The 44,575-nt window shown below is 54.0% G+C and carries 45 protein-coding genes and 1 other annotated feature; of the genes, 22 read left to right on the plus strand and 23 right to left on the minus strand.

Going from position 1 to position 44,575, the window contains the following annotated elements; translation table 11 throughout:
- Positions 1–723, minus strand: a 723-nt coding sequence (purU, locus tag B498_RS04045) for a formyltetrahydrofolate deformylase (RefSeq protein WP_008502776.1), incomplete at its 3' end; no start/stop codon positions are given.
- Between the two features lie 46 nt (positions 724–769).
- Entirely contained in the window at positions 770–1,228 is a 459-nt protein-coding gene (locus B498_RS0121685) for a YchJ family protein (protein ID WP_032623056.1), read from the minus strand.
- A 115-nt stretch (positions 1,229–1,343) separates the two neighbouring features.
- Between B498_RS0121685 and rssA the strand changes: the two genes are divergently transcribed.
- The 3 genes from rssA to galU all read left to right on the plus strand — a co-directional run bounded on the left by rssA (position 1,344) and on the right by galU (position 4,459).
- Positions 1,344–2,246, plus strand: coding sequence for a patatin-like phospholipase RssA (gene rssA / locus B498_RS04040; protein WP_032623057.1), 903 nt, complete (start codon positions 1,344–1,346; stop codon positions 2,244–2,246).
- Between the two features lie 90 nt (positions 2,247–2,336).
- Positions 2,337–3,350 (plus strand): two-component system response regulator RssB, encoded by a 1,014-nt coding sequence (gene rssB / locus B498_RS04035; RefSeq protein ID WP_008502779.1) that lies wholly within the window; start codon positions 2,337–2,339, stop codon positions 3,348–3,350.
- Between the two features lie 200 nt (positions 3,351–3,550).
- Complete coding sequence (gene galU / locus B498_RS04030) at positions 3,551–4,459, plus strand: UTP--glucose-1-phosphate uridylyltransferase GalU (protein ID WP_008502780.1); 909 nt, start codon at positions 3,551–3,553, stop codon at positions 4,457–4,459.
- Positions 4,460–4,660: 201 nt separating this feature from the next.
- Here galU and hns read toward each other — a convergent pair whose 3' ends face one another.
- Complete coding sequence (hns, locus tag B498_RS04025; RefSeq protein ID WP_008502781.1) at positions 4,661–5,074, minus strand: histone-like nucleoid-structuring protein H-NS; 414 nt, start codon at positions 5,072–5,074, stop codon at positions 4,661–4,663.
- Between the two features lie 549 nt (positions 5,075–5,623).
- Here hns and tdk point away from each other — a divergent pair.
- A complete protein-coding gene (gene tdk / locus B498_RS04020) occupies positions 5,624–6,238 on the plus strand; it encodes a thymidine kinase (RefSeq protein ID WP_008502782.1) in 615 nt (204 codons plus the stop codon).
- A gap of 68 nt (positions 6,239–6,306) precedes the next feature.
- Here tdk and adhE read toward each other — a convergent pair whose 3' ends face one another.
- Positions 6,307–8,985, minus strand: a complete 2,679-nt coding sequence (gene adhE / locus B498_RS04015) for a bifunctional acetaldehyde-CoA/alcohol dehydrogenase (protein WP_008502783.1) — start codon at positions 8,983–8,985, stop codon at positions 6,307–6,309.
- Between the two features lie 478 nt (positions 8,986–9,463).
- Between adhE and B498_RS04010 the strand changes: the two genes are divergently transcribed.
- The 7 genes from B498_RS04010 (at position 9,464) to B498_RS03980 (ending at position 17,349) form a co-directional block, all read left to right on the plus strand.
- Positions 9,464–10,111, plus strand: a complete 648-nt coding sequence (locus B498_RS04010) for a YchE family NAAT transporter (RefSeq protein ID WP_008502784.1) — start codon at positions 9,464–9,466, stop codon at positions 10,109–10,111.
- Between the two features lie 770 nt (positions 10,112–10,881).
- The gene (gene oppA, locus B498_RS04005) at positions 10,882–12,513 is read left to right on the plus strand and encodes an oligopeptide ABC transporter substrate-binding protein OppA (RefSeq protein WP_008502785.1); all 1,632 of its coding nucleotides are present in this window, start codon (positions 10,882–10,884) and stop codon (positions 12,511–12,513) included.
- 84 nt (positions 12,514–12,597) lie between these two features.
- Positions 12,598–13,518 carry an oligopeptide ABC transporter permease OppB gene (oppB, locus tag B498_RS04000; protein ID WP_008502786.1) on the plus strand — a complete coding sequence of 307 codons (921 nt, stop codon included), beginning with the start codon at positions 12,598–12,600 and terminating at the stop codon, positions 13,516–13,518.
- 12 nt (positions 13,519–13,530) lie between these two features.
- Entirely contained in the window at positions 13,531–14,439 is a 909-nt protein-coding gene (gene oppC / locus B498_RS03995) for an oligopeptide ABC transporter permease OppC (RefSeq protein WP_008502787.1), read from the plus strand.
- Positions 14,440–14,450: 11 nt separating this feature from the next.
- Complete coding sequence (locus tag B498_RS03990) at positions 14,451–15,464, plus strand: ABC transporter ATP-binding protein (RefSeq protein WP_008502788.1); 1,014 nt, start codon at positions 14,451–14,453, stop codon at positions 15,462–15,464.
- On the plus strand, positions 15,461–16,465 hold the full coding sequence (gene oppF / locus B498_RS03985) for a murein tripeptide/oligopeptide ABC transporter ATP-binding protein OppF (RefSeq protein ID WP_008502789.1): 1,005 nt from the start codon (positions 15,461–15,463) through the stop codon (positions 16,463–16,465). Before B498_RS03990 ends, oppF begins: the two co-directional genes overlap by 4 nt.
- A 14-nt stretch (positions 16,466–16,479) precedes the next feature.
- Positions 16,480–17,349 carry an ion transporter gene (locus B498_RS03980; RefSeq protein WP_008502790.1) on the plus strand — a complete coding sequence of 290 codons (870 nt, stop codon included), beginning with the start codon at positions 16,480–16,482 and terminating at the stop codon, positions 17,347–17,349.
- Positions 17,350–17,380: 31 nt separating this feature from the next.
- On the opposite strand, the gene B498_RS03975 is transcribed toward B498_RS03980, so the two are convergent.
- Both B498_RS03975 and cls read right to left on the minus strand, forming a co-directional pair.
- Positions 17,381–17,710 (minus strand): HI1450 family dsDNA-mimic protein, encoded by a 330-nt coding sequence (locus B498_RS03975; RefSeq protein ID WP_006810881.1) that lies wholly within the window; start codon positions 17,708–17,710, stop codon positions 17,381–17,383.
- A 33-nt stretch (positions 17,711–17,743) separates the two neighbouring features.
- The gene (cls, locus tag B498_RS03970) at positions 17,744–19,204 is read right to left on the minus strand and encodes a cardiolipin synthase (protein ID WP_008502791.1); all 1,461 of its coding nucleotides are present in this window, start codon (positions 19,202–19,204) and stop codon (positions 17,744–17,746) included.
- A 144-nt stretch (positions 19,205–19,348) separates the two neighbouring features.
- Here cls and B498_RS22975 point away from each other — a divergent pair, with 144 nt between their 5' ends.
- The 3 genes from B498_RS22975 to B498_RS03960 all read left to right on the plus strand — a co-directional run bounded on the left by B498_RS22975 (position 19,349) and on the right by B498_RS03960 (position 21,316).
- Positions 19,349–19,522: a YciY family protein gene (locus B498_RS22975; RefSeq protein WP_021240326.1), complete on the plus strand. Its 174-nt coding sequence runs from the start codon at positions 19,349–19,351 to the stop codon at positions 19,520–19,522.
- Positions 19,523–19,633: 111 nt separating this feature from the next.
- Complete coding sequence (gene leuE / locus B498_RS03965; protein WP_008502792.1) at positions 19,634–20,269, plus strand: leucine efflux protein LeuE; 636 nt, start codon at positions 19,634–19,636, stop codon at positions 20,267–20,269.
- A 93-nt stretch (positions 20,270–20,362) separates the two neighbouring features.
- Positions 20,363–21,316, plus strand: coding sequence for a helix-turn-helix domain-containing GNAT family N-acetyltransferase (locus B498_RS03960; RefSeq protein WP_008502793.1), 954 nt, complete (start codon positions 20,363–20,365; stop codon positions 21,314–21,316).
- 41 nt (positions 21,317–21,357) lie between these two features.
- Here the strand turns inward: B498_RS03960 and B498_RS03955 are convergent, their stop codons facing one another.
- On the minus strand, positions 21,358–21,654 hold the full coding sequence (locus B498_RS03955) for a YciI family protein (RefSeq protein WP_008502794.1): 297 nt from the start codon (positions 21,652–21,654) through the stop codon (positions 21,358–21,360).
- Between the two features lie 220 nt (positions 21,655–21,874).
- Between B498_RS03955 and tonB the strand changes: the two genes are divergently transcribed.
- Positions 21,875–22,597, plus strand: coding sequence for a TonB system transport protein TonB (gene tonB / locus B498_RS03950; RefSeq protein WP_023617069.1), 723 nt, complete (start codon positions 21,875–21,877; stop codon positions 22,595–22,597).
- Positions 22,598–22,633: 36 nt separating this feature from the next.
- On the opposite strand, the gene yciA is transcribed toward tonB, so the two are convergent.
- From yciA to B498_RS03930, 4 genes are all read right to left on the minus strand, one after another.
- Positions 22,634–23,029 (minus strand): acyl-CoA thioester hydrolase YciA, encoded by a 396-nt coding sequence (gene yciA / locus B498_RS03945; RefSeq protein WP_008502796.1) that lies wholly within the window; start codon positions 23,027–23,029, stop codon positions 22,634–22,636.
- A 104-nt stretch (positions 23,030–23,133) separates the two neighbouring features.
- Complete coding sequence (locus B498_RS03940) at positions 23,134–23,673, minus strand: septation protein A (RefSeq protein WP_008502797.1); 540 nt, start codon at positions 23,671–23,673, stop codon at positions 23,134–23,136.
- 55 nt (positions 23,674–23,728) lie between these two features.
- The gene (locus B498_RS03935) at positions 23,729–24,472 is read right to left on the minus strand and encodes a YciC family protein (protein WP_008502798.1); all 744 of its coding nucleotides are present in this window, start codon (positions 24,470–24,472) and stop codon (positions 23,729–23,731) included.
- 25 nt (positions 24,473–24,497) lie between these two features.
- Positions 24,498–24,902, minus strand: coding sequence for a YkgJ family cysteine cluster protein (locus tag B498_RS03930; RefSeq protein ID WP_008502799.1), 405 nt, complete (start codon positions 24,900–24,902; stop codon positions 24,498–24,500).
- Positions 24,903–25,184: 282 nt separating this feature from the next.
- On the opposite strand from B498_RS03930, the gene ompW reads away from it, so the two are divergent.
- Complete coding sequence (gene ompW / locus B498_RS03925; protein ID WP_008502800.1) at positions 25,185–25,817, plus strand: outer membrane protein OmpW; 633 nt, start codon at positions 25,185–25,187, stop codon at positions 25,815–25,817.
- A 46-nt stretch (positions 25,818–25,863) separates the two neighbouring features.
- Here the strand turns inward: ompW and B498_RS22560 are convergent, their stop codons facing one another.
- From B498_RS22560 to trpL, 9 genes are all read right to left on the minus strand, one after another.
- Positions 25,864–26,202 (minus strand): hypothetical protein, encoded by a 339-nt coding sequence (locus B498_RS22560; protein ID WP_071530987.1) that lies wholly within the window; start codon positions 26,200–26,202, stop codon positions 25,864–25,866.
- Positions 26,203–26,328: 126 nt separating this feature from the next.
- Positions 26,329–26,562 (minus strand): sulfurtransferase-like selenium metabolism protein YedF, encoded by a 234-nt coding sequence (gene yedF, locus B498_RS03915; RefSeq protein WP_003856774.1) that lies wholly within the window; start codon positions 26,560–26,562, stop codon positions 26,329–26,331.
- Positions 26,559–27,770 carry a selenium metabolism membrane protein YedE/FdhT gene (gene yedE / locus B498_RS03910; protein ID WP_008502802.1) on the minus strand — a complete coding sequence of 404 codons (1,212 nt, stop codon included), beginning with the start codon at positions 27,768–27,770 and terminating at the stop codon, positions 26,559–26,561. The genes yedF and yedE overlap by 4 nt, the downstream gene beginning before the upstream one ends.
- A 181-nt stretch (positions 27,771–27,951) precedes the next feature.
- Positions 27,952–28,761, minus strand: a complete 810-nt coding sequence (gene trpA / locus B498_RS03905; RefSeq protein WP_008502803.1) for a tryptophan synthase subunit alpha — start codon at positions 28,759–28,761, stop codon at positions 27,952–27,954.
- A complete protein-coding gene (trpB, locus tag B498_RS03900) occupies positions 28,761–29,954 on the minus strand; it encodes a tryptophan synthase subunit beta (protein WP_008502804.1) in 1,194 nt (397 codons plus the stop codon). The genes trpA and trpB overlap by 1 nt, the downstream gene beginning before the upstream one ends.
- A gap of 10 nt (positions 29,955–29,964) precedes the next feature.
- The gene (gene trpCF / locus B498_RS03895; protein WP_008502805.1) at positions 29,965–31,323 is read right to left on the minus strand and encodes a bifunctional indole-3-glycerol-phosphate synthase TrpC/phosphoribosylanthranilate isomerase TrpF; all 1,359 of its coding nucleotides are present in this window, start codon (positions 31,321–31,323) and stop codon (positions 29,965–29,967) included.
- Between the two features lie 3 nt (positions 31,324–31,326).
- Positions 31,327–32,922, minus strand: a complete 1,596-nt coding sequence (trpD, locus tag B498_RS03890) for a bifunctional anthranilate synthase glutamate amidotransferase component TrpG/anthranilate phosphoribosyltransferase TrpD (protein ID WP_008502806.1) — start codon at positions 32,920–32,922, stop codon at positions 31,327–31,329.
- A complete protein-coding gene (locus B498_RS03885; RefSeq protein ID WP_008502807.1) occupies positions 32,922–34,484 on the minus strand; it encodes an anthranilate synthase component 1 in 1,563 nt (520 codons plus the stop codon). The genes trpD and B498_RS03885 overlap by 1 nt, the downstream gene beginning before the upstream one ends.
- Positions 34,485–34,509: 25 nt before the next feature.
- Positions 34,510–34,603, minus strand: a sequence feature (Trp leader region).
- On the minus strand, positions 34,580–34,624 hold the full coding sequence (gene trpL, locus B498_RS23535) for a trp operon leader peptide (RefSeq protein ID WP_106993556.1): 45 nt from the start codon (positions 34,622–34,624) through the stop codon (positions 34,580–34,582). (Overlaps the previous feature by 24 nt.)
- A 139-nt stretch (positions 34,625–34,763) precedes the next feature.
- On the opposite strand from trpL, the gene rnm reads away from it, so the two are divergent.
- From rnm to rluB, 3 genes are all read left to right on the plus strand, one after another.
- Positions 34,764–35,645 carry an RNase RNM gene (rnm, locus tag B498_RS03880; RefSeq protein ID WP_032623059.1) on the plus strand — a complete coding sequence of 294 codons (882 nt, stop codon included), beginning with the start codon at positions 34,764–34,766 and terminating at the stop codon, positions 35,643–35,645.
- Positions 35,642–36,262 (plus strand): L-threonylcarbamoyladenylate synthase, encoded by a 621-nt coding sequence (locus tag B498_RS03875; RefSeq protein ID WP_003856793.1) that lies wholly within the window; start codon positions 35,642–35,644, stop codon positions 36,260–36,262. Before rnm ends, B498_RS03875 begins: the two co-directional genes overlap by 4 nt.
- A 96-nt stretch (positions 36,263–36,358) precedes the next feature.
- The gene (rluB, locus tag B498_RS03870; protein WP_008502809.1) at positions 36,359–37,234 is read left to right on the plus strand and encodes a 23S rRNA pseudouridine(2605) synthase RluB; all 876 of its coding nucleotides are present in this window, start codon (positions 36,359–36,361) and stop codon (positions 37,232–37,234) included.
- Between the two features lie 35 nt (positions 37,235–37,269).
- Here the strand turns inward: rluB and cobO are convergent, their stop codons facing one another.
- Entirely contained in the window at positions 37,270–37,860 is a 591-nt protein-coding gene (gene cobO, locus B498_RS03865) for a cob(I)yrinic acid a,c-diamide adenosyltransferase (RefSeq protein WP_008502810.1), read from the minus strand.
- On the minus strand, positions 37,857–38,618 hold the full coding sequence (locus B498_RS03860; protein WP_008502811.1) for a YciK family oxidoreductase: 762 nt from the start codon (positions 38,616–38,618) through the stop codon (positions 37,857–37,859). The genes cobO and B498_RS03860 overlap by 4 nt, the downstream gene beginning before the upstream one ends.
- Before the next feature lie 251 nt (positions 38,619–38,869).
- Between B498_RS03860 and sohB the strand changes: the two genes are divergently transcribed.
- Complete coding sequence (gene sohB, locus B498_RS03855; protein WP_008502812.1) at positions 38,870–39,916, plus strand: protease SohB; 1,047 nt, start codon at positions 38,870–38,872, stop codon at positions 39,914–39,916.
- A gap of 34 nt (positions 39,917–39,950) precedes the next feature.
- Here sohB and B498_RS03850 read toward each other — a convergent pair whose 3' ends face one another.
- Positions 39,951–40,202, minus strand: a complete 252-nt coding sequence (locus B498_RS03850; RefSeq protein ID WP_003856804.1) for a YciN family protein — start codon at positions 40,200–40,202, stop codon at positions 39,951–39,953.
- A gap of 399 nt (positions 40,203–40,601) precedes the next feature.
- On the opposite strand from B498_RS03850, the gene topA reads away from it, so the two are divergent.
- Both topA and cysB read left to right on the plus strand, forming a co-directional pair.
- On the plus strand, positions 40,602–43,199 hold the full coding sequence (topA, locus tag B498_RS03845; RefSeq protein ID WP_008502813.1) for a type I DNA topoisomerase: 2,598 nt from the start codon (positions 40,602–40,604) through the stop codon (positions 43,197–43,199).
- 187 nt (positions 43,200–43,386) lie between these two features.
- Positions 43,387–44,361, plus strand: coding sequence for an HTH-type transcriptional regulator CysB (cysB, locus tag B498_RS03840; RefSeq protein WP_008502814.1), 975 nt, complete (start codon positions 43,387–43,389; stop codon positions 44,359–44,361).
- Positions 44,362–44,575 lie beyond the last annotated feature (214 nt).

Genomic DNA, 44,575 nt, shown 5'->3' on the forward strand with positions numbered 1-44,575 from the left:
GTAAGTGTGATCCACATGAATCACGTCCTGCATGATGATGGGACCTTCGTCCAGATTGTCATTCACGTAGTGGGCTGTCGCGCCGATGATCTTCACGCCGCGCTCGTAGGCCTGGTGGTATGGACGCGCACCAATAAAGGCCGGCAGGAACGAGTGGTGGATGTTGATGATCTTGTTCGGGAAACGCGCCACGAAAGACGGCGTTAACACGCGCATGTATTTCGCCAGCACCACGTAGTCCGGGTTATGCGCTTCAATGGCCTGCGCCATCAGGTCGTCGTGCTCTTCACGCGTATGGCCTTCATGGCTAACCAGCTCGAACGGAATATCAAAGCGCTCGACCAGCGAGCGCAACGTCTCGTGGTTACCAATAACAGCCGCAATTTCGACATCCAGACCGCCGTAGTTGGCTTTCATCAGCAGGTCGCCAAGACAATGTGCTTCTTTGGTCACCAGGATCACGATGCGGCGTCGGCCCGCAGGGGTCAGCTCGCGCACGGAACCTTCCGGAAGCGCGCTGTCCAGATCGGCCAGCAGCGTGGTGTCGTTGAAAATACCTTCCAGTTCGGTACGCATGAAGAAGCGGCCGGTACGGTGGTCAACGAACTCGTTGTTCTGCACGATATTCAGTTCATGTTTGTAGCAAATGTTGGTAATTCGTGCGATCAGCCCTTTTTGATCGGGACAGATGGTGCGCAGAACTTTACGTTGTAATGATTGCATCGCCGGGAAATCCTGTTTGTATTTGCGAAGTCTGGGTTGTCAGGCATTACTGCCCGCAACACTTTTTAAATTTTTTACCTGAACCACACGGACAGGGATCGTTACGACCAAACTGTGGACGCGTTCCGTCAATATAATACCATTGCCCGCGTTCCTTTAAGAACCGGGAACGCTCGATAATGGCGCCAGGCTTAGCGTTCTCGGTAAAACGGGCAACAAAGCTGACGTAACCTTCATCTTCATGACTGCCTGGAGAGGATTCATAGACGGTGAGGCCGAGCCACTGCGTGTTCGCAAACCCGGCTTCGATGTCCTGTTTGAAATCGGCTGCGTGGCAGGATGGATGCCAGGTTTTAATCAGGTAGTCTGCGTCTTTGATCACAAAAGCAGTGTACCGTGAACGCATAAGGTGTGACGGGTCTGGTGCAACCTGATCGCCAGAAAGATATCGCTGGCAACATAGGCTATACTCCAGAGCGCTACCACAAGGGCAGAGTTGAGACACGATTCTCTTCCTGGAACAAAAAAATAAAGGCGTAAAACGCTTCGGGTAGCACTATGTTAACTGAGGCGTTGCGTTGATGCCATGTCAGGAATCCAGGGGACGTAAAACAGGACTAATGAGAAAGGTTAAAATTGGGCTGGCGCTGGGTTCAGGTGCCGCCCGGGGATGGTCACACATCGGCGTGATTAATGCCTTAAATCAGATGGGCATTACTGTCGATATTGTTGCAGGGTGCTCAATCGGATCGCTTGTCGGCTCCGCTTACGCGTGCGGAAAGCTACCGGAGCTCGAGACGTGGGTGCGCTCCTTCAGCTACTGGGACGTGCTGCGTCTGATGGACCTCTCCTGGCAGCGTGGTGGACTGCTGCGCGGCGAACGCGTCTTTAACCAGTTCCGCCAGGTTATGCCCCTCGAAGACTTCACTGATTGTCAGATGCCTTTCGGCGCCGTCGCGACGAACCTCAGTACAGGTCGCGAACTCTGGCTAACCGAAGGGGATATCCATCTTGCCGTGCGTGCCTCCTGCAGTATGCCGGGACTCATGGCGCCTGTCCCACACAACGGTTACTGGCTTGTCGATGGTGGCGTCGTTAACCCGGTTCCCATCTCTCTGACGCGTGCAATGGGTGCTGACATCGTGATTGCCGTCGACCTGCAGCACGACGCCCACCTGATGCAACAGGATCTCATGCCGGTCAATCTCCAGAGCGAAGATGCTGAGGGCGAGAAACTGGCCTGGCACGCGCGCCTGCGCGGAAGAATCGGGCGTATGACCGCACGTCGTTCGGTTGCTGCGCCGACGGCGATAGAAATCATGACCACGTCAATTCAGGTACTCGAGAATCGCCTTAAACGTAACCGTATGGCAGGCGATCCTCCGGATATTCTTATTCAGCCGTACTGTCCGCAAATCTCTACTCTTGATTTCCATCGGGCTGAGGCCGCCATCGCAGCGGGCTCGTTAGCCGTCGAAAAGAAAATGGACGAATTGTTGCCTTTTATGCAAACCGCACGTTAAGCACCTTTTTTGACTACTTCAGCAAAATCTGACAGGCGATAGTGCCGATCGCATGCCACTATTTAGTTACTGTCAGCCAGGGGAGGAACCATGACGCAGCCATTGGCCGGAAAACACATTTTGATTGTTGAAGACGAGCCCGTTTTCCGATCGCTACTGGATTCGTGGTTATCCTCGCTGGGCGCAATGACGTCACTGGCTGAAGATGGCATCGACGCCCTGGAAAAAATGATCAGCATTACGCCCGATTTGATGATTTGCGACATTGCGATGCCGCGCATGAATGGACTGAAGCTGGTTGAGCATCTGCGTAACGAAGGCAATCAGACGCCGATTCTGGTGATCTCTGCCACCGAAAACATGGCGGATATCGCAAAAGCATTACGTCTTGGGGTACAGGATATTCTGCTTAAACCGGTTAAAGATTTGAACCGGCTGCGAGAAACGGTCTTAGCGTGCCTTTATCCGAATATGTTTAATTCCCGGGTAGAGGAAGAGGAACGTCTTTTCCAGGACTGGGACGCTCTGGTGAGTAATCCGCCTGCTGCGGCGAAACTGTTGCAAGAACTCCAGCCACCCGTCCAGCAAACTATTTCCCACTGTCGCGTAAATTATCGGCAGCTGGTGGCCGCTGACCAGCCTGGACTGGTGCTGGATATTGCGCCACTGTCAGATTCCGACCTTGCGTTTTATTCTCTGGATGTCACCCGGGCGGGGGATAACGGTGTATTAGCGGCGTTGCTTCTTCGTGCGCTATTTAATGGTTTGTTGCAGGAACAGTTATCCCATCAGGGACAACGGTTGCCGGAGTTAGGCAGTTTACTCAAACAGGTAAACCAGCTTTTTCGTCAGGCCAATTTGCCTGGACAGTTTCCGCTATTGGTCGGCTATTACCACAGCGGTTTAAAAAATCTGATCCTCGTTTCAGCCGGTCTCAATGCATCACTGAATACCGGTGAACACCATATTCGGGTGAGTAACGGTGTACCGCTTGGGACGTTGGGAACGGCGTATCTTAATCAAATTAGCCACCGCTGTTCCTCGTGGCAGTGCCAAATTTGGGGCGCCGGGGGGCGGCTACGCTTAATGTTGTCCACGGAATAAGCAATTGGATCGTCATTTTAAGATTGCTTTACCTGTGTTTTGCGGGGAGTGCTACTATCGCTGCCCGGTTTCATGCGTATTTATCCTAATTGATCGGCAACGCGTTCTTTTCAGACCCGGACTGCGGGGCGAGACTGATATACTCAACGCGTTATTTATTGCATAAAAGTTCAAAACTTGAACAGCTCAGGAGAATTTGAATGGCTGCCCTAAATTCGAAAGTCAGAAAGGCCGTTATCCCGGTAGCGGGATTGGGGACCAGGATGTTACCAGCAACCAAGGCGATTCCTAAAGAGATGCTGCCACTGGTTGATAAGCCATTAATCCAGTATGTCGTGAATGAATGTATTGCAGCCGGCATCACTGAAATTGTGCTGGTTACGCATTCATCTAAAAACTCTATCGAAAACCATTTCGATACAAGCTTTGAACTTGAAGCCATGCTGGAAAAGCGCGTTAAGCGTCAGCTGTTAGAAGAAGTTCAGTCTATTTGCCCTCCACACGTCACCATTATGCAGGTTCGTCAGGGGCTGGCTAAAGGTCTGGGCCACGCTGTTATGTGCGCGCACCCTGTCGTGGGTGATGAGCCTGTAGCGGTAATTCTGCCTGACGTTATTCTGGACGAATACGAATCCGATCTTTCTCAGGATAACCTGGCTGAAATGATCAAACGTTTCGACGAAACCGGCAGCAGCCAGATTATGGTTGAGCCTGTTGAAGACGTAACGGCATACGGTGTGGTTGACTGCAAAGGCGTTAACCTTGAGCCGGGGGAGAGTGTGCCAATGGTGGGCGTCGTAGAGAAGCCTAAAGCCGACGTAGCGCCTTCAAACCTTGCTGTTGTAGGTCGCTATGTCCTGAGTGCTGAGATCTGGCCTCTGCTGGCTAAAACGCCTCCAGGAGCGGGTGATGAGATCCAGCTGACGGATGCCATCGATATGCTGATCGAGAAAGAGACCGTTGAGGCCTACCATATGAAAGGTAAGAGCCATGACTGCGGTAATAAGCTCGGTTATATGCAGGCGTTTGTTGAATATGGTATCCGCCACAATACCCTCGGCGAAGAATTTAAAACCTGGCTCAAAGAGAGCGTAGGTATTAAGAAATAAGCCACCGCTGCAAATGTTCAAACCGGTGAGGCGTTGCCCACCGGTTTTTTTATGCCCGTAACACTCCCGAAAACCTGTCTTAAAGTACAGTCGATGAAATTGCTAAATAATGCTTTATGACAGAGTGTAAGAGGATGTTTGCGACAAATTTAGGTTAAAAAAAATCCCGCAATAAGCGGGATTTTTCTGAATAAGGCTCGATTAATCCTTGATCAGGAAGTCGTCCAGCTGTTTACCTTGCTCATCCATCGCTTTCTTGATAACAGCAGGAGTACGCCCCTGGCCAGTCCAGGTTTTAGTTTCGCCGTTCTCATCAACGTAGCTATATTTAGCAGGACGGGCAGCACGCTTTGCTTTAGTACCGGTTTTAGCGGCAGCCATGCTGTTCAGCAATTCATTTGGATCGATACCATCAGCAATCAGCATTTCACGATATTGCTGCAGTTTACGAGTACGTTCTTCGATTTCAGCCGCAGCAGCGCTTTCTTCTTCGCGACGTTCATTAACTACAACTTCTAATTTTTCCAGCATTTCTTCAAGCGTTTCGAGGGTGCATTCTCTTGCCTGCGCACGAAGAGTACGGATGTTGTTCAGAATTTTAAGTGCTTCGCTCATTGTAGTAATCTCAAACTTATAATGGGGGGTGGTTTGTTGACCTAATAATAGAGCCATAAATTCAGTTGTGCAATAGCCAGGAATGTAAGGAATTCAAAAAATACTAAATATTGCCGCTATTATTAATTACGCTAACTTAAATTCCGCCACCCAGCAGTCTCGGTTGTTATCATCTGGGCATGCTAAAACAGGCCGCCTGCATCTTTTTTTTGTGACATTTCCCGCAGGAATTATAGTTGCGGCGGAGAAATATCAGCCTTTTGTATTAGTTCTCACCCCTGGTGTTAAGCCTGAAATAGTTAATAAATAGTGAATCTTAAACAACACGGATTCCACTATAAAAAGAAGTGTTATGTTTGGTTGAACTTATAACCTCGTCGTCTGGCTGAATGCGTTTACTTCATGTTTTAACGGGTTATTTTGTTAAACAGACGGTACTGAACGCCGTACTGAACTGCATCCTCTGTGCGCTGCATCGCTGATGACCAGACAAAATATGGTACAATGACTCATCGGGAATATTACACATTGATTAGGGTTTTACGGCCAATGGCACAACTTTATTTCTACTATTCGGCAATGAATGCCGGGAAATCCACCGCGCTGCTGCAATCCTCGTACAATTATCAGGAGCGAGGGATGCGTACCGTTGTTTATACGGCGGAAATTGACGATCGCTTTGGCGCGGGGAAGGTGAGCTCCAGAATAGGGCTCTCGTCGCCTGCAAGGCTGTTTAACCCGAAAACCGATCTGTTTGAAGACATTCGTGCAGAACATGCTGCGCAGCCCATTCATTGTGTCCTGGTCGATGAGAGCCAGTTTCTGACGCGTGAACAGGTCCATGCCCTGTCAGAGGTAGTCGATGAGCTTGATATCCCCGTGCTGTGTTATGGCCTGCGCACGGATTTCCGCGGCGAGCTTTTTGAAGGGAGCCAGTATTTGCTCGCCTGGTCGGATAAACTTGTCGAACTGAAAACGATCTGCTTCTGCGGTCGTAAAGCCAGTATGGTACTTCGTCTTGACCAGGCCGGAAAACCTTATGCAGATGGTGAGCAGGTGGTGATAGGCGGTAATGAACGCTATGTTTCGGTCTGCCGTAAGCATTATAAAGAAGCGCTGTCTGTGGGCTCGCTGACGGCGATTCAGCACGACAACAGAAAATAACGTCTGGCTTATTATTCACACATAAAAAAACCCGCCATAAAGGCGGGTTTTTCATCTGCTGATGTCAATTAAGCGCTTTTCTTCGCTTTCTTGTCAGCTTTGATGACAGAGGCTTCTGTTTTCACAGCGGCAACGTCACCTTCTTTGAACTCACGACCGTAGTAGGTATCCAGCAGAATCTGTTTCAGCTCGGAGATCAGTGGGTAGCGCGGGTTAGCACCAGTACACTGGTCATCGAATGCATCTTCAGACAGCTTATCTACGTGAGCAAGGAAGTCAGCTTCCTGTACGCCCGCTTCACGGATTGACTTAGGAATACCCAGTTCAGCTTTCAGGCTTTCCAGCCATGCCAGCAGTTTCTCAATCTTGGCAGCAGTACGGTCACCCGGTGCGCTCAGACCAAGGTGGTCAGCGATTTCAGCATAGCGACGACGTGCTTGTGGACGGTCGTACTGGCTGAAAGCAGTCTGCTTGGTTGGGTTGTCGTTAGCGTTATAACGGATAACGTTGCTGATCAACAGGGCGTTCGCCAGACCGTGAGGAATGTGGAACTGTGAGCCCAGTTTGTGCGCCATTGAGTGGCAAACACCCAGGAAGGCGTTGGCAAACGCGATACCGGCGATGGTTGCGGCGCTGTGGACACGTTCACGTGCTACAGGGTTTTTAGACCCTTCGTTGTAGGACGCTGGCAGGTTTTCTTTCAGCAGTTTCAGAGCCTGCAGAGCCTGACCGTCAGAGAACTCAGATGCCAGTACAGAAACGTAGGCTTCCAGGGCGTGAGTTACCGCATCCAGACCACCGAACGCACACAGAGACTTCGGCATCTCCATGACCAGGTTCGCATCAACGATAGCCATGTCTGGCGTCAGCGCATAGTCAGCCAGTGGGTATTTCTGACCGGTTGCATCGTCTGTTACTACCGCGAATGGCGTGACTTCTGAACCGGTACCGGAAGTGGTGGTGACCGCGATCATTTTCGCTTTTACGCCCATTTTCGGGAACTTGTAGATACGTTTACGGATATCCATAAAGCGCAGTGCCAGTTCTTCGAAGTGAGTTTCTGGATGCTCGTACATCACCCACATGATTTTCGCGGCGTCCATTGGGGAACCACCACCCAGTGCGATAATCACATCTGGTTTGAAGGAGTTAGCCAGTTCAGCACCTTTACGTACCACGCTCAGGGTTGGGTCAGCTTCAACTTCGAAGAACACTTCAGTTTCGACGCCAGCCGCTTTCAGCACAGAGGTGATCTGGTCAGCGTAGCCGTTGTTGAACAGGAAACGGTCAGTCACGATGAGCGCACGTTTGTGGCCATCAGTAATCACTTCATCCAGCGCGATTGGCAGAGAGCCACGGCGGAAGTAGATAGATTTCGGAAGTTTGTGCCACAACATGTTTTCAGCTCGCTTAGCAACGGTTTTCTTGTTGATCAGGTGTTTTGGACCAACGTTTTCAGAGATGGAGTTACCACCCCAGGAACCACAACCCAGAGTCAGGGAAGGTGCGAGTTTAAAGTTGTACAGGTCACCGATACCACCCTGAGAAGCAGGGGTGTTGATCAGGATACGTGCGGTTTTCATCATCTGACCGAAGTGAGCAACACGCTCTGGCTGGTTATCCTGGTCAGTGTACAGACAAGAGGTGTGACCGATACCGCCCATGGCAACCAGCTTCTCCGCTTTCTCTACCGCCTCTTCGAAATCTTTCGCACGGTACATGGCAAGCGTAGGAGACAGTTTTTCGTGTGCGAACGGCTCGCTTTCGTCAACAACTTTCACTTCACCGATCAGGATTTTGGTTGTTGCCGGAACGGTAAAGCCTGCGAGTTCAGCAATTTTGTAGGCTGGCTGACCCACGATAGCGGCGTTCAGCGCGCCATTTTTCAGGATGATGTCCTGAACCGCTTTCAGCTCTTTGCCTTGCAGCAGGTAGCCGCCGTGGCTGGCGAAACGTTCGCGAACCGCGTCATATACGGAATCCACAACTACAACAGACTGTTCAGATGCACAGATTACACCGTTATCGAAGGTTTTAGACATCAGTACAGACGCGACAGCACGTTTGATGTCAGCAGTTTCGTCGATAACAACAGGGGTGTTACCCGCGCCCACACCGATAGCCGGTTTACCGGAGCTGTATGCAGCTTTAACCATGCCTGGACCACCGGTCGCCAGAATCAGGTTAATGTCCGGGTGATGCATCAGCGCGTTGGACAGCTCAACAGAAGGTTGGTCGATCCAGCCAATCAGGTCTTTTGGTGCACCCGCAGCGATAGCGGCCTGCAGGACGATATCTGCAGCTTTGTTGGTCGCGTCTTTCGCACGTGGGTGTGGAGAGAAGATGATTGCGTTACGGGTCTTCAGGCTAATCAGTGATTTGAAGATAGCGGTAGACGTTGGGTTAGTGGTCGGAACGATACCGCAGATAATGCCGATAGGTTCAGCGATGGTGATAGTACCGAAGGTGTCGTCTTCAGACAGCACGCCACAGGTTTTCTCATCTTTATAGGCGTTGTAGATATACTCTGAAGCAAAGTGGTTTTTGATCACTTTATCTTCAACGATACCCATGCCGGATTCGGCAACGGCCATTTTAGCGAGAGGGATGCGAGCATCTGCAGCAGCCAGTGCGGCCGCGCGGAAGATTTTATCAACCTGTTCTTGGGTGAAATTGGCATATTCACGCTGGGCTTTTTTCACGCGCTCGACGAGGGCGTTCAGTTCAGCGATATTAGTAACAGCCATAATGCTCTCCTGATAATGTTTAAACTCTTTTAGTAAACCAGCGCTCGATACGTCACACAGTATAGACAGAGCCGATAGCACTTGCGTAACACAAAATAAAACAAAGAGTTACTTTGTACACCAGCACACTAATTTACTAAAAGAGCCTTACCTTAGCATCATCCCTTTTTGGCAGGTGGCCTCCCTGGGGGTGTAACCAAGATTACTCACTTCTGAGTACGGAAATCATGATCTGCGTCAATTTCCCCCTAAGCTGATACCTTTCAGCAGGGTTATTTCGTGCTGATTTTTTCAGTGTTAAATAATTACGTAAGTATTGGAAGCGGCACTATCATTGATTATACAAATGTTTAACATCCTGAAATGATAACGTTTTGGTACAGATTTCAAGTGAAGTATGCTGATAAAAAGGGTATCTTCAGCGCGATTTCTCATGACAAATTGTCAGTCCAGGGCATATGTATAAGCGGAGCAAAACGTGATCCAAACGCTCTTTGATTTTCCAACGTATTTTAAATTTTTTATTGGTTTGTTTGCCCTGGTCAACCCGGTGGGGATCATTCCTGTCTTCATTAGTATGACGAGTTACCAGACAGCGGCGGCCAGGAATAAGACCAACCTCACCGCTAACCTGTCGGTGGCGATCATATTGCTCACCTCTCTTTTTCTCGGCGACACGATTCTTCAGTTGTTCGGGATTTCCATTGATTCTTTCCGTATTGCCGGCGGGATCCTGGTGGTGACCATCGCCATGTCCATGATCAGCGGTAAGCTGGGCGAGGATAAGCAGAATAAACAAGAGAAGTCAGAAACCGCTATCCGCGAAAGCATTGGCGTGGTGCCGCTGGCCTTACCGCTGATGGCCGGTCCGGGTGCCATCAGTTCAACCATCGTCTGGGGGACGCGTTACCATAGCCTGATGCACCTGATTGGCTTTTCAGTGGCTATTGCCATTTTTGCGCTCTGCTGTTGGGGTGTGTTCCGCATGGCACCCTGGCTGGTGCGCTTGCTGGGTCAAACGGGCATCAACGTCATTACGCGTATCATGGGCCTGTTGCTGATGGCATTAGGGATCGAATTCATCGTCACGGGTATTAAAAGCATTTTCCCCGGTTTATTGCATTAATACTTCATATGAAAGGACGGAGCGACGGCTCCGTTTTTTTACGTGATTATCAGCAAATCATATAACTAAAGTTGAAATGCTCACATATCATAATAAATTCTACTAATAATGTTCATTGCTTGTATTTCAATAGGTTATTAATTCCGCCTCAACCCGCCTGCACAGAAAATCTTCGATCGCTCTGTTATTTTACTCACATGATACTCTTGGGCTTGCTGAGAGATAACCGAAATGATATTAGTAATTTCAACATTCCCCTAGACGAATGTGCTAAATAATAACCAGTTGTTAAATTTTTGTACAAAATCACGCGATGATAGCGCAGCGACGCGCTTGTAGAGAAAATTTTCTCTATCCTATTGAATATCATGTCTTTATAGTGATATTCGATGTCCGGCAGGGCTGCCCTCAACAATACGGTACTCACCGTAAAAGAGAATTGCTTAACAAATTTGCAAAATGTATTGGCGCACGATTACGCCATTTGATACTTTCCGGCCTAATATTTTGCAGCATAAAACAATCAGATGAGAATTATTTTCATATGGTTCTCATCTCGGATATCCAGAACAGGTCTCAAACAGGGGAGGCCTGTAAAGAATCGACGCAAGACTGCCATACGAGCGGTCAGTAATAAAAAAGTCGGTGATAGCAAGCAGTAAAAGAAGAACCTGACAGCAGCAAAAAAAACTCCTGCGCTGTACAGGCCCCAACAGGGGATTACACAGCTGGCGAAGGCCGGTCATTATAATGAGTGGAGTATCAACACAATGTCCATCATCACAAAAAAAAATCTGGTAGCGGCGGGGATTTTAACTGCGCTAATCGCGGGAAACGCTGCAATGGCTGCGGACGTTCCTGCAGGTGTTCAGCTGGCGGAGAAGCAGACGCTGGTGCGTAACAACGGTGCGGAAGTTCAGTCTCTTGACCCGCACAAAATTGAAGGTGTTCCTGAGTCTAACGTTAACCGCGACCTGTTCGAAGGCCTGCTGGTCACTGACGTAGACGGCCACCCGGCACCGGGCGTGGCAGAAAAATGGGAAAACAAAGATTTCAAAGTCTGGACCTTCCATCTGCGTAAAGATGCGAAATGGTCCGACGGTACGCCGGTCACGGCTGAAGATTTCGTTTATAGCTGGCAGCGTCTGGCGAATCCAACGACCGCCTCTCCGTATGCGAGCTACCTGCAATATGGCCATATTGCCAATATTGATGACATCATCGCGGGCAAAAAACCGATCACCGATCTGGGCGTTAAAGCGATCGATGCCAATACCTTCGAAGTCACGTTGAGCGAACCTGTTCCGTACTTCTATAAGCTGCTGGTTCACCCGTCCGTCTCCCCGGTACCAAAATCCGCAGTGGAAAAATTTGGTGAAAAATGGACCCAGCCTGCCAATATCGTGACCAACGGCGCCTATAAACTGAAAGACTGGGTGGTCAACGAGCGTATGGTGCTTGAGCGTAACCCGCAATACTGGGACAACGCTAAAACCGTGATTAATCAGGTGACCTACCTGCCAATTTCTTCCGAAGTGACTGACGTCAACCGCTACCGCAGCGGCGAAATCGACATGACCTATAACAACATGCCGATTGAACTGTTCCAGAAGCTGAAGAAAGAGATCCCGAAAGAAGTTCACGTCGACCCGTACCTGTGCACCTACTACTATGAAATCAACAACCAGAAAGCACCGTTCACCGACGTACGTGTTCGTACTGCGCTGAAGCTGGCACTGGATCGCGATATCATCGTGAACAAAGTGAAAAACCAGGGCGATCTGCCGGCATACAGCTATACCCCTCCATACACCGATGGCGCAAAACTGACTGAGCCAGACTGGTTCAAACAGACGCAGGAACAGCGTAACGCAGAAGCGAAGAAACTGCTGGCCGAAGCGGGCTATACCGCCGATAAGCCGCTGACCTTCAGCCTGTTGTACAACACGTCCGATCTGCACAAAAAACTGGCTATCGCCGTCGCCTCGATCTGGAAAAAGAACCTGGGCGCGAACGTGAAGCTGGAGAACCAGGAGTGGAAGACCTTCCTCGACAGCCGTCATCAGGGTACCTTTGACGTGGCGCGTGCCGGCTGGTGTGCGGACTATAACGAACCGACCTCCTTCCTGAACACCATGCTGAGCGACAGCTCAAACAACACCGCGCACTATAAGAGCCCGGCGTTTGACAAGCTGATTGCCGACACGCTGAAAACCACTGACGAAGCACAGCGTACTGAACTGTACTCTAAAGCTGAGCAGCAGCTGGATAAAGATTCCGCGATCGTTCCGGTTTACTACTACGTTAACGCCCGTCTGGTGAAACCGTGGGTAGGTGGGTACACCGGTAAAGACCCGATGGATAATATCTACGTTAAAAACTTGTATATTATCAAGCATTAATGGCAATGAGTGGGGCGGGCGTGCTCGCTCCACGGTGTCTAACCAACGTCACATTATATAGGCACACGCCAGAAGGTACGGGCAATGTTGAAATTTATCCTACGTCGCTGTCTTGAAGCGATTCCAACGCTATTTATTCTCATCACGATTTCCTTCTTCATGATGCGCCTTGCGCCGGGAAGTCCATTTACCGGTGAGCGTACGCTGCCGCCAGAAGTGATGGCGAATATCGAAGCGAAATACCACTTAAACGATCCTATCTCTACCCAGTACTTCAATTACCTGAAGCAGCTGGCCCACGGTGATTTTGGACCGTCATTTAAATATAAAGACTATTCCGTTAACGACCTGGTGGCGTCCAGCTTCCCGGTTTCGGCGAAATTGGGTGCAGCGGCATTCATTCTGGCGATCGTTTTCGGGGTCACCGCAGGCGTCATCGCCGCGCTCAGACAAAATACCAAATGGGATTATGCCGTAATGGGGGTGGCAATGACCGGGGTAGTCATACCCAGCTTCGTTGTCGCGCCGTTACTGGTGATGATATTTGCCATCACGCTGAAGTGGCTGCCTGGCGGCGGCTGGAACGGCGGGGCACTCAAGTTCATGATTCTGCCAATGGTGGCCTTATCGCTGGCGTACATCGCCAGTATCGCGCGTATCACCCGTGGTTCGATGATCGAAGTGCTGCACTCGAACTTCATTCGTACCGCGCGCGCGAAAGGGCTGCCGATGCGTCGGATTATCTTCCGCCATGCGCTCAAACCGGCGCTGTTGCCCGTGCTCTCCTACATGGGACCGGCATTCGTCGGGATCATCACCGGCTCGATGGTTATCGAAACCATTTACGGCCTGCCGGGCATCGGCCAGCTGTTTGTTAACGGCGCGCTTAACCGCGACTATTCGCTGGTACTGAGCCTGACCATTCTCGTCGGTGCGCTGACCATTCTCTTTAACGCTATCGTCGATGTGCTGTATGCCGTCATCGACCCGAAAATCCGTTACTAACTGGAGCACGCCATGATGTTGAGTAAGAAAAACAGCGAGGCGCTGGAAAACTTCAGTGAAAAACTGGAAGTGGAAGGTCGTAGCCTCTGGCAGGACGCGCGTCGTCGCTTTATGCACAACCGCGCAGCGGTGGCGAGTCTGGTGGTGCTGGTAATCATCGCGCTGTTTGTGACCCTTGCCCCGATGCTGTCGCAATTTACCTATTTCGACACCGACTGGGGCATGATGTCCAGCGCGCCGGATATGGAGTCTGGCCACTATTTTGGCACGGACTCATCCGGACGTGACCTGCTGGTGCGCGTCGCTATCGGCGGGCGTATCTCGCTGATGGTCGGGATTGCTGCCGCGCTGGTGGCGGTGATCGTGGGGACGCTCTATGGCTCACTGTCCGGCTACCTTGGCGGCAAAGTGGACTCGGTGATGATGCGTCTGCTGGAAATCCTGAACTCCTTCCCGTTTATGTTCTTCGTCATCCTGCTGGTGACCTTCTTTGGTCAGAATATCCTGTTGATCTTCGTGGCCATCGGGATGGTGTCATGGCTGGATATGGCGCGTATTGTTCGCGGCCAGACGCTGAGCCTCAAACGCAAAGAGTTTATCGAAGCCGCGCAGGTCGGCGGTGTCTCTACCGGGAATATCGTGGTTCGCCATATCGTTCCTAACGTGCTGGGCGTGGTGGTGGTCTATGCCTCACTGCTGGTACCAAGCATGATCCTGTTTGAATCCTTCCTGAGCTTCCTCGGTCTGGGTACGCAAGAGCCGCTGAGCAGCTGGGGCGCGCTGCTGAGTGACGGTGCAAACTCAATGGAAGTGTCACCGTGGCTGCTGTTATACCCGGCGGGTTTCCTGGTCGTTACCCTGTTTTGTTTTAACTTTATCGGCGATGGCCTGCGTGATGCCCTCGACCCGAAAGACCGTTAAGGAGCGCCGTCATGACAATTATTGAAACGGCAACCGCGCCACAGGCGCAGCAGCGGAGCGACCTTCTGCTGGACGTAAAAGATCTTCGCGTCACCTTTAAGACCCCGGACGGGGATGTGACCGCCGTGAACGATCTCAACTTCAACCTGCGCGCGGGTGAAACGCTCGGTATCGTGGGGGAATCTGGTTCCGGTAAATCCCAGACCGCCTTTGCGTTAATGGGCCTGCTGGCCGCTAACGGTGTGATTGGCGGTTCCGCGAAATTCAACGGTCGTGAAATCCTCAACCTGCCGGAGCAAGAGCTGAACAAGCTGCGCGCCGAGCAGATCTCGATGATTTTCCAGGATCCGATGACCTCGCTGAACCCGTACATGCGCGTCGGTGAGCAGCTGATGGAAGTGCTGATGCTGCATAAAGGTCTGGGCAAAGCCGAAGCCTTTGAAGAGTCGGTCAAAATGCTCGATGCGGTAAAAATGCCGGAAGCGCGCAAGCGTATGCGCATGTTCCCGCACGAGTTCTCTGGCGGTATGCGCCAGCGCGTGATGATTGCGATGGCGCTGCTGTGCCGGCCAAAGCTGCTGATTGCCGACGAACCGACCACCGCGCTGGACGTTACCGTTCAGGCGCAAATCATGACCCTCCTGAACGAGCTGAAGCGTGAGTTCAACACGGCGATTATCATGATCACCCACGACCTGGGCGTGGTGGCGGGCATCTGTGACAAAGTGCTGGTGATGTATGCCGGTCGTACCATGGAATACGGCAAAGCGCGTGACGTGTTCTATCAGCCAGCCCATCCTTACTCGATTGGCCTGCTGAACGCGGTGCCGCGTCTCGATGCGGAAGGGGAGTCCCTGCTTACTATTCCGGGCAACCCGCCAAACCTGCTGCGCCTGCCGAAAGGCTGTCCGTTCCAGCCGCGCTGTCCGCACGCGATGGAAATCTGCAATAGCGCACCGCCGCTGGAAGAGTTTGCACCAGGCCGTCTGCGCGCCTGCTTTAAGCCGCAGGAGGAGCTGGTATGAACGCATTAGATGAAAAACGCAATGTCCTGCTCGAAATTGCTGACCTTAAAGTGCATTTCGACATCAAGGACGGCAAACAGTGGTTTTGGCAGCCGTCGAAGACCCTGAAAGCGGTGGACGGCGTCACGCTGCGCCTGTACGAAGGGGAAACCCTGGGCGTGGTGGGCGAGTCCGGCTGCGGTAAATCGACCTTTGCGCGCGCCATTATCGGTCTGGTAAAAGCCACCGACGGCAAAGTGGCCTGGCTGGGTAAAGATCTGCTGGGCATGAAGCCCGACGAGTGGCGCGACGTGCGCAGCGATATCCAGATGATTTTCCAGGATCCGCTGGCGTCATTAAACCCGCGTATGACCATCGGTGAGATTATTGCCGAACCGCTGCGGACCTATCATCCGAAGATGTCTCGCCAGGAAGTGCGCGATCGCGTTAAGGCGATGATGTTGAAAGTCGGGCTGTTGCCTAACCTCATCAACCGCTATCCTCACGAGTTCTCCGGCGGTCAGTGTCAGCGTATTGGTATTGCGCGCGCCCTGATCCTCGAACCGAAGCTGATTATCTGTGATGAGCCGGTTTCCGCGCTCGACGTCTCCATTCAGGCGCAGGTGGTTAACCTGCTGCAGAAGCTGCAGCGCGAAATGGGGCTGTCGCTGATCTTCATCGCGCATGACCTGGCCGTGGTGAAACACATCTCTGACCGCGTGCTGGTGATGTATCTGGGGCACGCCGTGGAGCTGGGCACCTATGACGAGGTGTACCACAATCCGCTGCACCCTTACACCAAAGCGCTGATGTCGGCGGTGCCGATCCCCGATCCCGATCTGGAAAAGAATAAGACCATCCAGCTTCTGGAAGGGGAATTGCCTTCACCGATTAACCCGCCGTCGGGCTGCGTCTTCCGCACGCGCTGCCCAATGGCCGGGCCGGAATGTGCGAAAACGCGGCCGGTTTTGGAAGGCAGTTTCCGACATGCGGTTTCCTGCCTGAAAGTAGACCCGTTATAATCGCAAGGGCTGACATGATGTCAGCCCTTATTTTTTGCGAGGTCACTGTGTCGCGTTTATTCACGTCAGCCCGTCGGCGGCTTTATCATGTTTTATTCGATCCTGAAACGGTATCCGGACGGCGCTTCGAGGGTCTTTGTGGTTTATTTGCGCTCCTCAGCGTGGTTATCATCTTTATTGAATCGGGTGCCGGAACGCAATACCACCTGACGTTTGACGAATGGCATGTCTTTGTCTGGCTTGAGCTGGCGATTACCCTGGTGTTTACCGCTGAATATCTCCTCCGAGTGATTGCCTGGCCTAACCCGGCCCGATATGTTTTCAGCTTCTGGGGATTTATCGATTTAGCCACCATTCTGCCGCTCTACGTCATGTGGCTGTGGCCGGAAATCAGCCTGAGCTATGTCTTTGCCTGGCGAGCGATGCGCGTTATTCGCGTATTACGTATTCTGAAATTACTGCGCTTTATGCCCTCACTGCGCATATTCTGGAGCGCAATCGTCAGCGCCCGTCATCAGCTTATTCTGTTCTATTCGTTTATTGCCATTGTCATGATTGTTTTTGGCGCACTGATGTATCTGATTGAGGGGCCGAAATATGGCTTTACGACGCTCAATGCGTCCGTCTACTGGGCGATCGTGACCGTAACGACCGTGGGGTACGGGGATATCACGCCCCATACGCCGCTGGGGCGAATTGTGGCCTCAGTGCTTATTTTGATTGGCTATTCGGTCATTGCCATTCCGACCGGGCTGATTACCACGCACATGAGTAGCGCATTTCAGAGCCGCAAGCAGCAGCGCAAATGTCCGCGATGTCATCAGGGGGAACATGAACTCAACGCGCGTTATTGTCACCGCTGTGGGAATCCGTTGCCGGAGTAAATAAAAAAGGCTGCAATTGCAGCCTTTTTTATTATTCGCGCCAGAGAATATGGCACAGCTTGTGGTCTTTCTCACGGCAGAGCAGGACGCGAGCGAAGATATCATTAATTTCGCCACCGTCTTCATCGGCCAGCCCGATAACCACTTCGGCGAAGAAGTCAGGGTTCAGATCGAAATCCACATGCTCAGCCCAGTCTTCTGAAGGGTCGAACAGTTCGGCACCGCCGCGCTCTTCAAACTGCAGATTAAAGAGGATCACGTCTGCGGGATCGAGGTTATCAACCGCCAGTTCGAGAAAAATGTCATAGGCCTGCTCGAGCGTTTCGTCTTCGGTCAGGCGATTGTTCAGATCCATTTCCATGATGACTACCTGTTTAACATCGTTGGGCACGTTTTACAGCAACGGACTAAAGAAGTAAAACAGTCGTTCGGCAATTCTCTGCCACAGCGGACGTTTTACCCACAGTCTGGCATCCAGCAGGCGGGAGCGGGAGATATAATCATCCTGCACCGCCGCGAGATCGCCGCCAAAGCCGGCATCATCAATAACCAGCGTGATTTCAAAGTTAAGCCACAGGCTGCGCATATCCAGGTTCACCGTTCCCACCAGGCTTAACTCGCCGTCGACAAGCACGCTCTTGGTATGGAGCAGTCCGCCTTCGAACTGGTAGATCTTCACCCCTGCGGCCAGCAGTTCGCTAAAGAATGCCCGGCTGGCCCAGCCCACCAGAAGGGAGTCATTTTTGCGCGGCAAAATAATGCTCACATCCACGCCGCGCTGCGCCGCGGTACAGATCGCGTGCAGGAGGTCATCGCTGGGAACAAAGTAGGGCGTCGTCATGATCAGATATTCACGCGCCGAGTAGGTCGCCGTCAGCAGCGCCTGATGAATCAAATCCTCCGGGAAGCCCGGGCCGGAAGCAATGGTATGAATAGTGTGACCGCTGGCCTCTTCAAACGGCATAATATTGCCGTCCGGCGGTGGCGGCAGGATGCGTTTGCCGGTCTCTATCTCCCAGTCGCAGGAGTAGACGATGCCCATCGAGGTGGCAATCGGCCCCTCCATGCGCGCCATCAAATCCACCCACTGACCCACGCCCGAGTCTTGTTTAAAGAAGCGCGGGTCAACCATGTTCATGCTGCCGGTGTAGGCAATATAGTTATCGATCATGATCATTTTACGGTGCTGACGAAGGTCCATCCGGCGCAGAAACACGCGCAGGAGGTTAACCTTCAGCGCCTCGACCACTTCGATACCGGCATTGCGCATCATCCCTGCCCAGGGACTGCGGAAAAATGCCACGCTGCCCGCAGAGTCAAGCATCAGACGGCAGTGAATGCCGCGTCGCGCCGCGGCCATCAGAGATTCCGCGACCTGGTCAGCCATCCCGCCGGGCTGCCAGATATAGAAAACCATCTCGATATTATGACGCGCCAGCTGGATATCGCGGATTAACGCCTGCATAACGTCGTCGGACGAGGTTAGCAGCTGGAGCTGATTACCCTTAACGCCGCCAATCCCCTGACGGCGCTCGCACAGCTTAAACAGTGACGAGGCGACGCTGCTGTTCTCCTCGGCAAAGATATGCTTGCAGGCTTTAAGGTCGTTCAGCCACTTCGCGGTGGAGGGCCACATGGCGCGGGCCCGCTCGGCGCGGCGTTTACCGAGATGAAGCTCACCGAAAGAGAGATAGGCGATAATTCCCACCAGCGGCAGGATATAGATGATCAGAAGCCAGGCCATGGCAGAGGGTACGGCTCTGCGCTTCATCAGGATGCGTAACGTCACACCCGCGATTAACAGCCAGTATCCCAAAATGACCAGCCAACTCACCACGGTGTAGAAGGTTGTCATAGGTAAAAAAATCCTTTTGAAAGCGTATTGTTATGAGTGTACGCATCAGGATTCATCTGGCAAATAAAAACGCCAGGTAAAAGCGCTGGTTTGCAGCCGGGTTGGGTTTATAATGGCGTCTCTGTTTGAGAAAGAGTTGTAGACATGAAGCGCAGTAGAACAGAAGTAGGGCGCTGGCGCATGTTGCGACAGGTGAGTCGTCGCAAGGCTCGTTGGCTGGAAGCACAATCCCGCCGCAATATGCGTATTCACGCCATCAGAAAATGTGGAATGACCCGGCACCGCAACGCGTTGCTGTTCGCCGTCCAGGATATCTGAGTACCATGAGGGCACCGTAATGGTGCCCGCTGATTTTATAAGGTCTGATTTTTGGGAGTAGCGTGGTTGCAGCGCTATTCCGGTTGTGTTGAGCAAAAGGAGGGAGAAGAAGTGTTTGCGGAGTTTGGCGTACTGAATTTCTGGACGTATGTTGTTGGCGCGTTTTTTATCGTGCTGGTACCGGGGCCGAATACCCTGTTTGTGCTTAAAACTGGAATTGGACACGGCGTTAAAAAAGGGTACCTGGCCGCCACGGGTGTATTTATCGGCGATGCGGTGCTGATGTTTCTTGCCTGGGCGGGCGTCGCGGCATTAATCCAGACCACACCGGTACTGTTTAATATCGTGCGTTATCTCGGCGCCTTCTACCTGCTGTGGCTGGGCGGCAAAATGCTCTGGTCGGTCATTACCCGCCAGAATCACGCTCAGGAAAGCGGCACCGAGCCTGCCAGCACGATCATGAAACGTTCGCTGGTGCTGAGCCTGACGAATCCAAAAGCGATTCTGTTCTACGTATCGTTCTTTGTTCAGTTCATTGACGTGAATGCGCAGAACACCGGTACCTCTTTCCTTATCCTCGCGACGACGCTTGAGTTGATAAGCTTCATGTACATGAGCTTCCTGATCTTCTCCGGTGCATTTGTCACGCGCTATCTCAAAACGAAAAAGAAACTGGCAAAGCTGGGGAACGGGCTGATAGGGCTGCTGTTTGTCGGGTTTGCGGCGAGGTTAGCGTCGCTGCACTGATTGATGAAAGGCTCCTGCGGGAGCCTTTTTCATTCTGTTTGACAATCCCTCACCATTTAGTTGTATAGTACAACTAAATGGTGAGGACATAACATGCACAGCGAAACCCCGGTAGTCAGTGTTATTCGACGTTCCTCGCGCCTGATGGTGCGAGAGTTAGGTTTTATGGGTTCTACCCTGGCCTCAAAGAATTACTCGCCTTCGGCCGTCCATACTCTGGTCGAAATTGCCCTACGAAAAGAGATGACGGCGAGTCAGCTGGTACAGCTGCTGGGCCTGGAAAAGTCCAGCGTCAGCCGGATGCTGGCTCGCCTGATTGCCGCAGGCGAACTCGAGGAGGTCATTTCTACCGAGGATGCGAGAGCAAAGAGCCTCAGGCTGACCGCGAAAGGTCACGAGACGGTCAGCAAAATTAATGCCTTCAGCAATGAGCGCGTGGTCACAGCAATAAAGCGTCTTGCTCCTGCCCAGCAGCTGACCATTTCTGAGGGTCTCTCCCTTTATGCCAACGCGCTGCTGGCGTGTCGGGAGGTGGGCAACGATATGCAGCCCGATGAGCTGAAGATAGTGCAGGGGTATATCCCGGGCATGATTGGCCGTCTCGCGGAGATGCATGGCAGTTATTATTCGCGGGAGCATAATTTTGGTCGCTTCTTCGAGGCCAAAGTGGCTTCGGGGCTGGCTGAGTTTAGTGAAAGACTGGAGAAGCCCTGTAACCAGATTTGGCTGGCAGTGCTCAACGACAAAATTGTCGGCTCGGTGGCGATCGATGGCGAGGATCTGGCGCCGGGTGAAGCCCATCTTCGCTGGTTTATTCTTGATGATGGCTGCCGGGGGCACGGCGTGGGGAAAAAACTGCTGAATGAAGCGATGCGGTTCTGCGACAGCGCCGGTTTTTCAGCTGTGCACCTCTGGACGTTCAATAAGCTGACCGCCGCCAGGCGTCTGTACGAGTCGTATGGGTTTACGCTGGTAAAAGAGTGGGAAGGCGATCAGTGGGGAAGCCTTATTACAGAGCAGCAGTTTACCCGACACAGAGATGCGTAATCGCCACCCTAAAAAAGGCTCCTTTCGGAGCCGCTTTGGTATCAGAACACTTTTTTATACGGCCTCACCGTCACTTTTGCATACACGCCCGCTGCAACGTACGGGTCTGCGTCAGCCCAGGCCTGAGCGGCTTCCTGGGATTCAAACTCAGCAATGACCGTGGAGCCGGAGAAACCGGCAGCACCCGGATCGTTGCTGTCTACTGCAGGCATGGGGCCAGCGGTCAGTAATCGGCCTTCATCCTGAAGCAACTGCAAACGTGCCAGATGCGCAGGGCGCACAGACTGGCGTTTTTCGAGCGAATCAGCAACATCTTCAGAGTAAATCACGTAAAACACGGCGAAGCTCCTTAACCGGTAAAAGTGTCAGTTACGTTATGTGAAAGGGCAAACGACTGCAATGTAAAATAAAAACAATGTTAATACCCTGATCTGTATGCGCCTTTTTTGGCCTCTCGGGCGCTAAAGTTGCGCCAGAGCAAAGTGTCTTATTGAATATGATTGCTATTTGCATTTAAAATCAGGGTTCGGTTTTTTAACGTTGATGACTATGACTTCGATGACCCTTGATTTACCTCGCCGCTTTCCCTGGCCGACGCTGCTTTCTGTCGTGATTCACGGTGCCGTTGTGGCGGGTCTGCTGTATACCTCGGTTCATCAGGTTATTGAAATGCCCGCGCCCGCGCAGCCGATTTCGGTGACGATGGTCTCGCCAGCGGATCTTGAACCGCCGCAGGTTGCCCCTCCGCCGCCACAGCCCGTGGCTGAACCGGAGCCAGAACCCGAGCCCGTTCCGGAGCCGCCAAAGGAAGCCCCGGTGGTGATCCACAAACCTGAACCGAAGCCAAAACCTAAGCCGAAGCCAAAGCCGGTGAAGAAGGTCGAGGAGCGTCCGAAACGCGAGGAACGTCCGGTTGAACCGCGCGCGACCCAGCCGGTCGAAAATGCAGCGCCTTCACGTCCGGTGATGAACAATACGGCAACGACGTCAAAGCCAACCGTAACCGCACCAGCGGGCCCGCGCGCCGTAAGCCGCAATCAGCCTCAGTATCCGGCGCGAGCTCAGGCCTTGCGTATCGAAGGGCGCGTACGGGTGAAATTTGACGTCACTGCGGATGGCCGCGTGGATAACGTGGAAATCTTGTCTGCGCAACCTTCTAATATGTTTGAGCGCGAAGTGAAATCTGCCATGCGCAGATGGCGCTATGAGCCAGGCAAGCCGGGCAGCGGATTGATCGTCAATATTGTTTTCCGCCTGAACGGCGGGGCGCAGATGGAATAAAAAAAGCCTCCGAAAGGAGGCTTTTTTGCCTGTCGATCAGGCCTGTGGAAGTTGACGAGGTTTACCCTCGCTGTCCACGGCAACATAAATAAACAGCGCTTCAGTGGCCTTATAGCGTTGCCCAATCGGCTCAGAAGAGACTTTCTTCACCCAGACTTCGATGTTGATGGAAATGGAGGTATTACCGCGCTTCACGCAGCGCGCGTAGCAGCAAACCACATCACCCACCGCAACCGGGCGCAGGAAGGTCATGCCGTCCACTCTCACGGTGACCACGCGCCCGTGGGCAATCTCTTTTGCCAGAATTGCGCCGCCCATATCCATCTGCGACATCAGCCAGCCGCCAAAAATATCGCCATTGGCATTGGTGTCAGCGGGCATTGCCAGTGTGCGTAAAACCAGTTCGCCCTGAGGGGCGTTAGTTGTTGTCATTGTTTTAACTCGTAACGGAAGACTTCAGGCGGGATGCTACTATGATTCGCGTGCGGAGAGAATAGACCAGAACGCCCGTCGTTGACGTTCTGGTCAGTCAGTAATCAGTGGTTGTCGTCCTGCGGCATATGACGATAGATGTATACGCCGCTTAACAGCGTGAAGATAAGCGTCAGCGCGGTCAGGCCAAAGACCTTAAAGTTGACCCAGATATCCTGCGGCAGCCAGAAGGCAATATAGATGTTAGCGAGACCACAGAGAATAAAGAAGATTGCCCAGGCGGTATTCAGACGCGACCAGACCACCTGCGGCAGCGTTAGTTCTTTACCTAACATGCTCTGGATCAGGGGTTTTTTCATGAACCATTGACTGAACAATAGCGCTGCTGCAAACAACGCATAAATAACAGTCACCTTCCACTTAATAAATTCAACATCATGCAAGGCAATGGTCAATCCACCGAACACCGCTACTAAAACGAACGTGATAAGCGCCATTTTTTCGACTTTGCGATAGCGAATCCAGCTGTAGATCAGCACAACGGCGGTCACGACGATTAACGCTTTTGTTGCAGCAAAAATGTCGTACAACTTATAGACAGCGAAAAACACCGCGAGCGGTAAAAAATCAAGAAACTGCTTCATTCTGTGATTCCATCTTCTGAGCGGGGCGGGAGACAGCGATGCCCCCGCCTCGGGATTACTGACGAATTAACATGTACAGGCGGAACAGATAGACGAGCAGTACCGCTGAAATGAGATTGCTCAGCGTATTCGCCACCACGGCGCCGACGTTAGGCGTTAATACCGCAAAATTCGGTGCAAACAATAACAGCAGCGTTTTGGCCAGCAGCCAGCCGATCACGGCGGGCGCCACCAGACGCATACTAGCCCATGCCAGTCTGATGCTGCTGCGCATCGCGGTAAAAATTCCCATCTTATCCTGCACAATCATCACCGGCGCAAATGCGAGCACGATAGCCAGTAAAACGCCCGGCACCACGACCAGCATAATCCCCATTTGCACCAGCATCGTGGTTAAAAAGATCAGGATAAACAGCTTAGGTAAGACCGGTGCACTCGCCCCAATCGCGCGTAAGGCGCTGACGCGGTGACCCGCCGATACCAGCTGAATCATCAGCAAAACGCCGCCCGCCAGAATTGCATTACCAATCAGGCCTGAGAACGTCGAAGCGGCAGAGGCGCGCAGCAGAATTTGCTGCTGCTCCGGCGTCATGTTTTGCACCAGCTCAAACAATCCCACGCTACCCGCAAGATGGTCGCCCTGGCTCAGGCTGGCAATCTGTTCTTCACTCGGTGAGAAGGCATGGCCCAGCACCACCGTGATAAAGGCGCAAAGCAACGCGATCAGTAAAAAGGTAATGAACTGATTGCGGAAAAAGTTTCCCGTGTCACGGTAGACAGACTTCGCCGTGATAGACATGCACTCTCCTTGAGTATTGCAGGTGTTAATTAGCCGGCAATTGTACACCGGATGCACCTGCTGTGGCAGCATCAAGGCTTGTATGGAAAAGCATATCTTTGTAAAGCGGCGGTAATCCAACCCGCGCGCGGGCGCGGTTACAGGCTTCGTTGACCTGGCCATCTTCCCCCGACATGGCAAATTCCCGGCACGGGCTGGGGCGATCCTCATAGATGGAACATCGGGTCGAGACCCCAGGCTCACCCTGTAGCGCCACACAGCGGGCCTGCTTTTGGTTCGTGCCGCTCATGCAGCGCAAAAAGGGGGTTAACGGCTCGGTAAGATGAACCGGAACGCTACCACCGCCATCGCTGGCTTCGGCCCAGTAGAAAGAGACTCGAAAATACGCACAACAGGCTCCGCACGTCATGCACGGGTTGATATCACTCATGGCACACCTGCAAAAGAAGAACGCATCAAATCAATTTGTGAGAGCGATAAATTATCCAGCCGCCAGAGGAAGAGCAAGAGGGGGAAAAGGGAAAATTTTGTAACCGTGAAATGCCAAAAATTGACATGGAAACAACTTATTGGTTTTGAGTGCGTAACAAAAAATTAATCCAGATCAATGAATGTTAAGTTACTGGTTTTAATGTGATCTGTGGCAGATCACTTATTACTCTTTTGTGAGTATATTCTCATCCGCGATTAAAACCACAACGATGGAGCGGATATGAAAAAATTAGCGGTGGCAGCCCTTGTATTAAGCAGTCTCTCTGGCGGCGCGTATGCGCATGAAGCAGGCGAATTCTTTATTCGTGCCGGTTCGGCTACGGCTCGCCCAACTGAAGGTTCGGATAACGTGCTGGGAATGGGCGGTTTTAACGTCAGTAATAACACCCAGTTAGGTTTAACTTTCACCTATATGGCGACGGATAACGTGGGCGTTGAGCTTCTGGCCGCAACGCCGTTCCGTCATCGCGTGGGCCTCGGGCCAACCGGTGATATCGCCACGGTTCACCATTTACCGCCAACGCTGATGGCGCAGTGGTACTTCGGCGACTCAAGCAGCAAGGTGCGTCCATATATTGGCGCCGGTGTGAACTACACCACCTTCTTTGATGAGAAATTCAACGATACCGGTAAAGAGGCGGGTCTGACGGATCTCAGCCTGAAAGATTCGTGGGGCATGGCGGGGCAGGTTGGCCTGGATTATCTGATTAACCGCGACTGGCTGATCAACGCCTCGGTCTGGTATATGGATATTGATACGGACGTACGCTTCAAGGCGGGCGGCCAGCAGCAAAGTATCAGCACTCGTCTGGATCCGTGGGTGTTTATGTTCTCTGCGGGTTATCGCTTCTGATTCCCCGTCAAACTGGCCACAGGGTGGCCAGTTTGCTTTGCTCACGTCAAAACGACGGATAAACCGGCCGCTCATCGAGCTTTACGCAGTGCCTCAGGATCGTTTCCCCATCATATAAATAGCTGAAAGCGTCGCTGGATACGGAATGGAAGAGAATATCGCCGTTGGCAAACGGGATCATTTCGGTATCACCCGCACGTTTATGCCCCGCACCGGTTTCAAAATGGCCGCGCCACCGTTCCTGAGTGTGGTCATAAACGTGCAGAATAACCTCGACAAGTCCTCTTTGCGGACAATTAAGACGCAGGAAAGTAGAAGAGAAATTCAGGGACAGCGCGTGGAAGGGAATCAATAAGGCGAAGACCAGTAAAGCTCGTAAATACATCAAACCGCGAAAACCTCCTTCAAAAGGGAAATGAGATTTTACTTAAGTCAAAAATCGCGTTTTTGCCGTGGATCAAGATGTCTTATAATTCAATACGATAAAGGCCCCTGACGAGGCCCTTAGCGATCATTTTTGAATCAGATAGCGAATGGTTGGGCCATCCTGCTGGATATCCAGCACCGTATAACCGTGGTTTTTCGCATCCAGCGGTATGTTGTTGATGGACTGCGGGCAGTCGCTGACCACCTCCAGAATTTCACCTTTCTTAAGCTGCGGCAGCGCTTCAAGCGTAGCCACCGCCGGATATGGACAGGGCTCGCCAACCATATCCAGACGATAATCAGGCACGATCTCTTTCATGCTGCATTCTCCTGCGTTTCTGTTTTAACGCCCGCACGGCGGAAGAAACGTCTCTCCTGTGCGACGACCAGTAAAAAAGCGACCAACAGCAGGGCGTAGGTGACGAGCAGGCCGCCGAGAGGTCCGAAGGTATTCAGCAGGTTGACCTTGTCCCAGCGGGTGGCCAGGACGGGAGACACGTCATCCCAGCAGTACGCCAGGATCGTCGAGCCAATCACATTGCCCAGCCCCACCCACCAGTAGTGCACCTGGCCTTCCACGGCGCGATACATCCAGCCGGTTTCACACCCGCCAGCCAGCACGATCCCGAAGCCAAACAGCAGGCCGCCAATGACCGCGTTAGGACCGGCCCACATGATTTTCGGTTCGACGCCCAGTTGGACATAGCTGAAGATGCCGATGGCGCTGACCGCCATCCCGGCGATAATCGCCTTCGCCATCATCGTGCGCCCGGTGATCCACATATCGCGAAACGCGGAGGTAAAGCAGATCTGCGCGCGTTCAATGAGCAGACCAAAACCCACACCGAACAGCATCGCCAGACCGAGCTTAGGCTGGTTCAAGGCGGTGCAGAGCGCCCATGCCACCATGGCGAAAAAGACCAGCATTCCGAGGCGGAAACGGCGGCGGGCCTGAGAGGGCTTCTGGGTTAACGGAGATGCTGCGCTGACTTTTGTCATTTTCACTGGAATACGAAACAGCGGCAGCAGGGTGAATTTTGCGCCAAAGTAAGAGCCGATGGCCGTGGCGACGGCAAAGAACCAGGCGTGAAGCGAAAACTGCGGGATCCCGGTAAAGAAGGCGGCAAGGTTACACCCCATCGCCAGACGCGCGCCGAAACCGGCAATCATGCCGCCGACAACCGCCTGCAAAATGCGGATCCGGCTTTTGGGCATACGCAACTTAACGTTATTTGCCCACAGCGCGGCCGCGAAACAGCCGCCGAACATGCCGATAATCATCATCCCGTCGATGCGGGTAAGCGGGGTGCCGTCGAGGTGGATGAGCTTAAAGTATCCCCACTCTTCGGCATGCACGCCAGCGAGTTGCAGCAATTGACCACCCCAGCGGGTGAACTCGCCGGTCACGGCCCAGAAGGTGCCGGTAATGCCAAAATAATAAGTAGAGAGAATGCCTGCCGCGATAACGGCCGGAACGGGTGACCAGAACTTAACCAGGTAAGCCTGTTTGAAGGATTGCCATGACATGAATAAGCCTCTGAACTCAGAAGGATTAAAGCTAAAAAAGAGTCCAGATCATACGCTCACACGACAGTTTGAAAAGCCATTCACACCGAAAATATCGATAGGATCAATTTTGACGTAATCCTTTGTTGAAGGCGGGGAAGAAAGGCTAACCGTCTGGCAGGGATGCCAGACGGTGGAGGGGTCAGACTTTACGCGTCGCCGCCTTCATGGCGGTCACAAACGCCTTCAGCTCGGCCAGCATCTGCTCGGGCTTGTCCACGTTCTTCTCGATGATCTTCACAATCGCAGAGCCGGAAATGGCACCCGCGGCCTTCGCGTCAATCGCCGCGGTGACCTGATCCGGAGATGAGATCCCGAAGCCCTGCAGCGGCGGCGCGGCATGGTACTCGGCCAGCTTTTCCACCAGATGATGCAGCGGCAGGGTCGCTTTATTCTCGGCACCGGTCACGCCTGCGCGGGAGAGCAGGTACGTGTAACCGCGCCCGTAAGAGGCTATCTGGCGCAGCAGTGTGTCATCGGCGTTCGGCGGGCAGATGAAAATCGGGGCGACGTTGTGACGCATCGCCGCCTGGCGGAACGGCGCGGACTCCTCGACCGGCACGTCGGCGACCAGAACAGAGTCGACGCCCACGCGGGCGCACTCGGCGTAAAATTCATCGATACCGCGGTTGAACACGAGGTTGGCGTACATCAGCAGGCCAATCGGGATAGTGGGGTGCTTCTGACGGATCGCCGCCAGCATTTCGAAGCACTGGGTTGGCGTCACGCCCGAAGCAAACGCGCGCAGCGTCGCATTCTGGATAGTCGGGCCATCCGCCAGCGGGTCAGAGAACGGGATCCCCAGCTCCAGCGCATCGGCACCGGCTTCAATCAGGGTGTCGATGATCTTCAGCGACTGTTCTGGGCCCGGATCGCCCAGGGTGACGAAGGGAACGAACGCGCCTTCCTGGCGGGATTTCAGTTCTGCAAATACGTTATCGTAGCGTTCCATCAGATTTCCCCTCGTGCTTTCAGAATATCGTGAACGGTGAAGATATCTTTGTCACCGCGTCCGGAAAGGTTGACCACCAGCAGCTGCTCTTTTTCCGGATTGTCTTTCATCATTTTCAGCGCATGGGCCAGAGCGTGCGAAGATTCCAGCGCCGGGATGATCCCTTCGCTGCGGCACAGCGTTTTGAACGCTTCCAGCGCTTCGTCATCGGTAATGGAGACATAGTCCGCACGACCGGTGCTGTTCAGATAGGCGTGCTGCGGCCCGACGGATGGGAAGTCGAGGCCAGCGGAGATAGAGTAAGACTCTTCAATCTGGCCTTCATCGGTCTGCATCATCGGGGATTTCATGCCGAAGTAGATCCCCACGCGGCCATGCTTCAGCGGCGCGCCGTGTTCACCCGATTCAATGCCGTGACCCGCAGGCTCGACGCCAATCAGACCCACGCGGGTGTCGTCGATAAAGTCTGCGAACATGCCGATGGCGTTTGACCCGCCGCCGACGCAGGCGATGACCGCATCCGGCAGGCGACCCTCTTTTTCGAGGATCTGCGCTTTGGTCTCTTCCCCGATCATGCGCTGGAACTCACGCACGATGGTCGGGAACGGGTGCGGACCCGCCGCGGTACCGAGCATATAGTGCGCGGTTTCGTAGCTGCCAGACCAGTCGCGCAGCGCTTCGTTACAGGCATCCTTCAGCGTCGCGGATCCGCTGTGCACCGGGATCACTTCCGCACCCATCAGACGCATACGGAAAACGTTTGGAGACTGACGCTCAACGTCTTTCGCCCCCATATAGATGCGGCATTTCAGGCCGAGCAGGGCGCTGGCGAGCGCCGAGGCCACGCCGTGCTGGCCTGCGCCGGTTTCGGCGATGATTTCGGTTTTGCCCATACGCTTCGCAAGCAGCGCCTGGCCCAGCACCTGGTTAGTCTTGTGCGCGCCGCCGTGCAGCAGGTCTTCACGCTTAAGATACAGCGTGGTTTTCGTGCCTTCCGTCAGATTGCGGCATTTGGTCAGGGCCGTTGGGCGGCCTGCATAGTTTTTCAGCAGGTCGGTAAATTCAGCCTGAAACGCCGGATCCTTCTGCGCGCTCACAAACGCTTCTTCCAGCTGGCGCAGCGCGGGCATCAGGATTTGCGGGACGTACATCCCGCCGAACTCACCAAAATACGGGTTAAGTAATGTCGTCATCTTCTCTTCCTTAATATGCACGCAGAGTTTTAAAAACCGAGGCCAGTTTGCTGGCATCTTTACTACCCGGCTGGGACTCTACGCCTGAATTGAAATCGAGGCCTGCGCAGCCGGTTTTCGCGGCTTCTACACAGTTATCCGGGCTTAATCCGCCCGCCAGCAGAACGTTGTCCAGCTTTTCGCCGTTCAGCAGGGACCAGTCAAAACGCTGGCCGGTTCCGCCCTGACCGTTATCGAGAACGTATTTATCCACGTGGTTCAGGTTACGCGGGGGCAACGTATCGTCAACGCGTTGCGCTTTCCAGATCTGTACCTGCGGCGCCAGCGTGGCGCGCAGGGCATCGATATAGGCCTGATCTTCATCGCCGTGAAGCTGCACCGCGCTCAGGGATAACGCGTCGGCTTTTTCAACCACCTCGGCGATATCCGCATTGCGGAACACGCCAACATAGCTGAGTGGTGCCGCGGCGATGACCTTACGCGCCTGCTCTTCGCTGACCGCGCGAGGAGAGGAGTCCACAAAAATCAGCCCGCCATAAATCGCTCCGGCTTCATACGCGGCCTGGGCGTCCTGTTCGCGGGTTAAACCGCAGACTTTGTTCTCACCCAGCAGCACGCGACGTACTGCCGCATTGAGATCGTCATGTTCCATCATGGCGGAGCCAATCAGGAAACCGTTGGCGAAGTGGCTCAGCTCGCGCACCTGGGCGTAGCTGTTAATGCCGGATTCGCTGATGACCGTGACGCCAGATCCCAGACGCGGCGCCAGCTGGCGCGTGCGGTTCAGGTCAATGGACAGGTCACGCAGATCGCGGTTGTTAATGCCGACCACTTTGGCTTCCAGCGCAATCGCGCGCTCCAGCTCCTCTTCATTACTCACTTCGGTCAGCACGCCCATTTTCAGGCTGTGCGCGACGGCAGAAAGCTGGCGATACTGCTCGTCGTCAAGCACCGAGAGCATCAGCAGGCAGGCGTCGGCCTGGTAAAAGCGCGCCAGCCAGATCTGATACGGGTCGATAATAAAGTCTTTGCACAGGATCGGCTGCGGCGCGATGCCGCTGACGATCGGCAGAAAATCGAAGCTGCCCTGAAAATATTTCTCATCCGTCAGCACGGAGATAGCGGACGCATGATGCTTATAAATGCCGGCAATGCGCGCCGGGTCGAAATCGTCACGGATAACGCCTTTGGACGGGGACGCTTTTTTGCACTCAAGAATAAACGCGGTGCGCGCACCCTGCAGGGCGTCATAGAAACGACGGCTGCTCGGGACGACGTCATTCTGGAAACTGGCAAGCGGCTGCTGTTGCTTGCGGGCTTCCACCCAGATGGCCTTATCGGCAACGATTTTCGCTAAAACGGTCTGCATTCTTTACCCTCTTGCCGCAAGTGCGGTAACGCGATCGTAAGCTGCACCGGAGCGCAGTACATCCAGAACTTTTTGAACGTTGGCCTTCAGGTCTTCCTCGCCGTGCAAACGCATCAGCATGGCGACGTTGGCGGCAACGGCGGCCTCATGGGCGACCTCTCCCTTACCTTGTAATAAGCGCGTCAGAATGTCACGGTTTTCTTCCGGGGTACCGCCTGCCAGCGCTTCCTGGTGATACGGAGTTAAACCAAAGTCAGCGGCTTCGAGCTGGTAGCTCAGGATTTCACCGTCGCGCAGTTCGGCTACCAGCGTCGGGGCATGCAGAGACACTTCATCCATTCCGCCGCTGTGCACCACGGCGGCACGCTGGTAACCCAGCACGCGCAGGGTCTCGGCAATCGGCAGGACCAGTTCCGGACTGTAGACACCGATGAGCGCCAGCGGCGGATGGGCCGGGTTGATCAGCGGGCCGAGCACGTTAAACAGCGTGCGGGTTTTCAGCTGCTGACGAACCGGCATTGCGTGGCGGAAACCGGTGTGATACTTCGGCGCAAACAGGAAGCATACGCCCAGGTCATCCAGCGCTTCACGGGAACGTTCGGCGTTCATATCGAGATTAATGCCGAATGCCGCGAGCAAATCAGACGAGCCCGACCGGCTGGAAACGCTGCGGTTACCGTGCTTCGCCACCTTCAGGCCACACGCTGCGGCCACAAAGGCGCTGGCGGTTGAAATATTGATACTGTTGCTGCCGTCACCGCCGGTGCCGACGATATCGGCAAACGGATAGTCCGGGCGCGGGAACGGGGCGGCATTTTCCAGCAGGGCCGTGGCGGCACCGGCGATCTCCTGCGGGCTTTCACCGCGGACCTTCATGCTCACCAGCGCGGCTGCGAGCTGTTCCGGCTTCAGCTCGCCGCGAACCACGGCGGAGAAGAGCTGGTGGCTCTCCTGCTGGCTCAGGGTTTGTGCCTGGTACAGTTTTTCCAGAATCGGCTGCAGGGTGTTGGTCTGCTCCAGCTTCTGTAACGCCCAGTCCAGGGTTTGTTCCAGCAGGCGGGCGCCGTGGGAGGTCAGGATGGATTCCGGATGGAACTGCATCCCGCAGACGCGATCCGCGTCGTGACGTACCGCCATCACCATCCCTTCAAACGAGGCGTTGATGGTCAGCCCGGCGGGAATGTTGCTGCCGACCAGCGAGTGGTAGCGCGCGACCGGAAGCGGATTCGGCAGTCCGGCAAACATTGCCTGGCCGTCATGTTCGATGCTGGACGCTTTACCGTGGAGGATTTCACCTGCCTGGCCAACGTAGCCGCCGTAGGCTTCCACAATCGCCTGATGGCCGAGACAGATGCCGATAATCGGCAGCTTGCCGCGCATGCGGGTCAGCAGCTCCGGCATACAGCCCGCTTCGCTCGGTGCGCCTGGCCCGGGGGAGAGCATCAGCACCGGGTTTTGCATGGTTGCCAGACGGTCAATCAGGGTCTGCGCCGGGACGTGGTTGCGGTAGATAACGACGTTGTGACCATTCGCACGCAGCTGATCTGCCAGGTTATAGGTAAAGGAGTCGATGTTATCGAGCAGCAGAATGTCAGCCATCAGAAAATCTCCTGTGCGTGATGTGCGGTAGCGATGGCGCGCAATACCGCGCGTGCTTTACTGCGGGTTTCGTCAGCTTCAGACTGCGGAACAGAGTCAAGAACAATCCCGGCGCCGGCCTGAACGGTGGCAATACCGTCTTCGACATAGGCGGAGCGGATCACGATGCAGGTATCGAGGTCACCGTGGGCCGTAAAATAGCCCACCGCGCCGCCGTAGCTGCCGCGACGGCGTCCTTCGGCGGCGGCAATCAGCTGCATGGCACGTACTTTCGGCGCACCGCTCAGGGTGCCCATGTTCATGCAGGCGCGGTAGGCGTGCAGCACGTCGAGGTCGTGGCGCAGCTCGCCCACCACGCGGGAGACCAGGTGCATCACGAATGAATAGCGGTCGACTTTAGTCAGGTCCGCCACGTAGCGGCTGCCTGGGGTGCAAATACGAGCCAGATCGTTACGCGCCAGGTCAACCAGCATCAGGTGCTCGGAGAGCTCTTTATGGTCGGTGCGCATTTCCAGCTCGATGCGGCTGTCGAGATCGCGATCCAGCGAGCCGTCTGCGCGACGTCCGCGCGGACGGGTTCCGGCGATCGGGTAGATCTCAATCTGGCGGCTGGTGGCGTCATATTTCAGCGAACTTTCCGGCGAGGCGCCGAACAGCGTGAAGTCGTTGTCCTGCATAAAGAACATGTACGGGCTGGGGTTGCTCTTTTTCAGCACGTCGTAAGCGGCCAGCGGGGACGGGCAGGGCAGAGAGAAGCGACGGGAAGGCACGACCTGGAAAATTTCCCCGGCGCGAATCGCCTTTTGCATCTGGCGAACCACGGCACCGTACTGATCGTCGGTCTGGTTCACATCGCAGGTCATTTTTTCCACGCGCTGCACCGGTAGCGCAGGCGGCGCTTCCGTCATTTGCTGCTGCAGTTGGGCAATGCGGTGCTCCAGACGGGTTTTCTCAGCGCCAGAAGGCGTGAACAGGCTGGCCTGAATGCGGGTGTACTGTTTCTGATGGTCGATCACCAGCAGGGTTTCGGCCAGATAGAAACAGTAGTCCGGGCAGCGATTGCCCTGCTCGGTTTCCGGCAAATCTTCAAATCCCGCGACCAGGTCGTAAGCAAACAGCCCGCCAAAGAACATCGCTTCACGCTCATCGTGCGGAACGGTGACCAGGTTTTGCAGCAGGCGGAAGGCATCAAAGACGGACAGGGAACAGAGGCGCGCGTCTTCATCTAACAGTTGGCTAACCGGCGGGAAATGCAGAATGCGCATTTCCGGATGACGCTCGTTTTCGATGCCTGAAGGCAGGGCGGCATCCAGCAGCGGCAGCAGCGATGCGCCATTGTCTGACAAAGCCTTAATAGTGACAGTGTCACCTAAGGCGGTAATGCGCAACGCGCTGTCGACCAGCAGAAGGCTTTTCAGATCGTCCTTGCTGTCGATGTCCGCAGATTCCAGCAGCAGCGTTGCCGGGCGAGCCCCGCACACCTGATGAAACAGCGCGGTCGGGTTGTGGCGATAGGCCGCCTCGCAGGTCAGCAATTCGAGATGGGGTTTGGCTGTTTGCATGTTGGTGTTCTCATTTATTCTGTTCAAAAAAAAGCCCGCTGAGTAGCGGGCGGGTATCTGTTTGCATTTCGCAGACGCGTGACACTGCCCGAAGATCAGGAAGTACGCCACCAGCCGTGCAGAGTGAAATGTGCTGTCATTTTCAGATACCTTTCTCGTGTGAACTTGCGTACTAGTTAACTAGTTCGATGGCGTGTTGTCAACCCTTGATTTCAGAATTTCACGTTAAGTCGGTATCATGGCGGTTTCGGATGTCTTCAACCTGTTATGGGAAGTGCTTTGAGCGATACCACCTACGCGATTATTTATGATTTACACAGCCATACTCAGGCCTCTGATGGCCTGCTGACACCCGAAGCCCTGGTTCATCGTGCCGTTGAAATGCGCATCGGCACGCTGGCGATAACCGATCACGATACGACGGATGCCATTCCGGCAGCGCGCGCCGAGATTGCCCGCTGCGGGCTGGCACTCAATCTGGTGTCCGGCGTCGAGATTTCGACCGTCTGGGAAAACCATGAGATTCATATCGTTGGCCTGAACATCGATATAGACCATCCGGCACTTATTGACTTTTTGCAAGAACAAAAAACGCGCCGCAACCAGCGCGCAGAGATGATCGGCGAGCGTCTGGAAAAGGCACATATTCCTGGCGCGCTGGAAGGTGCGCAAAAGCTGGCGAACGGCGGGGCGGTTACGCGCGGTCATTTCGCCCGTTTTCTGGTAGAGGCGGGTAAAGCCACGACGATGGCGGATGTCTTTAAAAAGTATCTGGCGCGCGGGAAAACCGGATACGTTCCGCCACAGTGGTGTACAATAAAACAAGCTATTGATGTGATTCATCATTCTGGCGGTAAGGCCGTGCTGGCCCATCCGGGGCGGTATAATCTTTCTGCTAAATGGCTGAAAAGGCTGCTGGCGCACTTTGCCGAAAACGGTGGAGAGGCGATGGAAGTCGCCCAGTGTCAGCAGGCACCCAACGAGCGCGCGCAGCTCGCGACCTATGCCCGACAGTACGGCCTGCTTGGCTCACAGGGTTCTGATTTCCATCAGCCCTGCGCCTGGATCGAACTGGGGCGCAAGCTCTGGCTGCCCGCTGGCGTTGAGCCGGTCTGGCAGCTCTGGGAACAGCCGCAGCAAATTGAAGAGAGGGAAGTATGAGTCAGTTTTTCTATATCCATCCGGATAACCCGCAGCCACGCCTGATTAACCAGGCCGTGGAGATCGTCCGCAAAGGCGGCGTGATTGTCTACCCGACCGATTCCGGCTACGCGCTGGGCTGCAAAATTGAAGATAAAGGGGCGATGGAACGCATTTGCCGTATTCGCCAGCTGCCGGACGGCCATAACTTTACCCTGATGTGCCGCGATCTCTCTGAGCTGTCGACCTATGCTTATGTCGATAACGTGGCGTTTCGCCTGATTAAGAACAACACGCCGGGCAACTACACCTTCATCCTGAAAGGAACGAAAGAGGTGCCGCGCCGTCTGCTGCAGGAAAAGCGTAAGACTATCGGCATGCGCGTGCCGTCGAACCCGATTGCGCAGGCGCTGCTGGAAACCCTCGGCGAACCGATGCTGTCTACCTCGCTGATGCTGCCCGGCAGCGAGTTTACCGAGTCCGATCCGGAAGAGATCAAAGATCGTCTGGAGAAGGTGGTCGAGCTGATTATTCACGGCGGTTATCTCGGCCAGCAGCCGACCACCGTGGTCGACTTAACCGAAGATGCACCGGAAGTGATTCGAGAAGGCGTGGGCGATGTAAAGCCTTTCTTGTAATGGTATAAGCAGATATACTACGCGGCCATCAAAGCAGGGCTCGGCCCTCTTTTGACCTGATTCGACGCCTGTGAAGGCGACACCTGAGGAAGCTCAATGAGCGAGAAGTTACAGAAAGTGCTGGCGCGTGCCGGCCACGGTTCACGCCGTGAAATCGAAGCCATTATTGAAGCGGGCCGCGTGAGTGTGGACGGTAAAATCGCCACGCTGGGTGACCGCGTAGAAATCGTACCGGGGCTGAAGATCCGCATCGACGGTCATCTTATCTCCGTGAAAGAGTCCGCTGAGCAGATCTGCCGCGTGCTGGCTTACTACAAGCCGGAAGGCGAGCTGTGTACCCGCAATGACCCGGAAGGTCGCCCGACGGTGTTTGACCGTCTGCCTAAACTGCGTGGCGCTCGCTGGATTGCCGTTGGCCGTCTGGACGTGAACACCTGCGGTCTGCTGCTGTTTACCACCGATGGTGAACTGGCAAACCGTCTGATGCATCCAAGCCGTGAAGTGGAACGTGAATACGCGGTGCGCGTGTTCGGCCAGGTTGATGAGAATAAACTGCGCGACCTGTCGCGTGGCGTTCAGCTGGAAGACGGTCCTGCGGCGTTCAAAACCATCAAATTTACCGGTGGGGAAGGCATCAACCAGTGGTATAACGTGACCCTGACCGAAGGCCGCAACCGCGAGGTGCGTCGTCTCTGGGAAGCGGTAGGCGTGCAGGTTAGCCGCCTGATCCGTGTCCGTTACGGCGACATCCTGCTGCCAAAAGGCCTGCCGCGTGGGGGTTATACCGAACTGGATCTGACCCAGACCAACTATCTGCGCGAGCTGGTCGGTCTGACGCCGGAAACCACCTCTAAAGTGGCGGTGGAAAAAGATCGTCGCCGCATGAAGGCGAACCAGATTCGCCGTGCGGTGAAGCGTCACAGCCAGGTGAGCAGCAACCGCCGCTCTGGCAGCCGTAATAACAACGGTTAATGTAAAAGCCCGGTGAAGATACCGGGCTTTATTCTTTAGTAATCAATCCCTATTTGCGCTTTGATGCCCGCATCAAACGCATGTTTAACCGGACGCAGCTCGCTGACGGTATCTGCCAGCTCCAGAATATCCCGATGACACCCGCGGCCCGTGATGATGACCGTCTGATGGGCGGGACGGTTTTTCAGGGCATTAAGCACGGCGTCCAGCGGCAAATAGTCGTAGGCGACCATATACGTGATCTCATCCAGCAGAACCATATTGAGTGAAGGATCGGCCAGCATTCTTTTAGCGTGCTCCCAGACGGCCAGACAGGCTGCGGTATCGGTTTCGCGGTTCTGAGTGTCCCACGTAAAGCCGGTCGCCATCACCTGGAACTCAACGCCGTGAGGCTCAAGCAGATTACGCTCGCCGTTAGGCCACTCACCTTTAATAAACTGGATAACGCCGACCTTCTGACCGTGGCCGACGGCGCGTGTCGCCGTGCCGAATGCGGCCGTGGTTTTCCCTTTGCCGTTGCCGGTAAAGACGATGACGATCCCGCGCTCGTCCTGAGCGGCCGCGACGCGCGCATCAACCTGTTCCTTCAGACGCTGCTGGCGCTGCTGATGACGTTCTTCACTCATTGCGAGATTCCTGGTTTACGGCCCGGCTGGGCGTCAAAGGTCATCCCGGTTTTGCGGCGGCTGTCGTCGCCCATCAGCCAGAGATAGAGCGGCATAATGTCTGCCGGCGTTTTCAGCTTCTGCGGGTCTTCCGTCGGGAAGGCGCTGGCGCGCATTTTGGTGCGCGTACCGCCCGGGTTAATGCAGTTTACTCGCAGATGGCGACTCTGGTACTCCTCTGCCAACACCTGCATCATGCCCTCGGTTGCGAATTTTGATACGGCATAAGCACCCCAGTTTGCGCGCCCCTCACGGCCTACGCTGGAGGAGGTGAACACCAGTGAACCCGAATCCGATTTGAGTAATAAAGGAAGGAGTGCCTGGGTCAGGAAAAACGTCCCGTTGACGTTGACCTGCATGACCTCCTGCCAGATCTCGGGATCCTGTTCATCCATCGGGCGAACTTCGCCAAGCAAGCCGGCATTATGCAGTACGCCGTCCAGGCGCGGGTAATGGGTGCTGATGCGGTGAGCAAGCTCCTGACATGACGCGGGCGTGCAGGTGAGCAGATCGAGCGTGTACCAGCGAGCAGGAATACCCCCTGCGGCTTCAATCTCCTGCGCCACCCCTTTAAGTTTTTCTTCGTTGCGGCCGGTCAGGATGACGCTCGCGCCATACTCAGCGTAGGTCAGCGCCGCTTCACGGCCAATCCCGTCGCTGGCCCCAGTGACAAGAATGATGCGGTTCTGCAGCAGATTTTTTTGCGGTTGATAATGCAAGGTGACTCCTCGGCGCACGGTGACTTAAACACGCCTTCTTTTGTGACTTTTCGGCTTTATGCCCGAATTCGCCTGATAATTCAATCAGTCTACAGGACGCATTGCTGTAAAATTAACAATTTGCAAATATTTAAACGCCAGACCGGGGATTCCTGAAGGCGCCTCGCAGAGGTAGTGTCACGAGCGAGACGCATGGGCAGGGGTGTTGTACACTGCCGTGAAAGATTCGTGGTTAAATCAAGGTGGAACGCGTGGAATTACTTTCTCAATATGGGTTGTTTTTGGCGAAAATCGCGACGGTGGTGATTGCCATTGCGGTGGTTGCCGTTCTGATTGTCAACCTGACGCAGCGCAAGCGTCAGCGTGGGGAGTTACGCATCACCCGCCTGAGCGAGCAGTATAAAGAGATGCAGGAAGAGATGTCTCTGGCGCTGCTTGACAGTCATCAACAGAAACTGTGGCTCAAAGCGCAGAAGAAAAAGCATAAACAGGAAGCCAAAGCGGCAAAGGCAAAGGCGAAGCTCAATACGCCACAGGATAAGGTCACGCCACGGGTTTACGTGCTCGATTTTAAAGGCAGCATGGATGCGCATGAAGTCGCGTCTTTGCGCGAAGAGGTCACTGCCGTGCTGGCCGTGGCGACGCCTCAGGACCAGGTCGTTGTACGCCTTGAAAGCCCGGGGGGCGTGGTGCACGGCTACGGCCTGGCGGCCTCTCAGCTGCAGCGCCTGCGTGAAAAACAGATCCCGCTGACCGTGGCCGTAGATAAAGTGGCGGCGAGTGGTGGCTACATGATGGCCTGCGTGGCGGACAAAATTGTGGCCGCACCGTTCTCGATTATTGGCTCGATCGGCGTGGTCGCACAGATCCCGAACTTTAACCGCTTCCTGAAAAATAAAGAGATTGATATCGAGCTTCACACCGCGGGTCAATACAAACGTACCCTGACGCTGCTGGGGGAAAACACGGAAGAAGGGCGCCAAAAATTCCGTGAGGATCTCAACGAAACACATCATCTCTTTAAAGACTTTGTGCACCGTATGCGCCCGACGCTGGACATTGAGCAGGTCGCAACGGGTGAGCACTGGTACGGCGTTCAGGCGCAGGAGAAAGGGCTGGTGGATGAAGTCGGAACCAGCGACGATCTGCTGCTCAACCTGATGGAAGGCCGGGAACTGGTGGGCGTCCGCTTTGCCCAGCGCAAGCGACTCCTTGACCGCTTTACCAACAGTGCGGCAGAAAGCGCGGACCGCCTGCTGCTCCGCTGGCTACAGCGTGGACAAAAACCGCTGCTGTAAACAAAAACGCGAGGCTTATGCCTCGCGTTTTGCGTTAATCGACCAGGTGATATTTCTCGGAAAGCGTATGTGCCAGGTATTTAAACATGTTAAACACGGCGGTGCTTTTCGGGGTCGGTAAGCCCTGTTCATCAAGGAAGTATTCGCCGCTGAAAACCAGCACGCCATTACGCTGCTCAACGCCGGTGGCTTCAATGCCTGCCAGCGTATCTTCATGGTCACGAATAAGCTTGTTTGCTTCGATAAGCAGAGAGGCTCGGTCAATAGGTTGGGTCGTATTCTGCATAATCCACTCCTTAAACAGTGACAATAGTCTACGCCGAGGGCGCTTTGGGGGCAAATTTTCCCTGTAATGTGAGGGGATAAGGTGCAGGGGCCTGGCTGGCAGGATTTGCTTTTGCATGCTAATAAAGTTGCGTAACGAATTTTATCAGGTAGAGTGTGCGCTTTCGTCATTCTGGCAACAGAATTGCTTGACATTCAACCGGGAATTCGTCACGAATTACACGAGATGTGAGAAAAATACCCGAGAACTCAATCACCTGGGCGTCTTTTCTTTAACGCCCGGTAAGACAAAGGGGTTGATATCTCCTGACGCAGTCGCAATATCATTGGCTCGTCGTCAGCGGAAGGGAAATCAACGTGCGGCGTATTCCTGGAAGAATTAAATTAGGTAAAGGTGAATATGGGTAAAGCTCTCGTCATCGTTGAGTCCCCGGCAAAAGCCAAAACGATCAATAAGTATCTGGGTAATGACTACGTGGTTAAGTCCAGCGTTGGTCATATCCGCGATTTGCCGACCAGTGGCTCAGCCAGCAAAAAGAGCGCAGACTCTACCTCCACCAAAGGGGCTAAAAAGCCTAAAAAGGATGAACGTAGCGCGCTTGTCAACCGCATGGGTGTTAACCCATGGCATAACTGGGATGCACAATATGAAGTGCTTCCAGGGAAAGAAAAAGTCGTTAACGAGCTGAAGCAGCTGGCTGAAAAAGCAGACCACATCTATCTCGCAACCGACCTTGACCGCGAAGGGGAAGCCATTGCGTGGCACCTGCGGGAAGTTATCGGGGGTGATGACAAACGCTACAGCCGCGTAGTGTTTAACGAAATTACGAAGAATGCGATTCGTCAGGCGTTTGAGAAGCCGGGCGAGCTAAACATCGACCGTGTTAACGCCCAGCAGGCGCGTCGCTTTATGGACCGCGTTGTGGGCTACATGGTTTCTCCACTGCTGTGGAAAAAGATTGCCCGTGGCCTGTCCGCAGGTCGTGTGCAATCCGTCGCCGTGCGTCTGGTCGTTGAGCGCGAGCGCGAAATTAAAGCCTTCGTGCCGGAAGAGTTCTGGGAAGTCGATGCCAGTGTGACCACGCCGGGCGGTGACGCTCTGCCGCTGCAGGTTACCCACCAGAACGATAAGCCTTTCCGCCCGGAAAACCGCGACCAGACCATGGCCGCCGTGGCGCTGCTGGAAAAGGCACGCTATCAGGTGCTGGAACGTGAAGACAAGCCGACCAGCAGCAAGCCTGGTGCGCCGTTTATCACCTCCACCCTGCAACAGGCGGCGAGCACCCGTCTGGGTTACGGCGTGAAGAAGACCATGATGATGGCCCAGCGCTTGTATGAAGCAGGTTACATCACCTACATGCGTACCGACTCAACCAACCTGAGTCAGGACGCGGTCAACATGGTGCGTGGCTACATCAGCGACAACTTCGGTAAGAAATACCTGCCGGAAAGCGCTAACCAGTTCGCCAGTAAAGAGAATTCTCAGGAAGCGCACGAAGCGATTCGTCCTTCTGACGTCTCTGTGCTGGCTGAATCGCTGAAAGATATGGAAGCCGACGCGCAGAAGCTGTATCAGCTGATCTGGCGTCAGTTCGTGGCGTGCCAGATGACCCCAGCCCAGTACGACTCCACCACGCTGACCGTTGGCGCGGGTGATTTCCGTCTCAAGGCGCGCGGTCGTATTCTGCGTTTCGACGGCTGGACGAAAGTGATGCCTGCGCTGCGTAAAGGTGATGAAGACCGAACGCTGCCTGCGGTGAACAAAGGTGATGAACTGTCTCTGGTTGAGCTGATCCCGGCTCAGCACTTCACCAAGCCACCGGCACGCTTCAGTGAAGCCTCCCTGGTAAAAGAGCTGGAAAAACGCGGTATTGGCCGTCCGTCGACCTACGCCTCAATTATCTCGACGATTCAGGATCGCGGTTACGTCCGTGTTGAAAACCGTCGTTTCTATGCGGAAAAAATGGGTGAGATCGTCACCGATCGTCTGGAAGCCAACTTCCGCGAGCTGATGAACTACGATTTCACCGCGCAAATGGAAGACAGTCTCGACCAGGTTGCCAGCCACCAGGCGGAATGGAAAAAGGTCCTCGACAGCTTCTTCAGCGACTTCACCGACCAGCTTGAAAAAGCGGAGAAAGACCCTGAAGAGGGCGGCATGCTGCCTAACCAGATGGTACTGACCAGCATCGACTGCCCAACCTGTGGCCGCAAGATGGGGATCCGTACTGCCACCACGGGCGTGTTCCTGGGCTGCTCCGGCTATGCGCTGTCGCCAAAAGAGCGCTGCAAAACCACCATCAACCTGGTGCCGGAGAACGAAGTTCTCAACGTGCTGGAAGGTGACGATGCGGAAACGAACGCTCTGCGTGCCAAGCGCCGCTGCAAAAAATGCGGCACGGCAATGGACAGCTACCTGATCGATCCAAAACGCAAGCTGCACGTGTGCGGTAATAACCCAACGTGTGACGGGTATGAGATCGAAGAGGGCGAGTTCCGCATTAAAGGCTATGACGGCCCGATTGTGGAGTGCGAAAAGTGTGGTTCTGAAATGCACCTGAAAATGGGACGTTTCGGTAAGTACATGGCCTGTACCAACGACGAATGTAAAAACACGCGCAAAATTCTGCGTAATGGTGAAGTGGCTCCGCCGAAGGAAGATCCGGTTCCGCTGCCAGAATTGCCGTGTGAGAAATCCGACGCGTACTTCGTGCTGCGTGACGGCGCGGCAGGTGTCTTCCTGGCCGCCAACACCTTCCCGAAATCGCGTGAAACCCGCGCGCCGCTGGTGGAAGAGCTATATCGCTTCCGCGATCGTCTGCCGGAGAAACTGCGTTATCTGGCCGATGCGCCGCAGCAGGATCCGGAAGGCAACAAAACCGTGGTGCGGTTTAGCCGTAAAACAAAGCAGCAGTATGTTGCGGCAGAGAAAGAGGGTAAAGCGACCGGATGGTCAGCCTTCTTTGTCGATGGCAAATGGGTTGAAGGCAAGAAATAATCTTCCCTAACCGTAACTTACCTGTAAAAGGGCCGGATTTCCGGCCCTTTTTTATTACCTTGTTATTATTTTTTGTTCCGTACTATACAGTCAGGCTATAAATGATATAGTGGTTATAGTTAACCTGTTTCTTATTATTAAATCGTCTTAAGCGATTGACCGCATGCGCTAAATCGGATGGTCTGGCATGAAATTACAGCAGCTTCGTTATATCGTTGAGGTGGTGAATCATAACCTTAACGTCTCTTCTACCGCCGAGGGGCTATATACCTCGCAACCGGGCATCAGCAAACAAGTTCGTATGCTGGAGGATGAGTTAGGCATTCAGATCTTCGCCCGCAGCGGTAAGCATCTCACTCAGGTGACGCCTGCAGGGCAGGAAATCATCCGCATTGCTCGTGAAGTCCTCTCTAAAGTCGATGCGATTAAGTCTGTGGCGGGGGAGCATACCTGGCCGGATAAAGGCTCGCTGTATATTGCCACGACGCATACTCAGGCGCGCTATGCGCTGCCCGGCGTGATCAAAGGCTTTATCGAGCGTTATCCTCGCGTCTCGTTGCATATGCACCAGGGCTCGCCAACGCAAATCGCTGAAGCCGTCTCTAAGGGGAATGCAGACTTTGCCATCGCCACCGAAGCGCTTCACCTGTATGACGATCTGGTGATGCTCCCTTGCTACCACTGGAACCGTTCTATTGTGGTGACCCCCGATCACCCCCTGGCGGGTAAAGGGTCGGTCACTATCGAAGAGTTGGCCCAGTATCCTCTGGTGACCTATACGTTTGGCTTTACCGGCCGGTCCGAGCTTGATACGGCATTTAACCGGGCAGGGTTAACGCCGCGCATTGTCTTTACCGCGACCGATGCGGACGTGATTAAGACCTATGTCCGGCTTGGATTGGGCGTGGGCGTCATCGCCAGCATGGCGGTCGATCCGGTGTCAGACCCTGACCTGGTGCGTCTTGATGCGCACGACGTTTTCAGCCATAGCACCACAAAAATTGGGTTCCGCCGCAGCACCTTCCTGCGCAGCTATATGTATGATTTTATTCAGCGCTTTGCCCCTCATTTAACGCGTGACGTGGTGGATACCGCCGTGGCATTACGCTCAAATGAAGATATTGAAGAGATGTTTAAAGACATCAAACTCCCCGAAAAATAATCACACCCGGTATCTTTCCCCCAGGGAAAGATACCGAAATAACGCCTCAAAGCTAAATTAGAATTATCATCATCTGCTTTCCCTGCCATATAATGTCATTAGCCATTTGCTTTGTAAGGTTTTAATGTCGTGAATTGGCGACAAAAGTAGAAACTAATTTACGCCTCCGCAAATTTTTCTTTTCAATAATTTATTTCTGGTCAAAAGATTGAAT

The organism is Enterobacter sp. SST3 (assembly GCF_000286655.1).
In the GTDB taxonomy this organism is placed as follows: Bacteria; Pseudomonadota; Gammaproteobacteria; order Enterobacterales; family Enterobacteriaceae; genus Enterobacter; species Enterobacter roggenkampii.

What these genes read in the sequence shown, in the direction of transcription:
- B498_RS03885 (WP_008502807.1), bottom strand. Translation starts at nt 34,484, where the DNA reads ATGCAAACAGCCAAACCCCATCTCGAATTGCTGACCTGCGAGGCGGCC.
- topA (WP_008502813.1), top strand. Translation starts at nt 40,602, where the DNA reads ATGGGTAAAGCTCTCGTCATCGTTGAGTCCCCGGCAAAAGCCAAAACG.
- B498_RS03980 (WP_008502790.1), top strand. Translation starts at nt 16,480, where the DNA reads ATGATGTCAGCCCTTATTTTTTGCGAGGTCACTGTGTCGCGTTTATTC.
- cls (WP_008502791.1), bottom strand. Translation starts at nt 19,204, where the DNA reads ATGACAACCTTCTACACCGTGGTGAGTTGGCTGGTCATTTTGGGATAC.
- rssB (WP_008502779.1), top strand. Translation starts at nt 2,337, where the DNA reads ATGACGCAGCCATTGGCCGGAAAACACATTTTGATTGTTGAAGACGAG.
- B498_RS03940 (WP_008502797.1), bottom strand. Translation starts at nt 23,673, where the DNA reads ATGAAGCAGTTTCTTGATTTTTTACCGCTCGCGGTGTTTTTCGCTGTC.
- rluB (WP_008502809.1), top strand. Translation starts at nt 36,359, where the DNA reads ATGAGCGAGAAGTTACAGAAAGTGCTGGCGCGTGCCGGCCACGGTTCA.
- B498_RS03975 (WP_006810881.1), bottom strand. Translation starts at nt 17,710, where the DNA reads ATGGAAATGGATCTGAACAATCGCCTGACCGAAGACGAAACGCTCGAG.
- hns (WP_008502781.1), bottom strand. Translation starts at nt 5,074, where the DNA reads ATGAGCGAAGCACTTAAAATTCTGAACAACATCCGTACTCTTCGTGCG.
- B498_RS03990 (WP_008502788.1), top strand. Translation starts at nt 14,451, where the DNA reads ATGACAATTATTGAAACGGCAACCGCGCCACAGGCGCAGCAGCGGAGC.
- oppB (WP_008502786.1), top strand. Translation starts at nt 12,598, where the DNA reads ATGTTGAAATTTATCCTACGTCGCTGTCTTGAAGCGATTCCAACGCTA.
- adhE (WP_008502783.1), bottom strand. Translation starts at nt 8,985, where the DNA reads ATGGCTGTTACTAATATCGCTGAACTGAACGCCCTCGTCGAGCGCGTG.
- cysB (WP_008502814.1), top strand. Translation starts at nt 43,387, where the DNA reads ATGAAATTACAGCAGCTTCGTTATATCGTTGAGGTGGTGAATCATAAC.
- tdk (WP_008502782.1), top strand. Translation starts at nt 5,624, where the DNA reads ATGGCACAACTTTATTTCTACTATTCGGCAATGAATGCCGGGAAATCC.
- galU (WP_008502780.1), top strand. Translation starts at nt 3,551, where the DNA reads ATGGCTGCCCTAAATTCGAAAGTCAGAAAGGCCGTTATCCCGGTAGCG.
- rssA (WP_032623057.1), top strand. Translation starts at nt 1,344, where the DNA reads ATGAGAAAGGTTAAAATTGGGCTGGCGCTGGGTTCAGGTGCCGCCCGG.
- B498_RS03930 (WP_008502799.1), bottom strand. Translation starts at nt 24,902, where the DNA reads ATGAGTGATATCAACCCGTGCATGACGTGCGGAGCCTGTTGTGCGTAT.
- B498_RS03875 (WP_003856793.1), top strand. Translation starts at nt 35,642, where the DNA reads ATGAGTCAGTTTTTCTATATCCATCCGGATAACCCGCAGCCACGCCTG.
- B498_RS03935 (WP_008502798.1), bottom strand. Translation starts at nt 24,472, where the DNA reads ATGTCTATCACGGCGAAGTCTGTCTACCGTGACACGGGAAACTTTTTC.
- tonB (WP_023617069.1), top strand. Translation starts at nt 21,875, where the DNA reads ATGACCCTTGATTTACCTCGCCGCTTTCCCTGGCCGACGCTGCTTTCT.
- yedF (WP_003856774.1), bottom strand. Translation starts at nt 26,562, where the DNA reads ATGAAAGAGATCGTGCCTGATTATCGTCTGGATATGGTTGGCGAGCCC.
- cobO (WP_008502810.1), bottom strand. Translation starts at nt 37,860, where the DNA reads ATGAGTGAAGAACGTCATCAGCAGCGCCAGCAGCGTCTGAAGGAACAG.
- B498_RS22560 (WP_071530987.1), bottom strand. Translation starts at nt 26,202, where the DNA reads ATGTATTTACGAGCTTTACTGGTCTTCGCCTTATTGATTCCCTTCCAC.
- trpB (WP_008502804.1), bottom strand. Translation starts at nt 29,954, where the DNA reads ATGACGACATTACTTAACCCGTATTTTGGTGAGTTCGGCGGGATGTAC.
- oppC (WP_008502787.1), top strand. Translation starts at nt 13,531, where the DNA reads ATGATGTTGAGTAAGAAAAACAGCGAGGCGCTGGAAAACTTCAGTGAA.
- oppF (WP_008502789.1), top strand. Translation starts at nt 15,461, where the DNA reads ATGAACGCATTAGATGAAAAACGCAATGTCCTGCTCGAAATTGCTGAC.
- yciA (WP_008502796.1), bottom strand. Translation starts at nt 23,029, where the DNA reads ATGACAACAACTAACGCCCCTCAGGGCGAACTGGTTTTACGCACACTG.
- B498_RS03850 (WP_003856804.1), bottom strand. Translation starts at nt 40,202, where the DNA reads ATGCAGAATACGACCCAACCTATTGACCGAGCCTCTCTGCTTATCGAA.
- B498_RS03960 (WP_008502793.1), top strand. Translation starts at nt 20,363, where the DNA reads ATGCACAGCGAAACCCCGGTAGTCAGTGTTATTCGACGTTCCTCGCGC.
- yedE (WP_008502802.1), bottom strand. Translation starts at nt 27,770, where the DNA reads ATGTCATGGCAATCCTTCAAACAGGCTTACCTGGTTAAGTTCTGGTCA.
- oppA (WP_008502785.1), top strand. Translation starts at nt 10,882, where the DNA reads ATGTCCATCATCACAAAAAAAAATCTGGTAGCGGCGGGGATTTTAACT.
- B498_RS22975 (WP_021240326.1), top strand. Translation starts at nt 19,349, where the DNA reads ATGAAGCGCAGTAGAACAGAAGTAGGGCGCTGGCGCATGTTGCGACAG.
- trpD (WP_008502806.1), bottom strand. Translation starts at nt 32,922, where the DNA reads ATGGCTGACATTCTGCTGCTCGATAACATCGACTCCTTTACCTATAAC.
- trpCF (WP_008502805.1), bottom strand. Translation starts at nt 31,323, where the DNA reads ATGCAGACCGTTTTAGCGAAAATCGTTGCCGATAAGGCCATCTGGGTG.
- ompW (WP_008502800.1), top strand. Translation starts at nt 25,185, where the DNA reads ATGAAAAAATTAGCGGTGGCAGCCCTTGTATTAAGCAGTCTCTCTGGC.
- trpA (WP_008502803.1), bottom strand. Translation starts at nt 28,761, where the DNA reads ATGGAACGCTACGATAACGTATTTGCAGAACTGAAATCCCGCCAGGAA.